48 protein-coding genes (1 of these 48 only partly in view) are annotated in these 56,775 nt (G+C 72.2%); 15 read left to right on the top strand and 33 right to left on the bottom strand.

Annotated features, from left to right (window positions below):
* The 3 genes from ABD329_RS38250 to ABD329_RS38240 all read right to left on the bottom strand — a co-directional run.
* On the bottom strand, window positions 1-421 hold part of the coding region annotated (locus ABD329_RS38250) for a type I polyketide synthase (protein ID WP_344317584.1) (this coding region is incomplete at its 3' end). 3,008 nt of the annotated region lie to the left of the window's left edge; 421 of 3,429 annotated nt are visible.
* Between the two features lie 263 nt (window positions 422-684).
* Window positions 685-891, bottom strand: a complete 207-nt coding sequence (locus ABD329_RS38245) for a ferredoxin (RefSeq protein WP_044567505.1) — start codon at window positions 889-891, stop codon at window positions 685-687.
* 130 nt (window positions 892-1,021) lie between these two features.
* The gene (locus ABD329_RS38240) at window positions 1,022-2,113 is read right to left on the bottom strand and encodes a cytochrome P450 (protein ID WP_198279812.1); all 1,092 of its coding nucleotides are present in this window, start codon (window positions 2,111-2,113) and stop codon (window positions 1,022-1,024) included.
* 542 nt (window positions 2,114-2,655) lie between these two features.
* Between ABD329_RS38240 and ABD329_RS38235 the strand changes: the two genes are divergently transcribed.
* Both ABD329_RS38235 and ABD329_RS38230 read left to right on the top strand, forming a co-directional pair.
* Complete coding sequence (locus ABD329_RS38235; protein WP_198279811.1) at window positions 2,656-7,410, top strand: phage tail protein; 4,755 nt, start codon at window positions 2,656-2,658, stop codon at window positions 7,408-7,410.
* Window positions 7,407-8,078 (top strand): hypothetical protein, encoded by a 672-nt coding sequence (locus ABD329_RS38230; RefSeq protein WP_309142852.1) that lies wholly within the window; start codon window positions 7,407-7,409, stop codon window positions 8,076-8,078. The genes ABD329_RS38235 and ABD329_RS38230 overlap by 4 nt, the downstream gene beginning before the upstream one ends.
* Here the strand turns inward: ABD329_RS38230 and ABD329_RS38225 are convergent.
* Genes ABD329_RS38225 through ABD329_RS38125 form a run of 21 tightly spaced genes read right to left on the bottom strand, consistent with a single transcriptional unit; the run spans window position 8,066 to window position 32,531 of the window.
* The gene (locus ABD329_RS38225) at window positions 8,066-8,341 is read right to left on the bottom strand and encodes a hypothetical protein (RefSeq protein WP_344317583.1); all 276 of its coding nucleotides are present in this window, start codon (window positions 8,339-8,341) and stop codon (window positions 8,066-8,068) included. The two genes, ABD329_RS38230 and ABD329_RS38225, sit on opposite strands and share 13 nt — an antisense overlap.
* Before the next feature lie 5 nt (window positions 8,342-8,346).
* Complete coding sequence (locus ABD329_RS38220; RefSeq protein ID WP_198279250.1) at window positions 8,347-10,449, bottom strand: ATP-binding protein; 2,103 nt, start codon at window positions 10,447-10,449, stop codon at window positions 8,347-8,349.
* A 5-nt stretch (window positions 10,450-10,454) separates the two neighbouring features.
* Complete coding sequence (locus tag ABD329_RS38215) at window positions 10,455-12,353, bottom strand: hypothetical protein (RefSeq protein WP_198279249.1); 1,899 nt, start codon at window positions 12,351-12,353, stop codon at window positions 10,455-10,457.
* Window positions 12,350-12,880, bottom strand: coding sequence for a hypothetical protein (locus tag ABD329_RS38210; protein WP_198279248.1), 531 nt, complete (start codon window positions 12,878-12,880; stop codon window positions 12,350-12,352). The genes ABD329_RS38215 and ABD329_RS38210 overlap by 4 nt, the downstream gene beginning before the upstream one ends.
* A 2-nt stretch (window positions 12,881-12,882) precedes the next feature.
* Window positions 12,883-14,019 (bottom strand): hypothetical protein, encoded by a 1,137-nt coding sequence (locus ABD329_RS38205; RefSeq protein WP_198279247.1) that lies wholly within the window; start codon window positions 14,017-14,019, stop codon window positions 12,883-12,885.
* On the bottom strand, window positions 14,016-16,016 hold the full coding sequence (locus ABD329_RS38200; protein WP_198279246.1) for a hypothetical protein: 2,001 nt from the start codon (window positions 16,014-16,016) through the stop codon (window positions 14,016-14,018). The genes ABD329_RS38205 and ABD329_RS38200 overlap by 4 nt, the downstream gene beginning before the upstream one ends.
* Window positions 16,017-16,018: 2 nt before the next feature.
* Complete coding sequence (locus ABD329_RS38195) at window positions 16,019-17,326, bottom strand: hypothetical protein (protein ID WP_198279245.1); 1,308 nt, start codon at window positions 17,324-17,326, stop codon at window positions 16,019-16,021.
* 12 nt (window positions 17,327-17,338) lie between these two features.
* On the bottom strand, window positions 17,339-19,300 hold the full coding sequence (locus ABD329_RS38190) for a phage tail protein I (RefSeq protein ID WP_198279244.1): 1,962 nt from the start codon (window positions 19,298-19,300) through the stop codon (window positions 17,339-17,341).
* Window positions 19,297-21,360, bottom strand: a complete 2,064-nt coding sequence (locus ABD329_RS38185; protein ID WP_344317582.1) for a putative baseplate assembly protein — start codon at window positions 21,358-21,360, stop codon at window positions 19,297-19,299. Before ABD329_RS38185 ends, ABD329_RS38190 begins: the two co-directional genes overlap by 4 nt.
* Window positions 21,357-23,306: a putative baseplate assembly protein gene (locus ABD329_RS38180; protein ID WP_344317580.1), complete on the bottom strand. Its 1,950-nt coding sequence runs from the start codon at window positions 23,304-23,306 to the stop codon at window positions 21,357-21,359. Before ABD329_RS38180 ends, ABD329_RS38185 begins: the two co-directional genes overlap by 4 nt.
* A complete protein-coding gene (locus ABD329_RS38175; protein ID WP_198282585.1) occupies window positions 23,303-23,725 on the bottom strand; it encodes a GPW/gp25 family protein in 423 nt (140 codons plus the stop codon). The genes ABD329_RS38180 and ABD329_RS38175 overlap by 4 nt, the downstream gene beginning before the upstream one ends.
* Entirely contained in the window at window positions 23,722-24,417 is a 696-nt protein-coding gene (locus ABD329_RS38170; protein ID WP_344317579.1) for a phage baseplate assembly protein V, read from the bottom strand. The genes ABD329_RS38175 and ABD329_RS38170 overlap by 4 nt, the downstream gene beginning before the upstream one ends.
* A 2-nt stretch (window positions 24,418-24,419) precedes the next feature.
* On the bottom strand, window positions 24,420-25,601 hold the full coding sequence (locus tag ABD329_RS38165; RefSeq protein WP_198281826.1) for a phage late control D family protein: 1,182 nt from the start codon (window positions 25,599-25,601) through the stop codon (window positions 24,420-24,422).
* A gap of 10 nt (window positions 25,602-25,611) precedes the next feature.
* Entirely contained in the window at window positions 25,612-26,283 is a 672-nt protein-coding gene (locus ABD329_RS38160) for a CIS tube protein (RefSeq protein WP_037957275.1), read from the bottom strand.
* Entirely contained in the window at window positions 26,280-26,474 is a 195-nt protein-coding gene (locus tag ABD329_RS38155) for a putative phage tail protein (RefSeq protein WP_037957272.1), read from the bottom strand. The genes ABD329_RS38160 and ABD329_RS38155 overlap by 4 nt, the downstream gene beginning before the upstream one ends.
* The gene (locus ABD329_RS38150; protein WP_069860738.1) at window positions 26,471-26,989 is read right to left on the bottom strand and encodes a phage tail protein; all 519 of its coding nucleotides are present in this window, start codon (window positions 26,987-26,989) and stop codon (window positions 26,471-26,473) included. The genes ABD329_RS38155 and ABD329_RS38150 overlap by 4 nt, the downstream gene beginning before the upstream one ends.
* Complete coding sequence (locus ABD329_RS38145; protein WP_344317578.1) at window positions 26,986-28,479, bottom strand: phage tail sheath family protein; 1,494 nt, start codon at window positions 28,477-28,479, stop codon at window positions 26,986-26,988. The genes ABD329_RS38150 and ABD329_RS38145 overlap by 4 nt, the downstream gene beginning before the upstream one ends.
* A gap of 1 nt (window position 28,480) precedes the next feature.
* On the bottom strand, window positions 28,481-28,936 hold the full coding sequence (locus ABD329_RS38140; protein ID WP_198279648.1) for a phage tail protein: 456 nt from the start codon (window positions 28,934-28,936) through the stop codon (window positions 28,481-28,483).
* 19 nt (window positions 28,937-28,955) lie between these two features.
* Window positions 28,956-31,220 (bottom strand): phage tail sheath C-terminal domain-containing protein, encoded by a 2,265-nt coding sequence (locus ABD329_RS38135; RefSeq protein WP_198279649.1) that lies wholly within the window; start codon window positions 31,218-31,220, stop codon window positions 28,956-28,958.
* 10 nt (window positions 31,221-31,230) lie between these two features.
* Window positions 31,231-31,956 (bottom strand): carboxypeptidase-like regulatory domain-containing protein, encoded by a 726-nt coding sequence (locus ABD329_RS38130; protein WP_198279650.1) that lies wholly within the window; start codon window positions 31,954-31,956, stop codon window positions 31,231-31,233.
* Complete coding sequence (locus ABD329_RS38125) at window positions 31,953-32,531, bottom strand: Pvc16 family protein (protein ID WP_198279651.1); 579 nt, start codon at window positions 32,529-32,531, stop codon at window positions 31,953-31,955. The genes ABD329_RS38130 and ABD329_RS38125 overlap by 4 nt, the downstream gene beginning before the upstream one ends.
* Before the next feature lie 180 nt (window positions 32,532-32,711).
* Between ABD329_RS38125 and ABD329_RS38120 the strand changes: the two genes are divergently transcribed.
* Both ABD329_RS38120 and ABD329_RS38115 read left to right on the top strand, forming a co-directional pair.
* Entirely contained in the window at window positions 32,712-32,909 is a 198-nt protein-coding gene (locus tag ABD329_RS38120; RefSeq protein WP_198279652.1) for a hypothetical protein, read from the top strand.
* 175 nt (window positions 32,910-33,084) lie between these two features.
* Complete coding sequence (locus tag ABD329_RS38115; RefSeq protein ID WP_198279653.1) at window positions 33,085-33,930, top strand: AfsR/SARP family transcriptional regulator; 846 nt, start codon at window positions 33,085-33,087, stop codon at window positions 33,928-33,930.
* 32 nt (window positions 33,931-33,962) lie between these two features.
* On the opposite strand, the gene ABD329_RS38110 is transcribed toward ABD329_RS38115, so the two are convergent.
* Window positions 33,963-35,822, bottom strand: a complete 1,860-nt coding sequence (locus ABD329_RS38110; RefSeq protein WP_198279654.1) for an ABC transporter ATP-binding protein — start codon at window positions 35,820-35,822, stop codon at window positions 33,963-33,965.
* Between the two features lie 138 nt (window positions 35,823-35,960).
* Here ABD329_RS38110 and ABD329_RS38105 point away from each other — a divergent pair, with 138 nt between their 5' ends.
* Window positions 35,961-36,401 carry a MarR family winged helix-turn-helix transcriptional regulator gene (locus tag ABD329_RS38105; RefSeq protein WP_198279655.1) on the top strand — a complete coding sequence of 147 codons (441 nt, stop codon included), beginning with the start codon at window positions 35,961-35,963 and terminating at the stop codon, window positions 36,399-36,401.
* Window positions 36,402-36,441: 40 nt separating this feature from the next.
* On the opposite strand, the gene ABD329_RS38100 is transcribed toward ABD329_RS38105, so the two are convergent.
* Window positions 36,442-37,182 carry a L,D-transpeptidase family protein gene (locus ABD329_RS38100; RefSeq protein ID WP_198279656.1) on the bottom strand — a complete coding sequence of 247 codons (741 nt, stop codon included), beginning with the start codon at window positions 37,180-37,182 and terminating at the stop codon, window positions 36,442-36,444.
* 159 nt (window positions 37,183-37,341) lie between these two features.
* Between ABD329_RS38100 and ABD329_RS38095 the strand changes: the two genes are divergently transcribed.
* Window positions 37,342-39,291, top strand: a complete 1,950-nt coding sequence (locus tag ABD329_RS38095) for an ABC transporter transmembrane domain-containing protein (protein ID WP_198281498.1) — start codon at window positions 37,342-37,344, stop codon at window positions 39,289-39,291.
* A complete protein-coding gene (locus ABD329_RS38090; protein ID WP_198281499.1) occupies window positions 39,288-41,069 on the top strand; it encodes an ABC transporter ATP-binding protein in 1,782 nt (593 codons plus the stop codon). Before ABD329_RS38095 ends, ABD329_RS38090 begins: the two co-directional genes overlap by 4 nt.
* Window positions 41,070-41,161: 92 nt before the next feature.
* On the opposite strand, the gene ABD329_RS38085 is transcribed toward ABD329_RS38090, so the two are convergent.
* Window positions 41,162-41,953 carry a metal-dependent hydrolase gene (locus ABD329_RS38085; protein WP_037957242.1) on the bottom strand — a complete coding sequence of 264 codons (792 nt, stop codon included), beginning with the start codon at window positions 41,951-41,953 and terminating at the stop codon, window positions 41,162-41,164.
* Between the two features lie 136 nt (window positions 41,954-42,089).
* On the opposite strand from ABD329_RS38085, the gene ABD329_RS38080 reads away from it, so the two are divergent.
* Both ABD329_RS38080 and ABD329_RS38075 read left to right on the top strand, forming a co-directional pair.
* The gene (locus ABD329_RS38080; RefSeq protein WP_198279128.1) at window positions 42,090-44,612 is read left to right on the top strand and encodes a DEAD/DEAH box helicase; all 2,523 of its coding nucleotides are present in this window, start codon (window positions 42,090-42,092) and stop codon (window positions 44,610-44,612) included.
* 61 nt (window positions 44,613-44,673) lie between these two features.
* On the top strand, window positions 44,674-45,564 hold the full coding sequence (locus ABD329_RS38075; protein ID WP_198279127.1) for an acyl-CoA thioesterase: 891 nt from the start codon (window positions 44,674-44,676) through the stop codon (window positions 45,562-45,564).
* 73 nt (window positions 45,565-45,637) lie between these two features.
* Here the strand turns inward: ABD329_RS38075 and ABD329_RS38070 are convergent, their stop codons facing one another.
* Entirely contained in the window at window positions 45,638-46,600 is a 963-nt protein-coding gene (locus ABD329_RS38070) for a DUF6397 family protein (protein WP_198279126.1), read from the bottom strand.
* Window positions 46,601-46,698: 98 nt separating this feature from the next.
* Entirely contained in the window at window positions 46,699-47,103 is a 405-nt protein-coding gene (locus ABD329_RS38065; RefSeq protein ID WP_020865999.1) for a roadblock/LC7 domain-containing protein, read from the bottom strand.
* Window positions 47,104-47,222: 119 nt separating this feature from the next.
* On the opposite strand from ABD329_RS38065, the gene ABD329_RS38060 reads away from it, so the two are divergent.
* Window positions 47,223-47,651 (top strand): PPOX class F420-dependent oxidoreductase, encoded by a 429-nt coding sequence (locus ABD329_RS38060; RefSeq protein ID WP_137981617.1) that lies wholly within the window; start codon window positions 47,223-47,225, stop codon window positions 47,649-47,651.
* A 53-nt stretch (window positions 47,652-47,704) separates the two neighbouring features.
* Here the strand turns inward: ABD329_RS38060 and ABD329_RS38055 are convergent, their stop codons facing one another.
* Together ABD329_RS38055 and ABD329_RS38050 are read right to left on the bottom strand one after the other, a co-directional pair.
* Window positions 47,705-48,898, bottom strand: coding sequence for a zinc-dependent alcohol dehydrogenase (locus ABD329_RS38055; RefSeq protein WP_198279125.1), 1,194 nt, complete (start codon window positions 48,896-48,898; stop codon window positions 47,705-47,707).
* The gene (locus ABD329_RS38050) at window positions 48,867-49,397 is read right to left on the bottom strand and encodes a roadblock/LC7 domain-containing protein (protein WP_198279124.1); all 531 of its coding nucleotides are present in this window, start codon (window positions 49,395-49,397) and stop codon (window positions 48,867-48,869) included. The genes ABD329_RS38055 and ABD329_RS38050 overlap by 32 nt, the downstream gene beginning before the upstream one ends.
* 241 nt (window positions 49,398-49,638) lie before the next feature.
* Here ABD329_RS38050 and ABD329_RS38045 point away from each other — a divergent pair, with 241 nt between their 5' ends.
* On the top strand, window positions 49,639-50,259 hold the full coding sequence (locus ABD329_RS38045; protein WP_198279123.1) for a class I SAM-dependent methyltransferase: 621 nt from the start codon (window positions 49,639-49,641) through the stop codon (window positions 50,257-50,259).
* Between the two features lie 48 nt (window positions 50,260-50,307).
* Here ABD329_RS38045 and ABD329_RS38040 read toward each other — a convergent pair whose 3' ends face one another.
* Window positions 50,308-51,075, bottom strand: a complete 768-nt coding sequence (locus ABD329_RS38040) for an alpha/beta fold hydrolase (protein ID WP_198279122.1) — start codon at window positions 51,073-51,075, stop codon at window positions 50,308-50,310.
* 110 nt (window positions 51,076-51,185) lie between these two features.
* Here ABD329_RS38040 and ABD329_RS38035 point away from each other — a divergent pair, with 110 nt between their 5' ends.
* Both ABD329_RS38035 and ABD329_RS38030 read left to right on the top strand, forming a co-directional pair.
* Window positions 51,186-51,722: a PadR family transcriptional regulator gene (locus ABD329_RS38035; protein WP_198279121.1), complete on the top strand. Its 537-nt coding sequence runs from the start codon at window positions 51,186-51,188 to the stop codon at window positions 51,720-51,722.
* 102 nt (window positions 51,723-51,824) lie between these two features.
* Window positions 51,825-52,616 carry a hypothetical protein gene (locus tag ABD329_RS38030; protein WP_198279120.1) on the top strand — a complete coding sequence of 264 codons (792 nt, stop codon included), beginning with the start codon at window positions 51,825-51,827 and terminating at the stop codon, window positions 52,614-52,616.
* Window positions 52,617-52,843: 227 nt separating this feature from the next.
* Here the strand turns inward: ABD329_RS38030 and ABD329_RS38025 are convergent, their stop codons facing one another.
* Window positions 52,844-53,026, bottom strand: a complete 183-nt coding sequence (locus ABD329_RS38025) for a hypothetical protein (protein ID WP_198279119.1) — start codon at window positions 53,024-53,026, stop codon at window positions 52,844-52,846.
* A gap of 142 nt (window positions 53,027-53,168) precedes the next feature.
* Here ABD329_RS38025 and ABD329_RS38020 point away from each other — a divergent pair, with 142 nt between their 5' ends.
* Entirely contained in the window at window positions 53,169-56,129 is a 2,961-nt protein-coding gene (locus ABD329_RS38020; protein ID WP_344317576.1) for a DEAD/DEAH box helicase, read from the top strand.
* The coding region (locus ABD329_RS38015) for an SWIM zinc finger family protein (RefSeq protein WP_486388709.1) at window positions 56,126-56,775 on the top strand (650 nt) is incomplete at its 3' end. The genes ABD329_RS38020 and ABD329_RS38015, both read left to right, overlap by 4 nt.

Raw genomic sequence — 56,775 nt, 5'->3', positions numbered from 1 at the left:
CCCGCTCCATGACCTCCCAGGACGTCTCCAGCAGCAGCCGCTGCTGCGGGTCCATGGCCAGGGCCTCGCGGGGCGAGATGCCGAAGAACGCGGAGTCGAATTGGTCCGCGTCGTGGAGGAAGCCGCCTTCGCGAACGTAACTGGTACCCGGATGCTCCGGATCCGGATTGTAGATCCCCTCCACGTCCCAGCCACGGTTTGTCGGGAAGGGCGAGATGGCGTCCGCTCCATCGGCGACCAGGCGCCACAGTGCCTCCGGGGAATTCACTCCACCCGGAAATCGGCAGGCCATACCGATGATGGCGATGGGTTCGGTCGCCGAGCTGATCAGCTGGCGGTTCTGACGCCGGAGCCGCTCGATTTCCTTGAACGACTTGCGCAGCGCTTCAACGGCCTTGTTCTGGTTGGATGCATCAGGCATCAGAAACTCCACACTTAACGCGTCGTTCGCTGGAAGAGCGCAACGGCCCTGAAAGTTATGAAAACACGCATTGCCAGACGGACACCGGCCACACTAGCCCCGGCCCCATAAGGGAAACCCTAGAAACCCATCCAGGCATGGTTGACAACCCCGGACGGTGTTCCGGGGGATTTGGTTTCAGTGGCGTTTCACCAGCCGTGTGATCCTTGCCACGGTCGCGTTTTCCACCGCTATTCGAGCCCCCGAAAATTTACGCGCTGTTTTCACGCGCCAGGTTCTTCTTCGAGGCGGATCGCACCGGTTGGGCAGCGGGATACGACCTCACGCAGAACGTCCAGCCGTCCGGTGTCGGGCTGTGCGTCGAGCAGCACGACGGAACCGTCCTCGTCGCTCTGGTCGAACAGGTCAGGTGCGATCAGCGCGCACTGGCCCGCCGCACAGCACACCTCACGGTCGGCGGTGATCCTCATCGGGTCTCAGTCCTACCTCGTTGTTCGGGATGGCCGGCATGGTTATGCCTGGTGGGCCCTCTTGCGTGACGGTGACGGACGGTGGGAGAGATCCCCACCGCCCGTCGTATTCACCGCTTGTACATCTCGATCAGTCGTCCCAGGTGACGGGGAGCGACCTGGGGCCGTAGTGCACGAAGTCGTCGCGCATCTGGATCTCATCGCTCGGCACGGCCAGCCGCAGCGTGGGGAACCTGTCGAACAGGGCCTCGTAGCCGACGCGCAGGATCGTGCGGGCGAGGTGCTGGCCGAGACACTGGTGGACGCCGTGGCCGAGCCCCAGGTGCCCGTGGTCCGTGCGGCCGATGTCCAGCTGGTCGGGGTTCTCGTAGCGCTCGGGGTCGCGGTTGACGGCGGGCAGGGCGACGGTGACCACCTCGCCCTTCTTGATGGTCTGACCGGCGAACTCGACGTCTTCGAGCGCCCACCGGCTGGCCCCGAGGTGGGAGATGGTGAGGAAGCGCAGAAGCTCCTCGACGGCGGCCCCCATGAGCTCCGGGTCCTCCTGAACCCTGGCCAGTTGATCGGGGTGCTCGAGCAGGGTGTAGACGCCCATGGCGAGCATGTTGCCCGTGGTGTCGAAGGCCCCGGTGATCAACGTGGCGGTCATGCCCATGAGTTCCTGCTCGGTGAGCTGCCCGCCGCGGATCAGGTCCCCGAGGATGTCGTCCCGGGGGTCGTCCATCCGGGTGGGGACGAAACGGGCCAGGAACCCGCTCATCCCGGACACGGCGGCCAGCGCCTCGGGAACGGTGGAGGAGAGCCGGCCGAGGGTCTCCACATGACGCTGGAGGCTCTTCCGCTCCGATTCGGGGACGCCGATCATCTCGCACATCACCCGGGAGGGCACGGATTCGGTGAAGACCTCCACCAGATCGGCGCCCGGACCGGCCTTTTCCAGATCGTCGAGTTGTTCGTGCACGATTCGCTCGATCATGGGGGCGAGCTGACGCGTGCGCCGGACCGTGAAAAAGCCGGTGACCAGCTTGCGATACTTGCTGTGAACCGGGTCATCCGTCTTCGCGAAGGCGCCCGGATCGGCCGGACCGTCGTACGCCAGCTCCGTGGGGACGGGAGAGATTATCCCTTCCTGGCGCGCGCTGAAGCTCTTATGGGTGAGCAGTTCCTTCGCTTCGGCATGACGGGTGATGAGCCATCCGGGCGTGCCGTCCGGATAACTCATGCGCGTTATCCGCTCCTGCTCCCGCAGGGGGGTGTAGCCATCCGGAGGATCGAAGGGGCAGCTCCGCTTGGTGGGCAGTGACACAGGGGGGTGCGGGGCGTCGACCAAGACTCCTCCATCGATTCATAATCCATGCATCGAGGTCGTCGGCGGCTACACCGGCTGGCTCGATCTCGATGCTAGCTTCGCCATCGGCCCGGAAGCGCACCAAAAGGCCCCCGCAGGCAAGGTCTGCAAATTTCCTTAGACAAAGGCGGGAGCTGTTGACCCCGTGCGCGCGGGTACACTCACCGCGCCGACCGCGACGTCTGAACGCGTGGCGGCCTCACCGCTCCCCCTACCCCGGGTACGCCGTCTCCAACCACATCTGTTGTCACCGGGTCTGACTCGACGTCGGCTCCGGCCACCGCGCTCCGTGGAGACGCCGGGAGAACACGGGGGTGACGGGCCCGTCACGCCCGTGCTGCCACCCTTCGTCGGGGAGTGTCAGCGGGACGCCACGTTCCTGTCGGCACCGACACGCGTGGGAGGGGTTCCGTCCGATGCCACCGCCGAAGGCTCTCGCCCTGCGGCCCAGGGTGTCGAAGACGTTACCGGCCCCCGCACAGGATCGGCCAGAGGTGCGCGACCCCGGGCGACCCCAGATGCCACTGTCCAACGCGGCGGTGACGGCCGCCTTGTCCGGCGGACACGGTCCGGCGGCGCCCCCGCCCTCCGCCACCCGGTTGCGGCCCGCCGGGCAGGACACGGTCGGCAATGGCGCGGTCGCGGCGGCCCGCCGTACCGAGACCGCCCCCGGGCAGCAGCCGCCCACGGCCGAGGCTGCGCGGGTGGACACGGCGGAGGCGGCGCGGGTGGAGACGGCGCAGGCGGCGCGGGTGGAGACGGCGGAGGCTGCGCGGGTGGAGACGGCGGAGGCTGCGCGGGTGGAGACGGCGGAGGCAACACCCGCGGCCTCCCCCGCCGCCCCCGAGGTCAAGGCCCGTCCCGGCCCGGACGCGGATCCGAAGTTCGCGTCGCTGAAGAAGGACGTAGGGCGCAAGAAGCGCTCGGTGGCGGCCTCGCACCCGCCCCCGAAAGCGGAGGCCGGTGCCGCGCAGGACGCCGCCCGGCCGCCCAAGGACGACGAAGAGGCGCAGGGCAAGACCGCCAACGCCGAGAAGATGAACGAGGCCAAGCCGAAGGACTTCGACAAGGACGCGTTCATCAGGGCGGTCGAGAAGGCGATCGCCGAGAAGGCGCCGAAGAACCTCGACGAGGCGGACAAGTTCGCCGACTCCGGCAAGGCCGGTGAGGTGCGCGAGGAGGTGCACGGCAAGGTCGGCGAGGGGAAAGCGGACTCGGCCGAGCAGATCGCCACCACCACCGCCGCCCCGCCGGACACCTCGGCGGCCGTCCCCAAGAAGGTCGTACCGCTGACCCCGGACCGGCCCCCCGGGACCCCGGGCACGCCGAATCCGGCCAACGCCGTACCGGACAAGCTGCCGCCGTCGGCCACCGACCTGTCCGCCGGCCCCGCACAGGTCGACCGGCAGATGGCGGACGCCCAGGTCACCGAGGCGCAGTTGAAGAAGTCCAACGAGCCGACGTTCAGACACGCCCTGGGCGAGAAGAAGGCCGCCGAACGGCACTCCGAGGTGGCTCCCGGGCGGATGCGGGGACATGAGAAGAAGGAGCTGACCGCGGCCACCGCGCGGGCGAGGCGGCTCGGCGCCGCCGCCATGGGCGCGATGGGTGCCCAGCGGGTGCGGACCGGCCAGCAGGTCGGGACGGGCAAGTCCGGTGCCAAGGGGCGGGACGAGGAGAAGCGGGCCCAGGTCACGGCGGTCCTGCAAGGGGTCTTCGACACGATGAAGAAGGATGTCGAGGCCATCCTCAACGGCCTCGACAAGCTGGTCGACGACCAGTTCGGCCGGGGCGAGAAGGCGGCGCGGGACGCGTTCACCGCCGAGCACCAGCGGAAGATGGACGAGTACAAGGACCGCCGGTACTCGGGTGTGACGGGCAAACTCCGCTGGGTCCGGGACAAGTTCGCCGGGCTGCCCGCCGAAGCGGACAAGATCTTCGAGGAGGCCCGCGACAACTACGTCCGTCGGATGCGGCAGGTGATCTCGGACGTCGCCGACACCATCGGCACGGAGCTGAACCGGGCCAAGCGCCGTATCGCGCAGGGCCGGGGCGAGTTGCGGGACGCGGTGCGCGGGCTTCCGCCCGATCTGCGGTCCATCGGGCAGCAGGCGGCCGCCGAGTTCGCCGACAAGTTCGATGAACTCACCCAGTCCGTGGACGACAAGGGAACTCAGCTCGTCGACACGCTGGCCACCAAGTACACCGACGCGCTCAAGTCCGTGGACGACGAGATCGCGGCGGAGAAGGAGAAGAACAAGGGTCTGGTGGCCAAGGCCGTGGACGCGGTCACGTCCGTGATCAACACCATCCTGGAGCTGAAGCGGCTGCTGCTGTCGGTCCTCGCCAAGGCCGCCTCGGCGGTCATGCTGATCCTCAAGGACCCGATCGGCTTCCTGCGCAACCTGGTCTCGGCCGTCGGCGCCGGCCTGCGGCAGTTCCTGCGGAACCTCGGCCACCATCTTCAGCAGGGCATCCTGTCCTGGCTGCTCGGCAAGACGGCCGAGGCGGGTATCGAACTGCCGTCGAAGTTCGACGTCCAGGGCGTGCTGAAGATGCTCGCCTCCCTGCTCGGGTTGACCTGGCAGTCGATCCGTGCCCGCATCGTCCGCAAGGTGCCGAAGATGGAACCGGCGGTCGCGGCGGCCGAGACCGCGGTGCCGCTGGTCGCGGAGGTGCGCAAGCGGGGCGTCGCCGGGATGTGGGCGGACCTCAAGACCCGCGTGGGCGACCTGCGCAAGGATCTGCTGGACAAGGTCATCGCCTACGTCACCCCGACGATCGTCGTCGCCGGGATCATGTGGGTGATCTCGCTGCTCAACCCCGCGTCGGCGTTCGTCCGGGCGGTGAAGCTGATCATCGACATCGTGCGCTTCATCGTCACCCAGGCCCGCCAGATCATCGAGTTCGTGAACACCGTGCTCGACGCGGTCATCGCGATCGCGAGGGGCGGCAGCGGGGGTGTGCCGGGCCTGATCGAGCAGGCCCTGGCCCGCTCGATCCCCGTTCTGCTGGGCGTCCTGGCCGCGATCCTGGGCGTGGGCGGGATCGCCTCCCGGGTCAAGCAGATCGTCCAGGCGATGTCCAAGCCGGTGGGCCGGGCGGTGGACTGGGTGATCGACAAGATCGTGGGGCTGGTGAAGAAGCTCTGGTCCAAGATCAAGCCAAAGTTCCGGAAGAAGAAGCCCAAGCCGAAGCCGAAGCGCCGCCCGGACCGGAGGCGCCCGGGCCGCCCGCGCCGCCGGACCCGGCCGGACCAGCGGCGCCGCCCCGACCGGCGCAGGCCCGAGCGCAGGCGCGGCCCGAAGAAGAAGCGGCCCGACAAACGGCGCGGCAAGCGGCCGGACAGGCGGACCGCGGCGGACAAGAAGCGCGCCCTCGACGCCGCCGTACGCGATGCGACGCACTTGCTCAACGAGGAGTCGGCGACGGTCAAGTCCGTACGGCGCGGGCTCCCGGGCATCAAGCGGCGGCACCGCCTCACACGGATCCGGCTCAAGAAGGTGACCGGGGACAAGTACCGCATCAAGGTGGCCATCAACCCGGAGGCGGAGACCCCGGTCGAGGACCTGGGCGACAAGTTCCCCTACAAGATCGGCCCGGCCGAGGGGAATTTCAAGATCAGGAAGCATGGGAGGGTGGTCGATCAGCTCAACCCGGTCAGGAACCTCCCGATGACGGGGCGGGACCATCGGACCGGCTTCGTCGTCAACATCGCGGCTGTCCCGGGCGAGGTGAAGAAGAACCCGGGCATGGCCGCCCGCTACCTCCACGACGCGTGGAAGAGCCCCGAGACCAAGCACTTCGGGCCGGTGAGCACCGCCGTCGTGATCGGCGTCAACACCTTCGAGCACCTCGACCAGAAGAACGACAGCAGGGTCCTCAACGAGGCCATCGACGTCGTGAAGCGACCGCTCAAGCTCATCATGGCCGTGTTCGGCTTCATCTGGACGCCCAGATGGCTCCACAACGACGGCCATGAGGTCCCCATGGCGGAGGTCCGCAAGAAGTACCAGAAGCTGGAGACGGACGGCGAGAAGCGCATCGCCGAGAAGCAGGAGAAGGGTCTGCGCGACAAGGGCGCGCTCCCCTATGGCCTCTTCCGCGAGGAGGTGACCAACTCCTCGTACACCCGCGAGGCGACGGCCATCCTGTCGGAGGCCAACGACCAGGTCCACATCCTGGGCCAGGACGCCGACACCGGGGTCGCGGTGTCCGAGACGATGGGGGTTCTCGCCGCGTACAAGCGGATCCTGGACGCGATGGAGAGCCATCCGCAGATCACCATCGGCGGCTACCACTTCAGGGGCTTCAACTGGAGCCCGGAGGGCGACCAGCGCCCCAAGCAGCTCACCCTGCTCGCCAACGCGCTGGACCGGGCGATCCGGGTCGTCATCGGCAAGCGGTTCCCGCAGATGCTCTACCCGACCGAGCCGAACATGCTGATCAAGGCGTGGGACCGGCATCGGCCGGACGGCCTGTTCCAGAACAGCCGCCTCCACGCCCTGCGCCAGATCCAGGGCGGGCTCTACGGAATCGGCAGCGCGGAAGGACGCACCCTGCGGATCAGGTACATGGAGGTCTTCGGCGAGGAGCTGCCCGTCGCCTACGCGCCCGAGGCATCCACCACCACGAGTCCGGAGCCGGACGACGAGGACCGCGGACTGACCGTGCGCCCGTCCGGCGTTCACCGCGCCGCGCGGGGGAAGATGCGGGCCAAGGGCGGCGCGGAGGAGGCCATCCGGGTCGCACACCGGATGTACGCGCTCATCATCCAGTCGCAGTCCTACACCAGCGCCCACACCCTCTCCCGGGAGTACTTCCACGCGAATCCCGGGATGTCCAAGAGGCTCCGGTTCACGCTGCGGGACACCGTCTTCGTCCATGTCGAGAACGTGGCGATGCTCATGGCCGACAACCCCAGGCTGACCGCACAGAGCGCCGCCATCCAGGCTGAGCTCCAACGGCTGGCGGAAACCGTGGACCGGCTCGTCCGCGGCTCGGGCGGCGACCAGCGGCGCAAACAGGCCGTCCAGCGGGCCCGCGATCTGGTCTCCGACATCATCAAGGCGATGACCGCCCCCGAGCTGCACACCTACTGGGAGAGTGTCAGCACGGCGCTGGACGAGGCCATGAAGGACGCGCCGGAGAGCGGAGGAGAGCAGCGGTGAACCCGGAGGCCGACATCGGCCGGCTGCGGGACGAGGCGTCACGCGAGGACTACGCCTCGATGGCGCGGCTGGCGCGGGCGCTGTACGCGAGCGGTCTCGGGCCGCGCGAGGTGCTGCGCGAGGCCTACGGCACCGGCTTCCCCGAAGAGGTCTTCGTCCTGGTCGGCGCCGGGCTTTCCGCCCTCGACCTGCTGGCCTACTTCACCCATCAGCCCTGGCAGCTGGCCGTCCCGCCCGAGCAGGGCGGCCCCGAAGAGGTTCCCGGCCCGCTGGCCGAGACCGAACGGCTGGTGCTGGCCCTGGACCCCGGGCTGCTGCCGCTGGCGCAGATTCCCGCGGCCACCTCCGCCGGGGACGACCGCATCGTGTGCTACCGGTTCGAGGAGCTGCGGGCGGGCCGGCCCACGGCCTTCTGCCTCCGCGCGGCGCCGTACCCCTACAGCGAGGTGCGGGACGCGGAAGCGGTGCGCTGCGGGGATTCCCTGCTCGAGATGTTGTACGAGGTGCACGCCGACGACCTCCGCCGCCTCGAGGAGGAGCTGCACCAGCCGTGGAACCGGGGCGCCGGGTCGGTCGACCGCGGGGAGGTGGAGGAGGCGCGCACGACCCTGGAGCTGGTCGAGGAGTTGCGCCGGAAGGCGGCCGGAGCCGGACGTCAGGAGGGCTGAGCGGCCTTCTTGGGTGCCACCACCGCCACCACGACGGGCGGGGGCGGGACGGGGCTCGTCCGGGCCGCCGCGTCCGCCACCGCCGCGTTGCCCACCTGGTTCTGACCCGCCGCGAGGAGATGCTCGACGGGGGTGGGCGGCTTCGCCGGAGTGGGGGCCGGGGCCGGGGTCTGGTGGGTGGCCGTGGCCGTGTCCTGCGGGCGGGCCGGTGGTACCGGCGCCAGCAGGCGGTGCGGGGAGAGCGGAGGTTCGGTGGGCAGCATCGGCTTCACCCCTGGGATGCGTCGTCGAGCAGATGGGCGTGCGGGCCCAGCTCGGTCGGGCGGAGCAGGCGGGCCTCGCGCTGGAACTGGCGTGCCACACCACGTACGACATGGCGCATGGCAATCGTATCGCCGCCCCCGTCCGCCGCCGCCAGTGCCGCCGTGCGGGCAGCTGCGGCGATGGCGGCACCGGTCATGTCCAGACGGGCCAGGGCGTGCAGGTCCACGTCGGGTGCGAGCGGGGCCTCCTGGGGGAAGGCGAGGCGCCACAGCCGGCGGCGTTCGGCGGCGGCCGGGCGGGGGAAGTGGACGACGAAGTGGAAGCGCCGGGTGAAGGCCGGGTCGATGTTGTCCTTCAGATTGCTGGTCAGGATGACCAGGCCGTCGCTGGCCTCCAGGCGCTGTAGCAGATAGCCGACTTCCAGGTTGGCGTAGCGGTCGGTGCCGTGTTTCACCTCGCCGCGCTTGCCGAACAGCGCATCGGCCTCGTCGAAGAGCAGCACCGCGTGGCTCTCCTCGGCCTGCCGGAACGCGGTCTCCATGTTCTTCTCCGTCTCCCCCACCCATTTGGAGACGACCTGGGCGAGGTCCACCTTGAGCAGTTCCAGGCCGAGCATGCCGGTGACGATCTCGGCGGACATGGTCTTGCCGGTTCCGGGCTCACCGGTGAACAGCGCCTTGACCCCGCCGTGCCCGGAGCGGCGGGCGAAGCCCCAGCTCTCGGCGATCCGGGGCCAGGCGCGGAAGGCCGAGGCGATCTCCAGGATCTGGCGGAACTGGACATCGGGCAGGACCAGGTCGTCCACGGTGCGGCGGGGCGTGATCGAGTGGACGGCGCTGCCGCCGCGGCCGCGGGTGACGGTGGCGATCGCGGGCTCGACATGGGCGGCGACCGGTTCCGGGCGTCCGTTTCCGGCCAGGCGCGCCCCGGCGTCCGCGACCGAGGCGACGGCGCGCAGTTCGCCGCCGCTCATCCGGTAGCGGACCGCGAGCTCTTCGAGGAGGGAGCCGGTCAGCTCCGGCAGGGCGGCCGACCACATCGCCCGGCGGTCGGTGAACCCGGGTACGGGCACCGTGAGTTCGGCGAAGGAGCGCGCGGCGAGCAGGCCCGCCGGGCGCCAGGGCCTGAGGCCGGTCAGGCACACCGGTACGCGCGAGCGGAGCAGCGCGGCGGACACCGGGTCGGTGGTGGCCCGCCGCTGCTCGCCGTGCAGATCGTCGGTGGGGATCCAGAGCACCGCGCCCAGCACGGCGGCCGTCCGCAGATCGCCCTCGGGGTCGTCGGTCAGGGTGCGCAGCGGTGCCCCGGCGGCCCGGGCCAGCGCCTGTACGGCGTCGAGCTGGCCGTCGGGCGGGCAGCCCCACAGCCCGGCCAGATCGATATCGCCGGAGCCCAGCGCCCGGCCCAGCCGGGTCAGCCGCTCGGAGGAGAGGTACGGGGACAGCACCCGCGGCTCCGGCGGGGCGACCTCGCCGGGGTCATGGCCGAGCAGTCCGACATCGCCGCCCCAGCCCAGCAGGAAGTCCAGCACCCCGGGGCCGGGGAGGAGTTCCTGGGCGAGTTCGACCGCGGCCGCGCCGTGTGCGCGCAGCAGTCCGTAGCGGCGCAGCGGTCCGGCCGGGCCGAGGGAGCGGCGCAGCGCGAGGCGCGCCCCCGCGCCGTCCGCGCCCACGGCCATCAGCAGTTCCACGCTGGGCAGCCGCCGGTTGAGGTTGTCCACGATGTAGGCGTAGATCCGCTCGTAGCCGCGGTCCAGTTCGGGCGCGGCGGCCAGCAGCAGGGCGTCCTGCTCCGCGCGGGTCAGGCCGAAGCGGGTGGCGAGCGCGTCCAGCGGCAGGGCCCGGCCCTCGGCGGACGCGCGCCGCCTCAGGTCCCGTTCGGCTTCCGGCTCCGGCGGCGGGGGCGCGCAGGGTTCGCCCATGGTGTCGGTGAAGGTGTGCACCTCGCCGAGCAGTACGTCGACCTGTTCGTCGGTCACGCAGTAGGGGGTCAGGTCGGGCCTGGTGAGCCGGGCGGCGAGCCGGGCCTGCCGCTCGACGGCGGCCCTGAGCGCCCCGTGCAGACCGGCCAGCCGTAGTCGCAGGTGCTCCATCGCGGTTACGCCCATGGGTCTCACCCGGCCGAGAAGGTCAGGGTCCGGCCGCCCAGCCAGGCCACATCGGGTACGTCGGCGAGCAGGCCGCCGTTGTGGAGGTCCATGTGGCGCCGTCCCATCGGGACGCGCACCCGGACGGCGGTGGCCTCGAACCGCACGGTGGCCTCCAGGTCGGCGAGGCGACGCAGGGACAGCACCGGATCCGGTGTCTCGCGGTCGCGCCAGAGCGTCCAGGCGATCGTGGACAGGCCGAGCGCGGCGGCCAGGGTGACGGTGCGCTCCAGACCGCCGTCCCGGGCGAGCGGCACCGCCCGGCGCCCGGTGACCAGGGCGGTGACCAGGTCCGCGCACCGCTCGGCGTGGGCGGGCAGTGCGGCGGCGAGGCGGAGGTCCGGTGCCGCGCCCTCGGCGGCCCACAGCGGGGTGCGCCAGGTCAGCCGCGCCACCGGGTCGCCGCGCAGCGGTCGTACGGAGGTGAGGAACGGCACGCCCGCCGAGGCCAGGTCGCGCAGGGTGCCGGGCGGTAGGGGGCCGTCGCAGAGCAGCACGGGCGGTCGCCCGGAGGACTCCCAGTGCGGCAGCAGTCCGGCGGCCTCCGGGGTCCAGGCGATGGGGAACATGCCCTGGGCGTCGAGGAGGAGCAGCCCGTCGTCGGTCCCGGTGAGCAGCAGTGGGTCGGCGGGGTCGTGGCCCCGGCACACCGACAGCGCCAGGACGCCGTCGAGGACCGGGAGCGCGGGGCCCACCTGGCGTGCGAAGTCGGTCAGCCGCTCCTCGGCGACGGGTGCCGGGAGGCCCGCGAAGGCGGCCGCGGCCTCGGTGTCCCGTTCGGCGCGGCGCCAGCCGCGCGTGGTCTCGCCCAGCGCCTTGTACGCCAGGGCGGCGGCGAACAGCGGTGCTTCCTCGGCGAGTTCGATACCGGCCAGGGCGGGCCCGATCGCGTCGAGGTACCCGATGCGGGCCAGGGGCCCGGCGAGCAGGAAGGGCAGGGCGGACCACACCCGCACCTCACCGCTGGTCCGCGCCCCGACGGTCGTGCTCGCCCCGGAGGTGGTGCCCGCGGCGGTGGCGCCCGCCGCGCCGGGCGGCTCCCCGGCGCCCGCGTCGTACGGCCCGGGCAGGGACCGTGCCAGCCGTACGGCCTCCTCGCGGTCGGCCGACGCCAGGAAGCCGGCGAGCAGCTGGGGCAGCTCCGCCGTGTCGGCGCCCGCGACGGCGGCGCGCAGACGCTCGGGCAGCGCCTCGGCGGGCCCGTGGCGGGCAGCCTCGCCGGGCGGCGAGTGGACGGGCGTGGGCGGAGGGCCGGCCGCGAGGGCGCGCCCGACGAGTTCGGCGAGCAGCCGTGCGGCCGCCGTGTCGTCCACGCCGAGCAGGGCGAGGAAGTACGCCCGCACCGACGCGTCCGGCAACAGCGCGAGCAGCGTGGCCAGTTCGCCGCGCTCGGCGAGTTCGGCGAAGAGCGCGGCGGCGCCCGGGGCGGTCCACGGGTCCGGGGCCGTCGCGAACGACTCCTCGAAGGACCGCGCGAACGGCTCGGCGTCGGTGCCGGATTCGGCGTCGGGGTGTGCCACGACCGGCACCGGCGCGAAGTGGACCTCGACCGGCGGACCGCCGACCACCGTCCGGCCGGAGCGGCCCGGCCGTACGGTGACGGTCAGCGGCTCGGTGATCTCCACATCAGGACCGTCGGCCGCCAGCCGCTCGGCGAAGTGGTTCGCGAGCAGCTCCGGCAGGGCCTCCACCACATGGCGGACCAGCCCGCGGGGCTCGGGTCCCCAGCTCCACCCACCGCGCCGGACCACCGTGACGGTGCACCGGCGCACCGTGATCTCGCCCGGCTCGCCGCCATCGCCGGTCCCGCCGGTCCCGCCGGTCCCGCCGGGCCCCTCGGCGGGCGGCGCGGTGGGCGCGTTCACGTCACCCCCAGCCTCTCCAGGCGGCCCGCCCAGCCGACCGCGAGCACCAGCACTCCGTGCACACTGCCCGCCACGAGGGTCACCGGCAGTTTCACCTGGGTCTGCTGGGCGGGGATCTCCCCGGTGAGCACATGGGTGTCCTGCTCGTCGGAGACCAGGGCGACCACGGGGGTGGCGCGGGCCGAGGCGACCTTCACGGTGACCGTGACCCCGTCGGTGGCCAGCGCGATGCCCTCGGTCCATGACGCGAGGCGCACCAGCCCCGGTTTGGGTTTGCCCTCGGCCGTCAGCTCGACCCCGTGGGCCAACGGCTCGGCGAGGACGCCCGGTTCGTCGTCGACGGCCGCCACGTCGAGGTCCCTGGCGTTCAGCGGAAGGGTCGCGACGCGGCCCTCGCCCAGGGAGACGCGCAGCGGCAGCGCCCGTCCGACGAGCGACGCCACATCGGCCGGGGCAGCGGCGCCGGTCAGGGCGAGCGCGCCCACGACATGGCCGGTGTCGTGGGCGTACACCACGGAAAGAGCCATCGTCAGCCACCGCCATTCGTCGCCGCGACCGTCGCCAGGACGAGGAAGTCGACCGCCCCGGGCTGTTCCACCGGCTGCTTCCAGTTCACCGAGGGGTTGTACACCCGCACCCGGCAGCGGACCCGGCGGTCCGCGTCCACCGTGGTCTCCACCGGGCTGAACAGCGCCGACTCCGCCAGGGGCGGAATGCGCGGGGTCAGTTGGACATGGATCACGACCCGGCCGTCGGCGACCTGTTCCGGGGTGACGCCGGACGGCAGCGGCAGCAGCATTCCGTCGGTGGCGGTGCCGGAGGCCACCAGCGTGCTGCCGGCCGACATCCGGCCGCCGAAACTGCCCTCGATCGTGAGATTGCCGTTGGCCGCCACGGTCATCAGTGGAGCGACCGCGCCACCGCCCTGGTACAGGCCGAAGACCAGGTTCGGCGTCTCGCCGCCGGTCAGGACCAGCGCCGGTTGGCCCTCCTTGGTCTCCGTGCCCGTCCGCAGGGTCAGCGCGCCCGACCGGGCCGAGACGGTGTCGGCGCGTACTCCGGCGTACCGCGCCGCGACACCGCGCGCCGCCGTTTCGACGCCGCTGAAGTGGCCCTCCGCCCAGTGGACGTAGCCCAGCAGGATGAGCCAGCGGAGGGGCGGATCGGCCGGTGGGTCGCCGATCGCGGGCGGCTGCTGCTCGGCGGCCAGCCGCTCGTCGCCGAGGCGCCCGAAGAGGATCTGGTACGACTCCTCCACCCGGGTCTTCGTGGCGCTCACGGAGCAGGAGACGGGACCGGCGGGCCCGGCCGGTTCGCGGTCGGCCGCGGTGAGGAAGACCGGGTAGGGCTCGTCGGTCGACTGGTCCGCGCCGTTGACCTCCTCGAAGTCGCTCTCGCGCAGCACGACCGGCTCGGTGACGACCACCTCGCGGCCCGTACCGTCGACGGCGATGCCCGCCGAGACGCTCACCTCGACATGGCGGATACCCGTCAGCGGGTCGGTGCGGGGCTGGGTGACGAGGCCGAGCCCTTCGACGATGCCCCACTCGTGCAGGTGCCGGGCATGCCGGGCGGCCCCGGCGCGCGCGTACTCCACCGTGGCCGACAGATCCGCGGCGGCCAGCACCTGCCCCTCGTGGAAGGCGGGGCGCAGCGGGCCCGTCATGGCGTCTCACCGGGCTTCCGGGTACGGGACGACCGGGTGCGCTTGGCCGGGGGCTTGACGGACTCGGCTCCCTGCTCGGGCGGCTGGTCCGGGGTCCGATCCGGCTCCGGCGCGGGCTCGCCGGACGGGTCCGGCGCCCGGCTCGACACCCGCTCCTCCAGATGGTTCACCTGCGTCCGGGCGCTGCCCAGTTGGTCGCGCAGCCCTTCCACGGCGGCGGTGAGATCGGCGACCCGCGTCCTGAGCCGGGCGAGCTCCTGCATGCTGTCGGTGACTTCGCTGGGGGTCGTGTAGACCTGTTCGTGCAGCGCCTTGGGCGGGGTCTCGCCGGGTGCGGGGGTCAGCAGCAGGGACAGCGTCTCCTCCAGGTCGCCGGTGCGCGGCCAGTCGCCGAGCAGCCCGTCCGGGTACGGGCGCGCCACCGGGCCCTCGGACGGGAGCGTGGGCTTCTGGTAGCGCGGTACCGGACGGCAGCACACCCGCTCGGCGAGTTCGCGTAGGCGGTAGAGCTTCGGCAGCCACTCGCCGTAGGCCGACCCGCCCGGCAGCACCTGTTCGCGGGTGGCCGAGCAGACCCGTACGACATCGCAGCCGTCCAGCTCCAGATGGGCGAGCAGGACGTCGGTGTCGGTGCGGTCGCCGCACGGCGGGTTGAGCGTGGCGCACGCCGCGTCGGTCAGGAACCGGCGCAGCGCGGTGCCCAGCGCGGCGGCCGCCTCCGCGATCTGCTGCACCTCGGCGATGGTCGCCTTCTCGGTGCTGTCCGGCGGCGGGGACGGCAGCAGCGGCGGTACGTCGACGGCGGCGGTGTCCTGGCGCAGTGCGCAGTCGGCCAGGTCGGTGGCCTGGTCGAGACGGCACAGCAGCCACTCCCGGATCAGGCCGAGGTCCGCGCGGAACTCCACCCGCAGCGCGTGACCGAGCGGGGTGCCCTGGGCCAGCATGCGCACTTCGAGCGGCGCGTCCGGATCGCCCCGCTCCGGTACGACGCGGGCGGCGGTCTCGGTGACGACGGCGCGGGCGATCCCGGCGCGCAGCGGGTCCGGCCACGCCGCTTCCAGGTCGGCGCCGCCGAGCCGCCCGCACGCCGTGCCCAGCGTGCTCCGGGCCTCCCGCACGGTGGCGAGGTCCGGGTAGTCCCGTGCGAGCTGGGCCTGCCCGGCCGCGTCGTAGGTGTCGTACCGGGCGACGGCGGCGGCCAGCGCGCGGACGTGCTCGGTCATCTCGCGGGCCGTCGGCGGGGCGGGCGGGCCCTCCCCGCCCGCGTTCTCGCGCAGCCACGCGAAGGCGGTGGCGTACCGCTGGGCGTCGGCGGCGTCGAAGCGGAAGGCCCGGCCGGTGCCGAGCGACGCCACGGTCAGGGCGTCGGTGTAGAACCCGAGCCGCCGGTCGCGGGTGCGGGCCTGGTCGGCGCGGGTGAGGTCGCCGAGGGTCATGAGGAGGCGGGTGCCGGGGTTGTGGCGGTGGTCCTCGAAGTCGTCGCACTTGACGACGAATTGGTACCCCTCCTGGATCCTGGAGGGCACGCATCCCGGTGCGGGGCAGGGCTCCTCGGTGGCGTACGGCGCCACCGGTTCGACGGGGAGTTCGCGGTAGCGCGCATAGAGCCCGTAGCGGCGCCCGCCGCCGTCGCCGTCGTCGCAGTTTTCCCCGCAGTCCACGCCGAGCGCGCTGATGCGGCGCTCCCGCACCAGTGCGGTGATGTCGACCCGCTCGGTGCAGGGCACCACGATGTCGTTCCCGGCGCAGTCCAGCGCGTGTCCGGGGTGGACCGCCACGGTTCCGCCGCCGCACGGGTCACACGTGACGCCGAGGCCGCAGATCACTCCCGGCCCGTACAGGGACCGGTTGTGCAGTCTGGCCTTCGCCGTCGTGTACTCGACCAGCAGGCTGAGGTCGTCCTCGGTCAGCAGTTGTCCTGCGAAGAAGCGAGGACGCACGAAGGCGGAGGTCCGGGTGGCGTCGCCACCGCAGCCGCATCCGCAGTCTGTTCGCATGATCAGCGCTCCTTCACGAAGAACCAGCTCTCGAAGACGTCCCCGCCCGCCCCGGTGCCGGATGTCCAGGGCCCGATGCCCGAGGGCGGGAGGTCGCAGCGGTCGTCACCGCCGTGCTCGGCCGACAGCGTCGAGCCGGTGCGGATGAGCGGGACGCGCCCGCCCACATGGGTGCCGTCGACCGGGCGGCAGCAGCGGTCGAGGAGGAACGCGGCGCGGACGGTGATCAGTACGCGGTCGCCGTCCTGGAGCGTCTCGCGCGTGGTCTGGCGGTAGCGGAACTCCTGGGTGAACTCCTCGCACTCCCCGGACTCCGGGTCCGGATCGGCGAAGCTGCCGCCCATGTACCAGGTGGAGGCGTTACGGCCGCTGCCGCCCTCGATCACCTGGAGCTCCACCACACCGGGCCGCAGCGTGTCGGACCGTACGCCGGCGGAGAACCGCACCACGAGTCCGCCGTCCTCGTCGAGGGTGCCGAGGAGGTTCTTGGCCTCGTCGATGGTGTAGGTGTGGCCGTGGATCCAGTTGATACCGGTGATCACCGTGGGCAGATGGCGGCCGAACGGGCGGCGTACGTTCATGTGGACGTGGTTCCGGCGCACCGGCCGGTACCAGTCCACACAGTCGATCCTGGCCAGCCACAGCACCGTGTGCTCGCACGGCTCGCAGCAGGTGTCACAGCGTTCGTCCACCGGCGGCTCGCAGCCGGTGACCCGCACCGTCCAGCACTCCTCGGTCCAGCCGAACTCGCAGTCGGAGGTGTCCGCGCAGGCGTCGTTGTAGACGGCGCGGGTGGGTTCGACGGGCCGCTCGGCGTACTCGACGCCGATCCAGACGGTGTCGGTGTCCCGTTCGTGCGGGGGCAGCGCCTTCCACAGGTCGATCTCGCAGCCGCCGCGCACCACGACCTCGTTGCCCTCGCAGTCCACGGCGAGACCGGGAGTGATCCGCACCTTGGCCCTGCGCCGGGTGCGCTCCGGTCCGGTGCCGCCCTCCTCGCCGCCCTCTTCGCCGCTCTCCTCGCCGCTCTCCTCGCCGCTCTCCTCCGCGCTCTGCTCGGGCCGCGCGGATTCTTCGGCGGGGTCGCCCGGCGGGCAGTCGTCCTCGTCCCGTGGCACCGGTTCCACATGGAGGCCGCACACCACGCCGTAGCCGAGCAGACAGCGCATACGCAGTCTCAACTTCTCGCGGTAGTACTCCTGTTCGCGCTGGAAGTCCCGCGCGCCCAGCATCTGGCCGTGGAAGTACCGCAGCCGGCGCAGTGGTGGCGCGGGGAACTCCTCGGTCCTCGACGGTCCTGTCTCGGTCATCGCCCCGTCCTCTCACGACACTCGCGTATGGATGCCGACGGCGGAGACGACTCCCACGCCCACCCCTCGGCGCAACCCTCTCGGTCCCGGCCTCAGCACTCCGTCCCGGTTCAGCCGCACCGGGTTCGCCCCGCCCAGTACGGGCGCCGGCAGCGGGACGAACGCGGTGTCCACGCCGACCGTGGACCGCGAACCGACCACGAATCCCGCGCCGCCGGTGCGTACCGACCCCACCGTGTGCGCGGGCGCCTGCCGCTCCACCAGCCGCCGCAGCGCCGCCGCGTCCGCCGATCCGGCGGGCAGCAGCAGCCGGAACCGGTGCGCGTGCGCGGTGTACGGGTCGCTGTCCGGCGCGCCGAACGCACGCAGCGGCGCCGCGCCGAGCGCCGTGCCGCCGACGCGGAAGCGGCTCGCCGAGCGGCCGAACAGCCTTATGGCGCCGAGCCCTTGGGTCCTCCCCCCACCCTGGTCCCGCGCCGTGCGCAGATGGGCCCAGCGGCGGTCCGCCGCCAGCTCGTCCACGACCGGGGCCGCCCCGAACACGATGCGCACCGCCTCGCGCAGCGCCCATGGCGTGCCCCGGCGCCGGTAGAGCTCCGGGGCTGCGGCCAGCAGCGCGCGCCGGGTGCGGGCGTCCCAGCCCGCCTCGAACGACAGGCCGAGCAGCCCGGCCAGCCACGGCAGCGCCCGGTCCGGGACGCCCGCCGGGTCGAGGAGCGACGGATACCGCTCGATCACCCGGTCGAGCTGGGCGAGCGTGGCGTCGAACAGCGACAGGAAGCGCTCGGTGAAGTCGTCTGCGGCGGGGTCTTCACGGAAGGCGGGCGGGAGCAGGTCGGCGCTGGTGACCCGGGGGAAGTCCAGCCGGATCCGGCGCAGCACCGGAGTCGAGCCGCCGTCGCCGGACAGCCGCAGCCGCAGCCGCAGGAAGCGGCCGGGCGGCTGGTCGACGAGGAAGTCCGTGATCCCGGGGGCCGACCTCTGCCAGTCGCTCTCGTCGTACCTGCCGTCCTCGCTCACCACGATCTCGACGGCGGCCGCCGTCCCGGCGGGCACCTCGGCGTCCAGCCGCACGCGGTGCCAGCGGCACCGCGAAATGCCGCTGTCGATGAGGGTGGTGAGGTACGAGCCGCTGGTGACGTACGTGTCGGTGGCGGGCGGCGCGGGGTCGCGGGGCAGGCCCTGCCAGGTGAAGCAGCGGGTCTCGGGGCCCTCCGGGCCCTTCTCGGTCAGACCGAACCCGTCCTCGTCGGTCGAGGTGAGCGTGGACGGCGGCAGCGCCGCGGCCAGTTCGTCGATCGTAACGGGACGGAACGGGCGGCGGTGACCGCCCCGGTGGATGCCGAGCCGTCCGCCGTCGTCGGTGAGCAGCCAAATGGTCCGCTCCGGCCCGGTGCGCAGGCCGATGATCTCGCCGCGCGCACCGGTGCGCAGCACACCGCGGAGGCCGCCGGTCGAGTCGAACCGCCTGAGGTCCGTACTGCCCTGACAGGCCACCAGAACGTCGTCGCCGGGTCCCAGGGCGGCCCATCGGGGCCGTTCGGCCCGGATCACACCGGCGAGTTGCCCGCCCTCGCGGCGCCACACCAGGACCCGGTCGGGCTCCACCACGGCCAGCCGGTGTCCGCGCGCGGCGACGGAGACCGGTTCGCGCAGCGGGTCGGGGTCGCAGCCGGGCGGCCAGACGGGGGCGAAGGCACCGCCGCACCCGTCGCGGCGCAGCAGCCGCCGCTCGCCGGGGACGAGCAGGTACCAGCCGCACGGCCCGCATCCGGGCGCGAGGCGGGGGTCGGGGAACCACGGCAGCAGCCGGTCCCTGGTGGGTCCCTCCGGCGCGGCGCCGCGGTGGGCGAGCCGGAGTCCGGCCGGGTCCTCGAAGCCGACGATGCCGTCGGCCTGCTGGAGGTCCCACTGGTCCCAGCCGACGAAGGCGTCGAGCAGGCGGAAGGTCGCGGGGTGCGGGGTGCACGTCATGGCTGGTCTCCTACCGGGATCAGCAGCGGGCGCTCCGGCCAGACGAGGGTGTGGGGCGGGAGGGCGTGGTCGGTGCAGGGCGGGCGGCGCACTCCGTCGACGGTGAGCGAGAGCCGGGTGACGGCCAGCACGCCCTCGACCGCCAGGAGCCGCCGGACCAGGGCCGTGTGGCGCAGCGCGCCGCCGAAGGGCCAGCCCGCGCCGTCCTCCCCGCCGCGCAGCGGATCGAGGTAGCCGCGCACCGCGTCCCCGGCCCGGGCCAGGACGGCGGCCCGGTCCAGGTCCGGGTCGAGGGCCACCCAGGACTCCACTCCGACGCGGCGGTACGGCGCGGGGGCGGCGACCACCGTGACCCCGGCGGGGGCGGCCTCGCGGATGAGGAAGTCGGCGACGGCCTTCAGGGTCGCGGCGGTGGCGACCGGCGGTTCGTCCGGGTCGCCGCCCGGAGTCGCGGGCGGTACGACGAGGACGCCCACCACCCCCGGGATCGGCACCCCCGCGAAGTCGGGGTGCAGACCGGGCACGCCCCGGGCGCGGGCCACCGAGGCGCCGGGCGCGCGGGTGGCGAGCTGCCCGTAGTCGGCCGGGGCCACGGCCCGGCCGCGGGCGCGCAGTTCACCGGCGCCTCGGCGCATGGCCTCGGCGTCGGGCTCGGCGTCCGTCCCGCCGGAGGCCGGGAAGGGGTTGCTCACACCGGTGACGAACGGCAGCGCGGTGACCACCCCGTTCACCGCGCCCGCCGCCACGGCCCCGGCGCTGCCGCCGCCCACGCGGTAGCGCACGGCGCGGACGTTGCGGAAGCCGGGTGGGACGGCCGCGCCGCTGACGCCGTCCCCGAAGGTCACCTCGCCGCTCTGGTGGTCCACGGTGAACACCCGGTCGTCGGCGCCGTACCCGGCCAGGCTCTCCACCTCACGCCACCGGGACGAGGTTCCGGCCGATGTGGTCGCCGTGGTGCCGAACACATCGCCGCCCGTGTCGTCGTCCACCTCGATGACCACCGATCCGGCGAGGATGGGCACCTGGCTGAGTTTCATACGCCGCAACCCGGTCGTCGCCGGGTCCTGGACGGGTTGCAGCGGCTCGTCGCGGATGGTGCGGGCGGCGGTGGCGGCGACCACGTTCAGCCGCAGCCCGGACAGCACCGGCGCGGGCCCGGCGAAGGCGCCGTGGGCGATCCGCAGGCGCAGCCAGCGCAGCCGGGGCCGGGTGCCGGACGGGCTGCCCGGCTCCCAGGACCGCGGGACCCGCAGCTCGACGGTCCCACTGGCGCCGAACCCGGCCGTGGAGTCCCGCATCAGCTCGGCGGGGACGAGCCGGTTGCCGTCCAGTACGTCCCAGCGCAGCAGCGGCGCGGGCGGCAGCGGCAGCGGCGCGGTGCCGCCGGAGGCCGCGGGGGCGGGCGGAGCGGCGACGACCACGAAGCCGAGCGACAGCCGCGGGTAGGGGGCGGCCGGTCCGGCGAGTCCGATCCACAGCGCGTTGCCGGGCCGCGGATCGCGGCCGAAGGGCTCGAAGGGGCGGCTGGGGCCGCCCGGTCCCAGCGGCAGGGCCTGGATGGTTCCGGCCTCCTGGACGGCGAGATCGGCGAGGGTGGCCGGGGTGGCGTACAGGTCCTGGTCCGTCTCGTAGACGACCTGGCCCACCGGGGTCGAGGCGGCGCTCTGGAACCCGGCGGGGACGAGCACCGAGGCGCCGTCCGGCGGGTTGACGGTGAACTCCAGCAGCGTCGCCGCCGCACCGGCCGGGCGGCGCCGTACGCCCGCCGTCGCCAGGTGTTCGGCCAGCACCTTCTCCGGCAGCCGGTTGACCCGGCCGAGGACGGGTTCGGTCTGGGTGCCGAAGAGGCGGACGAGGGCGACACCGGCGTCCTGCCGGTCGGGGTCGGTCCAGTCCGGGGTGTAGCCCGCGATCCGGGCGCGGACGTCGGCGCGTACGGCCTCGCGGGTGGCGTCGACCAGTTCGGGCTGGACGCCGGTCGGGCCGGGGTCGGGCACGATCCGCCCGTCCTCGCGCTCCCGTTCCCGCGCGTCCCGCTCCCACCACACCTCGCCGGTCATGCCAGCCCCTCCCCCGGTTCGACGGCGGGCACGATCCGGGTGTGGACCGTCCGCAGGACGGGAAGCTCCCCGGCGCCGAGCGGCACCTCGTCGCAGTCCTCGAGAGTCCCGTCCGGGTCCACCGCGTCGAGGCCGATCGCCACGGCGGCGACGTCCGCGAGGTCGCCCAGCGCCCGCTGTGCGGCCCGCAGCAGGGCCGAGGGCCGCAGCGGCTGTCCGAACGGCCAGCCGTCCTGGTCCTCACCGCCCACGAGCGGGTCGAGGAAGCGGCGCAGCGCGGTGGTGAGCGCGGTGGACACACGGGTGACGTCCGCCGGGTCACCCGACAGGGCGACGCGCAGGGTCACCTCGCGGTAGCGGGGCGCGCGGACGAAGACCTCGGAGGTGAGCAGCCGTGCCCGTTCGAGGTGGACGGCGGCCGCGCGCAGCATCCCGGGGTCGGGCAGCGGCGCGGCCACGAAGTCCTCGCGGGCGAGGTCGTCGCGGGGCGCGGCCGGGACGATATGGACGGTCACCGCGCCGGGCACCGTGGCGCACGGGAAGCCGGGGTGCGCGCCGACGGCCGGGTAGGCGCGGGCGATGGCGACGCCCGGTGTCGCACGCGCCAGGGTGACGTAGTCCGCGGCGGTGACCGCGCGGGTCACCTCCCCCAGGGACGCGGCGGCGCGGCGGCGCGCCTCGGTGACGGTCTCGGGGTCGGTGCCGCCTTCGGCCCGTACGAGGTTGGCGGCCGAGAGCGCTCCCGGGAGGTCCTGGGCCGGCAGCCAGTTGCCGGTCATGCCGCCGTTGCCGATCCGGCCGCCGCCGGTCGCGTAGTCGATGTGCGCGTCCGGGTCCGGGTGGGGGATGCGCCCGGTGAGTCCGTCGCCGAACACCAGCGCGCCCTCGGCCCGGTCGAGCACGAAGATCCGGTCGGCCGGGGAGCCGAAGGTGAAGTCCGGTGCCGGCCGCCACTCCTGGCCCGCCAGGCGCAGCGTCGCCTCCAGGAGGCGGTCGGCGGCGTCCGGCAGGACGAGATGCTGACCGGGCAGCCGGAGCCAGGCGCCGATCTGGTCCCGGAAGTCGGCGCCGCTCACGGTGCGGCGCCGGCAGTGGCGTGCGGCGGAGGCGTTGACGGCGAGTTGGAGCAGCCGGGGCGGGGCCGCGTAGGTGGCGGCCGGGGTGGACACCAGGAGCCCGGTGTCCCGGGTGGACCAGTCGGCCGGGGGGTGGAGCCGGACCACACCGGACCGTCTGAGCCCGCCCGTGCCGTCCTCGACCTTCTGATACGCGCCGGAGATGTCCGTGCCCGGCCGGAACCAGGACCAGGTCAGCTCGGCCGGCGGCGGTACGTCGGCGACCGCGCCCGGCAGCCACGACGGCGCGGACGCGGTAGGCGCGTCCAGCTCCACGAGCAGCCCGATCGGGCCGGGCGCGGGGTGGTCCCCGGTGAGCGGCAGGGTGAACCGGACCTGTGCCGGGGCTCCGTCGCTCGCCAGCAGCGCGATTCCGCGCCGGGCCCGCAGATCCGCCGTGCGGTCGCGGTCGGTCCACACGGTGACCTCGCCGTCCTCGGCGAGCGGCAGCACGGCCACGTCGTCGTCGAGGGTGAAGATGACCTGCCCGGTGGGGTCGCGGGTGAGCGCCGTCCCGGCGGGGACGAGCGGGACCGCGGTGCCCTCCTCCCGGGCGGCGAGGCGCAGCACGGTGGCGGCGGGGCGGGCGGGGCGCGGCGGTTCGATGCCGAGCAGCCGCAGTATGGCCACCACGAGCGCGTCGGGCACCTGGTCGAGCCAGTACAGCCGCTGTTCGAGGAGGTAGGCGAAGAGTTCGAGGAGGGTGACGCCGGGGTCGACGGGCGCGTGCAGGGTCCAGGTGCCGTCGGACTCGGCGGGGATCCGGCGGCGGATGGCCGCCATCATGTCGGCCCAGGTGAGGTCGTCCAGCTTCGGCGGGGGCAGGGTCATGGGGTGCCCCCGGTGAGGCCCGTGAGCCCGGTGAGCCCGGTGTAGAACGGGAACACCAGGTTGGCCTTGGTGTTGCTGCGCCGGACGCGGTAGACGATCGATACGGTGATCCGCGACTCGTCGGCCGGGTCGGCCTCCGCGCGGACCTCCTCCAGCTCCACCCGCGGCTCATGGTCACGGACGGCGACGGCGATCGACTGCTCCAGGTCGCGCAGGTTCTGCACACTGCCGGGCGCGAACACCAACTCCTGTGCGCGGGTGCCCAGTTCGGGGCGCATCACCCGCTCGCCCGTGCCGGTGAGGAGCAGCGCCCGCAGACAGTGCTCGATGCTCTCCTCGCCGACGGCGTATCCGAGCCGCCCGGACGCGTCGGGCAGGATCGGGAACCGCCAGCCGGTTCCGAGGAACTCCTCGCTCATGCCGTCCTCGCCTTCTTGGCCAGCACGGCGGGGGTGAGCGGCGGGGCCGGCGGGCCGGTGGGCCCGGCGGCGGAGGGGTGGGTGTGGGTGTTGAACGCCTGGAGCAGCGCGTTGCCGAGCACAAGCGGTTCGGTGGCGCCGCCACCGAGGTCGATGGAGGGGGAATCGACCGTCAGCTTGGGTGCCTTGAGGGTGATCTCGCCCTGCGCGGTCACGGTGACGCTGCCGCCCTCGGCGGCGGTGATGCGGATGGCCTTGCCCTGGTCGTCCAGTTCCACGATGTGTCCGGCGGCGGAGGTGATCCGCACGGCGGCCTTGGACCGGGTGTCGTCCAGCAGCACCTCATGCCCGTGCCGGGTCCGGATGATCTTCTGGTCGCGGCCTTCGGTGCGGGCGGTCGGCGGCTTGTCCTCGCCGTTGTAGAGGCCGCCGAGCACGATCGGGTACCGCATGTCCCCGTGGACGAAGGCCACGAGCACCTCGTCGCCCTTCTCGGGGACGAACACCGAGCCGTAGCCGCCTCCCGCGTAGAGCTGGCTGACCCGGACCCAGTCGGTGACCGTGGTGTCGTCGAACCACGGGAACTTCAGCTTGACCTGGCCCTCGTCGTCGCCCTCGTTCTCCACGACGAGCGCCTCGACCACGCCGTAGTAGCGCTTGTCGGTGGAACGGGCGCGTGGCGTGCCCCTCATGGTCACTGGTCCCCCTGATGGATCCGCCGTCCGGTGAACTGGGTGAAGAAACCACTGGTGTTGAGGGTGTGCTCGACCCGCTTGACGAAGTAGGTGCCCGAGAAGCGGTGGCCGAGGCCGTAGATCTCCAGGTTGTCGCCGGGCCGCAGCTCGGGCAGGCCCGCCACCTTGCCGGTCGCGGTGATGAACTCGTAGGCCCGCTCGCGCAGCAGGCTGATCGCCAGCTCGCGGGCCTCCTGGTCGCTGCCCACGGGTGCGTCCACCACGACCTCCTGGCGGCCCTGGAGGGTGGACTCGGCGACCTGCGGTCCGCTCTGACCGTCGGCCGTGTTCTGTCCGGCCGGGAGGTTCTCGGCGGTCGCGGTGAACGCGATCGCCTGTTTGGTACGGGGGTCCCAGCCGCGCACGGTGACCTTGCTGACCTGCTGGGAGACGGTCAGCGTCGGGGTGAACTCCATCAGGTTGGGGACCAGCCCCTCGGGCTGCCCCGTGGGGCCGGTGCTCAGCCCGGGCGCGTACGCCAGCCGGTACAGCCGGATCGGGCGGCCGTCGCGGCCGTCGGTCGGCTTGGTGAAGTACAGCGTGTCCTCGCCGGTCTTCGCGTCCGGCAGGATGTAGCAGTCGAAGTCCAGCCGCTTGGCCCGCTCCAGCAGGAACGTCGCGTCGTCCTGGTTCTTCTGCACCACCACGTCATGGGTGGGCCCTTCCCTGGTGACCTCGATGCGCAGGTGGTTGCGCTGGGCGATCTGCTCGGCGATGCGCCAGTCCGGCAGATTGCGGTAGATCTTGGTCTCGTTCTCGGTGGGCTTGCGGTCCTTGAGCCGCAGCAGCCCGTCCACGCCACTGACCTGGACGGTGGGCGACGCGCCGTCGGTGAACTTCGGGCTGAGCGTGGAGATGGTCCCGGTGGCGACGGTGAGCAGCTTGTCGGCGTAGCCGAGCCGGACAGAGACCCGGCCGCCGAGCCGGAAGCGCGGCGAGTCGCTGTGCTTGAACCGCAGATTGGCGTCGTCCCAGTTGTTCAGGGTGAGATCGAAGCCGGACAGCTCGTCGAGGTCCCGGTTCACCTTGATGTCGATGATGTCGTTCTTGGTGGACGGGTCCATCTCCAGGCCCTCGATGCGCACATCGAACTCGGGCGCGTACCGGTCGGGCGAGGCGACCTCGGGGGTGGGGGTGCTCATCGCGCGCTCCTCACGCCAGCCGGGGCACGGTCAGCACCCGGCCCGGCCGCAGGTCCCGCGGGTCGCTGATGCCATTGGCGCGCGCCAGCTCCCGCCAGGCGTCGGGCCGCCGGTACAGCGCGGCGGAGATGGAGCTGAGCGTGTCGCCGCGGCGGACCACATAGCTCTTCTCCACCGTGGGCGACGACCGGGGCGTCTCGGCGACCTGGGCGGCGGCGGTGCGGAACTCCTTGAGCGAGAGGTCCAGCATGGCCCGCAGCGGCACGCCGTCCGGCCGGAACAGCTGGTAGTTGACGTCCAGCTTCTCCACGACGCCGGTGAAGACCTCCTCGTCCCAGACGAACCGGACGACCGGTGGCGCGTGTTCGCGGCTGTCGGGCCGCAGCAGGTTGCGCACCGCGTTGACGTAGGACTTCCGTACGTTCTCCAGGGTGTCGGAGGTGTCCACCAGCGCCTGCACGGTGAGGGTCTCGGTGCCGCCGCGGACGTACTGAAGCGGCGGTGTCTCCAGGCCGGGGATGGTGATCTCGGCGAAGGTGTTGCTCTTGCTCAGCTTGTAGTCGGTGGGGTTGAACCGCAGCGGGATCCGCCGCTGCCGCTCGTCGGCGATCACCGGCCGGACGATCTCCAGCCGGGCCCGGGCGGCCCCCTGCCGGGCGAAGGACACGGGCGTCACACTCATGAATGACCCTCCGCGTCGCCGAAGCGCCGTTCGGTCTCGGTGTGTTTGGCGCGTGCGCACTGGTCCTCGTACAACTTCGCCCACGCCTGGATGTGCTGGTTGAACAGGCGGGTGAACACGGCGCCGTCGTCGCCGTCCACCTGGAACCGGACCTCGAGGTGGTGGATGGTCACCTTCGGCACCTCGGTCACCTCCCTTGGATCTGGCGCGGCAAGGCGCTCGCCGCGGCGTCCTGAAGGACCTTCGTCAGCCCCTCGTGCGCGATCTCCAGCGACTCGATGGCGATCGCGTTCTGCTCCCCGTGCAGATCCGGGCCGCTCCACTTGGCGGCGAGCCCCCCGTGGAAGGCCCAGGCCGCACCGGGCACCCCGTCCGGGCCGAGCACGATCACCGCGCCGTCGCGGCGAGCGCCCAGCGAGTCGGCGAGCCCGGCCTGGTACCAGGACCACAGCCCCGGGTCGCGCACCACGCCGCGCTTGAGCGTGATCCGGTTCCAGGAGTGGCGCAGCGGCAGTTGGTGGACCGAGTCGTTGCGCCCGCCCTCCGGGTAGCTCGTCACTTCCAGCTGCGCACCGAGCCCGGTGACCTCCTGGAACGCGCCGGAGGCGGCCAGCGGCAGCAGCAGCGCCTGCGCGGCGGGCAGATACGCGTCGCCGGGGTCGAGGGTGACCAGGAAGCGGTATTTGGGCAGCGGATCCAGGCTCACGCCTCGATCACCTCCAGACCTCGGTCCTGGCCGAGTACGAGACGCAGCCGGATGAACTCCATGGGGACGGCCGGGGCCACCTCGATCTCGCAGACCAGTTGCCCAGGGTTCTGCTCGGGCGGGTTGTTGGTGTCGTCGCACACCACCCGGAACGCCTGCTCGGGCCGGGCCCCGGCGAGCGCCCCGGCCCGGAAGGCCGACAAGAGCACTGAGGTCAGTGCCCGTACCAACGTCAGCCGCAGCTCTGCCGAGTTGACGTCGAAGACCAGCGGGCTCGCCGCCCGCCGGATCGCGCGCACCAGCAGATGCACCAGCCTGCGGTGGGCGACGTAGCGGGTGCCCGGGTCGGCGGAGAGGGTGCGCCCGCCCCACACCATCAGCCCCCGCCCCCGGGTGCACCGGATCAGGTCGATCCCCGCGTCGAACAGCCGGACCTGCTGCGGCTCGGGGTATTCGGTGGCGAGGTCGACCGCCTCCAGGATCACGGCGTTCGCGGGTGTGTGGTGTGCCCCGCGCTCGCCGTCGAGGCGGGCGATGACGCCCAGGACGTGCCCGGACGCCGGGACGGTGCGCAGGTCCTGCCCGTCGGGGGTGCGCAGCGGCGGGTGGTAGACGGCGGCGCAGCCGAGCAACTGGCTGTCGCCGGTGGCCGCCAGGGAGCCCACCCAGTCCACCACCTCGTCCACGGAGGTCAGCGCGGGCGGTACGTCCAGAACGGCGAGGCGGTCGTGCGACGGCTCCACGCTCCGCAGCAGTTCGAGCACCAGGTCGGTGTGTGCGGCGCCGGACAGGTCCGTGCCCAGGTCCGGCAGCGCCACCAGCGCCGGTTCGGGCAGTTCGGCCTGTGCGGCCACGGCGTCCGAGTACGCCCCGCGGGTGGGCGCGGCGTCGGCGCCGCCCGCGAGCGTCAGATCCCAGGACATCGAGATCGGGCCGGGCCGCCCCGGCGGCGGTGGCGGTCCGTCCGGGACCAGCCGGAGGTAGCGGGATCCGGTGAGCCGGTCGGCCAGACCGGCGAGCGGCAGCCCGGGAAAGGTCTCGGGCGGCTCGCCGGGCATCGTGATCCGTATGCCCACGGTGGGCGGTCCGGCGACGGTGCTGGCCTGGTAACGGACGGCGACGCGCCCGCCGTTGGCCCAGGCTCCGGGGCTGGTGGCCACCACCTGGTAGCCCGTGGCGTCCCATCCGCTCAGCGGCCCGACCGACCACGCCGTCCGGGCCGTGGCGGCCGGCCCGGACACGCGGAGCACCCAGGCGGTGCGGCCGCCGTTCTCGAAGAAGCCGCGCAGTGCGTACGGGGTGGCGAAGGCGCCCTCCGGCGGCCCGAAGGTGCCCACGACGTCGTTCCAGCTCTCCACGCGCACGGGAGTGCCGACCGGGCCGCGGCGGAGCCGGCCCAGGAACGCCGCCACGTCGGTGCGCAGCGGCTCGGTGCCGGAGCCGCGTGGCGGAGCCGCGAGGGATACTCCGGGGAGCGCTTCGCCTGCCATATCAGGTTTCGATCTCCAGCTTCTCGACCGCCAGGACGAGCGTCTCCATGGCGATCTCGTTCTTGGTGGCGCTCAGGGTCGGGCCGGTGTACTTGGTGGGCCAGCCGCGGTCGAAGTTCCAGCGCACCACGTCGTTGCGGTTCTCGTCGCACAGCACGATCGAGCCGTGGGTGCGCTTCACCGTGCCGTTGAGCGCGTCGGCCACCCACTTCCAGAAGGCGGCGTGGCCGGTGATGCCGCGCTTGAAGGTGAGGTTGGTGAACTTCTTCAGCCCCGGGATCTTGCGGACGGTGATGTCCTCGCTCCCGTTGCGGTACTCGATCGGCGGGATCTCCAGCTCCAGCCCGCTGGCCTCGGTGAAGGACCCGCTCACCGCGAGCCCGTCGTCGCTGACGTTGAACACAAGGATCTTGAAGTTATAGGACGCGTATGGATCGTCCCTGGTCACGGGCGGCATGATGGACTCCCTCGGGCACTCAGGCGAGTTGGGTCTCGCGGGTCTTCTGCTGGATCCGGAAGATCACGAACTCCGCCGGGAAGACCGGCGCGACGCCGATGACACAGATGAGCCGGCCATTGGCGAGGTCGTCCTCGGTCATCGTGGTGCGGTCACAGGCGACGAAGAACGCCTCGTCGGCGGTGGTGCCGGCGAGCGCGCCGGTGCGCCAGACCGTGGTGAGGAAGTTGGTGACCGTCTGGCGGACCAGGGACCACAGCGCCTCGTCGTTCGGCTCGAACACCACCCACTGGGTGCCCTCCTCGATCGACTCCTCCAGGTAGAGGAACAGCCGCCGGACGTTGACGTACTTCCACGAGCTGTCCGAGGAGAGCGTGCGCGCGCCCCAGACCCGGTGGCCGAGCCCGGGGAAGAACCGCAGCGCGTTGATGCCCTTGGGGTTGAGCACGTCCTGATGGCGCTTGGTGATGTCCTGGGCGATGCCGTCGGTCAGCCGGATGCCCCGGATGACCGCGTTGGCGGGCGCCTTGTGCACCCCCCGCTCCACATCCACGCGCGCGTAGATCCCGGCCATGTGGCCCGAGGGCGGCACCTCGACATCGCGGTCCGTCGACAGGTCGCGGGTGACCAGCCACGGGTGGTAGAGCGCGGCGTACTTGGTGTCGAACCGCTCGCGGAACGCCTGCACGTCCTCGAGGTCCAGGCCGTCCTGCGGATCGAGGATCGCGAACCGGTCCTTGAGCAGCTCGCAGTGGGTGACCAGGGCCGATTCCACCGTGCCCGACCACATGCCGGGCACGGCGCAGACGGCCACCTCGTCGATGTCCTCCAGCGCGGCAATCCCGGTGCGCTTGCCGCTGCCGCCGTCCTCGCCGACGAAGTCGGCCACGCTCAGGCTCGGGTAGGCGTCGTCCCCGTGCCCCAGGGTCAGCCAGGATCCGACGGCGGGCAGGGGGAACTTCGTCGGATCGGTGGACAGGGCGCCCAGCGCCGTCGCCCGCACCAGCCGGGAGCGACCGGCCAGGGTGGTCACCAGGTTGGCCGGTGTGTCGCCGGTGAGCCGGAGGTTGCGGTGGGTCTCGGTCTCCACGGTCCCGGACGGGTCGGTGAACCGGGCGTCGACCTGAGCCTCGATCAGCTGCACCCGATCGGTCTCGAAGAGCGTCCCGGGCACGTTCGCGTCGAGGGTGACGACATCCGCGGCGACCGATTCGACGGTGCGGATGGTCAGATGGGTGCCGTCGTCGAGCTGGACGACGGCGCCCGCGTAGAGCCGGCTCGCCCCGCCGACCCGCAGCGTGGTCCCCGCCGAGGTGGTGCCCCGGCGCACCCGGCGCACCAACAGTCCACCGCGCCACGCCTCATGGGCCGCGCCGGACGGCAGGGTCAACGTGACCTTTCCGTCCGCCGGCTGGCTGACCTGGACCTTGAAGCGGGCCGAGCCGATCTGCACCCACACGTCGGGCGGCAGTTCGTCGGGGTCGAGTCCGGTCACCGCGGCGACCTCGACCGTCTCGCTGTCGGCGGCGGCGTCCGCGGCCAGCCGGGTGACGAACAGCCCGCCCTCCTGCGGATCCGGCAGCACCGGCAGCGCGGCGGAGGCCATCGGCTGGATCCGCACCTGCACCGCGTCGCCCCAGGAACCGGGGCTGACGGCGGCGAACTCCAGTGTCTGCTCCGCGCTGCGGGTCCCGATCTGGACGTAGTCGCCGCGGCCCGCCCTGACCTCGGCGGGCAGCTGGGCGTCCAGCTCGATCCGGTGGGTGGTGGCGTCGTAGGCGGCGACACCGGCGGTGTGGATCGACTGCTGGTCGTCACCGCGGAAGATCTGGATCTGCTGCCCGACGCCGGAGAACCCGATGAGATGGCCGAGTTCGAGGCGGGTGGCGCCCTTGGCGGCATCGCCGGTGACGGGGCTCACCAGGCCGTGACCCAGCGCCCCCGAGGACGGGCTCGCCTGCTTGCTGGCGACCCGCTTGACGTACAGCCGCTGGCCGCCGTTGTCGAAGAACCCCTTGACGGCCAGCGGGAACAGCCACCAACGGCCGCCTTCCGCCGGGTCGTTCGCCCAGGTGTCCCGGATCAGCGGCTCCGGCTCACGGAGGAATCCGCCGAAGGTGTTCTGGAACTCGAGGAAGTTGGTGACCAGTTTGGGCTTGCCGGTGTACGGACCGCGCGCGGTGACCCCGGCCATTCCGGCCGTACTGGTGCTCACCCCCGCGATCGGCCGTGGGCCCGCATCGATCTCCTCGATGTAGACCCCGGGGCTCAGATACTCCGCCATGGACGGCTCCTTAACTCTCGCGGATCTCTATGACGTGCCGGCGCTCGGTGTCCTGGGGCAACCGCACGACCAGCGATCCGGACCGGCCCGGCCGCTCGGTGGCCTGGAGGCGGAATGTCTCCTCGACGGCGTGCTCGTCGGCCTTCTCGCCCTCCCACCGCAGGGCCAGCCGGAAGGCGCCCGCGGCATCGGAGAGGGTGCGCTCGTGCCATGGCGTCAGGTCCCGGCTGGTCCGCCCCCTGGCCTCGACCAGCGCATTGGCGATCGGCGCCTTTGTGGCCGCGTCGACCACGGCGCCGTGCACCGTGCGCAGTCCCGGCGGATACGGGAAGGAGACGCTCGGCAGCAGCCGGACCAGCCGGGGCTCGGTCACCACCGGCGGCGGGTGGCCGTCGTCATACGGGTGCACCAGGAACTCGACGCCCACCAGGGCGGCCGAGAACGGCTGGCCGTCCGCCGGGTACAGCGGCTGGTAGCCGGGAGCCGTGAAGCGGGCCCGGTGGCGCCGCGGCCGGGCCGCCCACGGCTCGGCGCACCGGCCGAGACCCGGAAAGACGAAGGCGGCGCTGGGGGTGCGCACCGCCGCGTCGTCCAGCGGCAGCCAGTCGCCGTCGTCGTAGCGGTCCAGCTGGACGGTGACCCCGGCGGCGCGCACCCGCCGGGCGTGGTCGTCGAAGGGTATGAACCAGGCCGGGCTGTAGAGCGTCGACCGCTCCAGCGGCAGGAAGCGGCTCATGGCAGCCCCGCCCCGCTGATGACCCGGTTGTGCACCGGGCGGACCGGCGTCTGAACGGCGGAGTCCAGGTTGACCACGCGGACCTCGTAGTTGAGCGACAGCCGGTACGGCTTCTGGATCGCGTACCAGACCCAGGACTTCTGGTCCAAGGTGAGCGGGGTCAGGGAGAGGTGCAGTGCGTCGGTGCTCGCCGCCAGGCTGCCGGACAGCTGTGCGCCGTCCAGGATCGCGTCGTCGTAGAACGTCTGGAGGGCCCGTCCGAGCATCCGGTGCTGAGTGGCCTGGTCACCGCCCCAGGGCGTGACCAGGTAGCGCAGCAGCAGGGCCATCGGCGGCTTGCGGGTGGTCGGTGGATCGGGTGGCTGGGAGCGCACCGGCGGCCGGTTGCGCGAGGTGGGGTCCTCGGCGATCTCGTAGAGGAACACCGTGAGTTTGGGCGGTGGTGTCTGGACCGTCTCGGAGAGGTCGTTGAGTTCCGCGATCGGCGGTTCCACCTGGCTAAGCCCGCGCAGGGCCTGGGTCAGGCTGTCCACGATGACCGTGGAGACGTCGGCGATGACGCCGAAGTCGCCCATGCGAATGCTCCCCCTCTCCGCGCTCGAAAGCGTGCTCCGAGAGGATGCCGGGACCGGCGTGGCCGGACCGCGATACGCACATCACACGAACGTCACCGGTCCGTTCTCGTCGCCGCCGATGACGAACCCGGACACACATCGACAACGCCGAGGTGACACCGACGGGCATATTGTCCTTTCATGGAAATCCCCTCAGAACGGACCGGTGTCCTGATCCTCCGGGTCTGGGTGGAAGGCGGCAGGCCGGATGGATTCCGTGCGCGCATCGTGCCGACCGGGGACGGGCGTCAGACGGCCCCCAGCGCGGTGAGCGCGGTGGACGATGTGCTCACCGCCGTGCGTGCCTGGCTCGACCAGTTGCTCGAGCCGGAGGGGTGACGTCGCCGCGACGTTCCGGTGATGCCCGGCCATATAGCGTCCTTTGGCGGAAAGGCCGGACACACGATCATGATCTGCTCGTAACATGGCTTTAGGGCATCCCGACGGGACGCACGGGATGGGTCGCTGGAGCCAATATCGCCCCGGGGGGCCGATGAGCGCAGAAGGCCACGTCATGACGTTGAGACTGCTCAAGAGTTTCGCGTTGTCGGTCGATCAGAATCGCGTTGCCATATCCTCCAGCGCCCAGCGCCTCCTCGCGTTCCTCGCCCTCCAGAACATGCCACGCAGCCGGACCTATGTGGCCGGGATGCTGTGGCCGGATGTCACGGCCTCCCGCGCCAACGCCAATCTCCGGTCGTCGTTATGGCGCGCCACGCGCACGGGACATCAGGTCATCGACGCGTCCACGCAGGAACTGGCGATCTGCAAACACATCGACGTGGATATCCACGTGGCGGCGACGCGCGCGCACCGGCTGCTCGATATGTCGCGGCCGTGCGATGACATCCTCACCGCGCAGACCCGGGAGGCTCTCTCGGCCGATCTCTTACCGGAGTGGTCGGAGAACGAGTGGGTGCTGGTCGAACAGGAGCAATACCATGAACTCCGGCTGTATGCCCTGGAGGCGATGACCGAACGGCTGACGGCGGCGGGCCGCCATGGCGAGGCCGTCGCCGCCGGGCTCGCCGCCGTACGCGCGGAGCCCCTCCGGGAGAGCGCTCATCGCGTGCTCATGAACGCGCATCTCGCCGCCGGCAACAGGGGCGCGGCGCTGCGGCAGTACGAGCAATGCCGCCGGGTGCTGATCGAGGAGCTGGGCCTGGAGCCCTCCCAGACGCTGAGGAACCTGGTCCCGGCTCACTCCGGGAGCGGGGACACCGACATACCGGCGCCCTCCGGGGGCGGGGGCGCCGCCGCTCCGGAGCTCCCGACACGTCGGATCGTCTGCCATCCGGTGAGCGAGGCACCGGCGCAGGGCACGGACGCCTCGGCACCGGCCGGCACCGTGCCCGCGTGACCCATAACTCCTTCAGGAGGTTCCACAGCGGGCTAGACGACGGGGACCACCGGCGGCAGATGGGCGTCGCGCCGCACCAGTGCGGCGTAGCGCCCGTCCTGGGCCAGCAGCTCCTCGTGGGTGCCCCGCTCGGCGATCCGGCCGCCGTCGAGGACGACGATCTGGTCGGCGTCGCGCACGGTGGAGAGCCGGTGGGCGATGGTGATCGTGGTGCGGCCTGCCGAGAGGGAGTCGATGGCCTCCTGGACGGCCTGCTCGGTGCGGGTGTCCAGGGCGCTGGTGGCTTCGTCGAGGATGAGGACGGGCGGGTCGCGCAGAATCGTGCGGGCTATGGCCAGACGCTGCTTCTCCCCACCGGAGAAGCGGTAGCCGCGCTCTCCCACGAGGGTGTCATAGCCGTCCGGGAGCGAGGCGATGTGGTCGTGGATCTGGGCGGCCTCGGCCGCGGCCACGATCTCCTCATCGGTCGCGTCGGGCTTGGCGAAGCGCAGATTCTCGGCGACGGAGGCGTGGAAGAGGTAGGTCTCCTGGGAGACGACGCCGACGGCCCGGGCGAGGGAGTCGAAGTCGAGGTCGCGCACATCCACACCGTCGATCAGCAGGCGGCCGCCGGTCACGTCGTAGAGCCGGGGCACCAGATAGCTGAGGGTCGTCTTGCCGGAGCCGGTCGGCCCCACGACCGCCAGGCTGCCGCCCGCGGGGACGGTGAGATCGATGCCGCGCAGGGTGCCCTTCGACGCGCTCTTCGAGGGGCCCTTCGAGAGGCCCTTCGAGAGGTCGGGGGGCGTGCTCTCGTAGTCGAAGTCGACGCCGTCGAAGCGGACTTCGCCGCGCACCTTCTCCAGGCGCACCGGGTCGGCGGGCTCGGTGATGTCGATCGGCAGGTCGAGGTATTCGAAGATGCGGGCGAAGAGGGCGAGGGAGGTCTGCACCTGCACACCGGTGGACAACAGGCTCACCGTGGGCCGGAGCAGCCCCTGCTGGAGCGAGACGAAGGCGACGAGCGTGCCGATGGAGACGGCGGGGCCACCGGCCTGGAGGGCGATGCCCGCGGCCCAGTAGATCAGCGCGGGCATGGCGGCCATGACGATGCCGATGGTGGACATCCGCCAGCGGCCGGCCATGTTGGAGCGGACTTCCAGGCCCACGAGGCGCTCGGATTCCTGGGCGAACTGCTGGGTGAGCGACTCGGACCGGCCCATGCTGCGGCCGAGCAGGATGCCGCTCACCGACAGGGACTCGGTGACCATCGCGGACATGGCCGCCATCTGCTTCTGGCGCTGCGAGGTGATCTTCTTGCGCTCGGCGCCGACGCGACGGCTGATCCAGACGAAGACCGGCAGCAGGAGCAGGGAGACGACGGTCAGCCGCCAGTCGAGCGCGAGCATCGCGACGACGCTGGCGACCACGCTGGTGAGGTTGGAGACCAGGGAGGTCGCGGTCGAGGTGACGGTGGCCTGCATACCGCCGATGTCATTGGCGATACGGGACTGCACCTCGCCGGTGCGGGTGCGGGTGAAGAAGGCGAGCGGCATGCGCTGGAGCCGGTCGTAGACGGCGGTGCGCAGATCGTGCATCACGCGCTGGCCGACGGTGGTGGAGATCAGGGTCTGGAGAACGCCGAAGACGCTGTTGACGACAGCCGCGGCGATCATGCCGAGGGCGAGCAGGGTGAGCAGTCCGGTGCGGCCGTCGGGGATCGCGGTGTCGAGGATCTCGCGGAGGAGGAACGGCGAGGCGACCGAGACCAGCGCGGAGGCGGCGACCAGCAGGCCGACCACGGCGAGGCGGCCGCGATAGGGATGGAAGAGCCGGAGGATGCGGCGCACCTGGGCGGGCCGCTCGGGCTCCTGTGCGGACGGGGTCCATGACGGAGGTGTGTCGGGGCGCATGGGCTCCTTCTGGAGGCAGGGAAGCCGGCGCGGATGGTGACGGCATGGGCGAGCCGTGGCCGCGTCGGCGCGGATTTTGAGAGCATAGCTCACTGTTACCTATGCTCACAATGAACCCGGTCCTGATAAACTGCGATCATGCCCACCCCCGAGACATCCGGCCTCCTCGCGGAGCAGCTGCTGCGCCTGACCCGCAGACTGCACCGCGCCCAGAAGCGCTATATGGAGCCGCTGGGTATCACCCCCGCCCAGTCCCGGCTGCTGCGCACCGTCGCCCATGACGACCAGCCGCCGCGGATGGCGGACCTGGCCCAGCGCCTGGAGGTGGTCCCGCGCGCCGTGACGACGCTGGTGGACGCACTGGAGGCGCATGGCTCGGTGCGCCGCGTACCGGATCCGACCAACCGCCGGGTGGTGCGCGTCGAGCTCACCGACACCGGGCGCTCCACGCTGCGCGCGCTGCGCGAGGCGCGCCGGTCCGCCGCGGAGGACATCCTGGCGCCGCTCAGCGATCAGCAGCGCGAGGCGCTGGGCGAGCTGCTGGACACGCTGTCCGGCGCCCCGGACCACCGCTGCTGAGATCCGCGCGACCGCACCGCCGACATCCCGGTGCCCGCGCTCAGGCGGCCAGGTGCGCCTTGTCCCCCATGACCACGACCGGGTGCAGCTTGGGATCGAGGTTCTTCAGCAGATACTCCATACCGGACTTGGGGAGGCTGACACAGGCCGAGGTGCCGCTGCCGTGGTCCATGTGCAGCCAGATGCTGCCGCCCTTGCTCTGCCCTTCGGGCCGGGTCTGGTCCAGCGGCGAGGTGCCCTTGACGCGGTTGTAGTCAATGGCGATGACGTAGTTGAAGTCCGTCCAGTGGGACTTGGGCCAGTAGTGCGGCGCGGCGAAGGAGCCGGACGCCGTGTACGGCAGCCGGGCGCCGGGGTCGGGCAGCACACCGCCCGCGTCGCTGAGCGTGTAGACCCCGACCGGGCTGCGCTTGTCACCCTCGTGATGGCTCGTCGTCCAGCCGCGCTTGCCGTTGTGCGCGGCCCAACTGCGCGTCCGCTCCCATTCCTTGCCCTGCTTGGTGTAGAGGACCACGGTCGCGTCTCCGGAGTTCACCCCTTTGCCGTAGACCGCCACGACCTGACGGGACTGGTCCGGGATCCGGGACTGGAGCTTGTCCCCCACATCCGGGATACGCGTGGGATCCGGCGTGGGCGCCCCGCTGCGCAGCGCCTGTTTGCCCTGGTCCGCACCCTTGTCACCGCCGTCGCCACCGCCGCCGTCGCCGCAGGCCGTGAGGAGGACGAGGGCCGCGGCGGTCGCGGCCGCCGCACGCATGGACATCGTGCCGGAAATTCGCATGTCCCCATGGTCCCACCCCCATAGGACAGTGCGGCATGCGGGATTGGCGTGTTCCGGCCGGTCCCAGGAAAACCAGTTGAATTCCGCACCGTGAGAACGTCAGCCTTGCACGTCTCCTGCCCTCCCCTCCCTCCGCCGCCCGCCCGACCTTGGGACGTCATGCACATTCGCGATCTTCCGTACCCCGATCCCGGCCGACCCGACGTGCGGTCAGGTCCGAGGTTCCTCTTCTGGCTGGGCAGGAATCAGCTGGGCGGGCAGGTCAAGGCGGCCCTCTGGGGTCTGGTGCACATGGCCGCGCTGGTGTCCTTCCCGCTCGCCATCGGTTTTGGTGTGCAGGCGGTGGTGGACCGCTCCGGCTCCCGGTTGGCGATGGCCGGGGCGCTGATGGTGGGACTCACCGTGGTCACCGCGCTGGGGGACGCCATGCTGCACCGCGCGGCGGTCACCAACTGGATCACGGCGGCGGCACGGGTGCAGCAGCTGCTGGCGCGCAAGGCGGTGGAGCTGGGGTCCGCGCTCACCCGGAAGGTGGCGGCCGGTGAGGTCGTCGCCGTCTCCACGGGCGATGTCGAGAAGATCGGCTGGTTTGTGGAGGCTCTTTCCCGCTTCACCGCTGCCGCGATCACCACCGTCGCGCTCTGCGTGGCGCTGGTGCTCTACCAGCCGGCGCTGGGAGTAGTGGTGGCGGTCGGTGTGCCCGCGCTGGCACTGGCCGTGCTACCGCTGCTGCCGCGTGCGACGCGCCGGGCCGACGACCAGCGGGAGAAGGCGGGCCGGGCGACCGAGCTGGCCTCGGACACCGTGGCCGGACTGCGGGTGCTGCGCGGCATCGGCGGCGAGGAGCTGTTCCTGGGCCGCTACCGGAACGCCTCGCAGGAGGTGCGGGTCGCGGCGGTGCGCAGCGCGCGGATGTGGGCGCTGATCGCGGCCGTACAGGTGGCGCTGCCGGGGCTGCTGCTGATCGGCGTGGTCTGGTACGGGACGTCGCTGGCCCGCCAGGGGCGGATCGAGGTGGGCGAGCTGGTCACCGTCTACAGCGCGGTCACCTTTCTGCTCTTCCCGCTGCGGCACTTCGAGGAGATCGCCATGGCGTACTCCTTCTCCCGGCCCTCCGCGCGACGCGCGGCCCGGGTGCTGGCGCTGCGGCGCTCCTCCGCGGACGGCGAGGACACCGTGGCCACCACGGACCCTGCGGCTACCCCAGACACCGCAGACACCGCAGACACGACGGCATCCGTGGACGGGGGCGAGCGCGCGGAAGCGCGGGAGGCCACCGGACCACTCGGCGGGGATCTGTACGACCCGGTGAGCGGGATGCTGGCGCCGAGCGGAGTACTGACCGCGGTGGTGTGCGGCGACCCGGACGCGGCCGGGCGGCTGGCGGACCGGCTCGGCGGACATCCGGCGGACGGCGGCCCGGGCGACGAGGACCACGGCGGGGCGCCATCGGCGCTGCTGGGCGGGGTCGCCCTGAACGAGGTGGCGCTGGCAACGGCGCGCACGGCGGTGCTGGTGCAGGACAAGGATCCGGTGCTGCTGTCGGGGACGCTCGCCCAGCTGCTGGATGTGCCGAGGTCCGGGGAGGTCTCGGCGGAGAAGGCACTCGAGGCGGCCCAGTGCGGCGATGTGCTGGAGGCGCTGGCGCAGGCCTCGGCGGCCGACGAGGGTGACGCCGACCCCATGCGCACCCGGATCACCGAGCGCGGCCGCTCGCTGTCGGGTGGCCAGCGGCAGCGGCTGGCGCTGGCCCGCTCGCTGGTGACCGATCCGGAGGTGCTGGTGCTGGACGAGCCGACCTCCGCGGTGGACTCGCACACCGAGGCGCGGATCGCCGACGGGGTGCGGCGGCTGCGGACGGGCCGGACCACCATCGTGTTCACCTCCAGCCCGCTGGTACTGGACCGGGCCGACCGGGTGGTGTTCGTGGCCGACGGCGAGGCGGCGGGGGTGGGCACCCACCGCGAACTGCTGGGCACCGACCCGGCGTATCGCGCGGTCGTCACCCGCGAGACGGAGGGCGAGTCCGCCGCGCGGGGTGCCGGGGCGGCAGGCCAAGGCCTCGCGGGCATCGCGCGGATCGAGGAACAGATCGAGGAGTCGGCATGATCGGCGTGGCACCGCCCGCCTATGACCCGGCCGCACCGGAGTCGGCGACGACGCTGCCGGTCGGCACGCCCACCACCGTGCGGGCCTACGTACGTGAGCTGCTGCGGCGGCACCGGACCGCGTTCATCGTGCTGATGGCCGTGAACGCGACCGCGGTGCTCGCCTCGATGGTCGGGCCGCAGCTGCTGGGCGGCGTGGTCGAGGATCTCTCCCAGGGCGAGAAGGATCTCCACATCGGGCGCACCGTGGCGCTGTTCGCGGTGGCGCTGGTGGTGCAGACCGTCTTCGTCCGGCTGGTGCGGCTGCGCGGGGCGGTGCTGGGTGAGCAGATGCTGGCGGATCTGCGGGAGGACTTTCTCGTACGGTCGGTGGGACTGCCCCCGGGGGTGCTGGAGCGGGCCGGGACCGGGGATCTGCTGTCCCGGATCACCACCGATATCGACCGGCTGGCGAACGCGATGCGGGAGGCCGTGCCCCAGCTCACCATCGGTGTGCTGTGGACCGGACTGCTGCTCGGCGCGCTGACCCTGACCGCTCCCCCACTGGGCCTCGCGGTGCTGGTAGCGCTTCCGGTGCTGGTGATCGGCTGCCGGTGGTACTTCCGGCGCGCGCCGAGCGCCTACCGCTCGGAGGCGGCGGGTTACGCGGCGGTGTCCGCGTCCCTCACCGAGAGCGTGGACGCCGGGCGGACCATCGAGGCCCACCGGCTGGGCGACCGGCGGATCGCCCAGTCCGAGCTGCGCATCCGGCAGTGGACGGCATGGGAGCGCTACACACTCTGGCTGCGCTCGGTGCTCTTCCCGGTGATCAATGTGAGCTACACGCTGATCACCGGTTCGGTGCTGATGATCGGCGGCCTGTGTGTGATGCGGGGCTGGATGTCGATCGGCGAGCTGACCACCGGGGCGCTGCTGTCGCAGATGCTGGTCGAGCCGATCGGGCTGATCCTGCGCTGGTACGACGAGCTTCAGGTCGCGCAGGTGTCGCTGGCCCGGCTGGTGGGGGTGCGGGAGATCGAGGAGGGCCCCGCCGACGAGGGGGTGGTCCCCGGTGGCCGCGAGGTGCGGGCGGACGAGGTGCGGTTCGGCTACCACGAGGGCAACGATGTGCTGCACGAGGTGTCCATGAGGGTGGCCCCGGGGACGCGGCTGGCGCTGGTGGGCCCGTCCGGGGCGGGGAAGTCCACCCTGGGGCGGCTGCTGGCCGGGATCTACTCCCCGCGCACCGGCCGGGTGACCCTGGGGGATGCGGAGCTGGCGCGGATGCCGGCCGAGCGGGTCCGGGAGCATGTGGCCCTGGTCAACCAGGAGCACCATGTCTTCGTGGGCTCGCTGCGGGACAATCTGCTGCTGGCGCGTGCCTACGCCGAGGACGCCGAGCTGTGGGCGGCGCTGGGCGCGGTCGACGCCGACGGCTGGGCCCGCGCGCTGGACGAGGGCCTGGACACCGAGGTCGGCTCGGGCGGTCTCGCGCTCACCCCCGCGCAGGCGCAGCAGATCGCGCTGGCCCGGCTGGTGCTGGCCGATCCGCATACGCTGGTGCTGGACGAGGCCACCTCGCTGCTGGACCCGCGGGCGGCGCGCCATCTGGAGCGGTCGCTGGGCCGGGTGCTGGAGGGCAGGACCGTGGTGGCGATCGCCCACCGGCTGCACACCGCGCATGACGCGGATGTGATCGCCGTGGTGGAGAGCGGCCGGATCACCGAGCTGGGCAGCCATGACGAACTCGTCGCGGCGGACGGGGCGTACGCCGCGCTGTGGCGCTCCTGGCACCAGTAGCCGGAGGGGTGGCCGCGCCCCGGCGTGGCCACTGCGATGCCCTCCGGGACCGCCCCGGTCCGGTCCGCCGTCACTCCGGCCCCGGCCGGGGTTCAGATCACGCCGAGGGCGGCCAGTCCGCCCATGCCACCGAGCAGCATGAAGACCGGCATCAGCACCTTCAACTCGACCCAGCTTCCGGCCCGGAACCGCATCCCCTTCGGCGGACCGATCGGGTACCAGCGCTTGCGGCCGATCGGGATGGGCCACAGGATCGGGCAGCCGGAGACGGTCAGCGCGTCCCCGATGTCGTGGACCAGGGCGCCGAGCACGATCGGCAGGCCCAGCCAGAGGTACTCCTGGCCCGGTGCGCTGAACAGCCAGTCCGAGCCATTGCCGGGCTTGTGCAGCACATCGGCGAGGATCCAGGCGCTGGCCGCCCCGAGCAGCCACACCAGCACATCGCTGGAGACCCGCGCCGCCCGCCACAGCAGCCCCTCGACGGCCAGCACCATGTGCACGAAGAGGATGCCCAGCACCGCCCAGCGACCGCCGATCATCGCGAGCGCCGAGGCTCCGGCGCCGATCAGCACCGCCCATACCCAGGTGTGGGTGAGGGTGCGGTGGCCGCCGGAGCGGCGCGGGTCGCCCGCCTTCCTGGTCGACTTGTAGACGGAGTACGAGATCTTGTCGATCACCTCGCACAGAGCCCGCGAGATGGGCCCGAAGGCGCGCGATATGGTCGCCGCCTTGTGGTCGAGGTCGGGGGCGAGCGCCGCTCCCGCGCAGATCAGCGCGCCGGCGACCAGCACCGGCCAGGGCATCGCGTGGCCGGCCGCCGCGGCCGCCGCCCCCACCCCCAGCCAGGCCGCCGCCCCGGACAGCGAATGCGCCGGTCCCATCATGGTCGTACCCCGCCCCTGTTCTTTCCCGCTTCCGAGCGGGAGTTGACTGCTTCGGCCCGGCACAGCCTAGCGGCGGACGATCTTCGCACGTATAGCCGGTTCCCGTCCCGGCGGGGAAACCAGGCAGTATAGGTGCGTGACTCTTATCGATCAGCTGCCGAGCGACGCCGACCCCGACGCGCTTTTCGAGGCGTTCTCCACCTGGGTCGAGGAGCGGGGCATCTCGCTGTACCCCGCCCAGGAGGAAGCGCTGATCGAGGTGGTGTCCGGGGCGAATGTCATCCTCTCGACCCCCACCGGCTCGGGGAAGAGCCTGGTGGCGGCGGGCGCCCACTTCGCCGCCCTGGCCCGGGACGAGGTCACCTTCTACACCGCGCCGATCAAGGCCCTGGTCTCGGAGAAGTTCTTCGAGCTGTGCAAGCTCTTCGGCACCGAGAACGTCGGGATGCTCACCGGCGACGCGTCGGTCAACGCGGACGCGCCGGTCATCTGCTGTACGGCCGAGGTGCTGGCGTCCATCGCCCTGCGGGACGGCAAGGACGCCGACATCGGCCAGGTGGTGATGGACGAGTTCCACTTCTATGCGGAGCCGGACCGGGGCTGGGCGTGGCAGATCCCGCTGCTGGAGCTGCCGAGGGCGCAGTTCATCCTGATGTCGGCGACGCTCGGTGATGTGAGCCGGTTCGAGGAGGATCTGACCCGGCGCACCGGACGGCCCACCGCGGTCGTGCGGTCCGCGACCCGGCCGGTGCCGCTGAGCTACGAGTACCGGACGACGCCGCTGACGGAGACACTGACCGAGCTGCTGGAGACCCAGCAGGCGCCCGTCTACATCGTGCACTTCACCCAGGCGGCGGCGGTCGAGCGGGCCCAGGCGCTGATGAGCATCAATATGTGCTCGCGTGCCGAGAAGGACGAGATCGCCTCGCTGATCGGCAATTTCCGGTTCACCACCAAGTTCGGCCGCAACCTGTCCCGTTACGTCCGGCACGGGATCGGTGTGCACCATGCGGGCATGCTGCCCAAGTACCGGCGGCTGGTGGAGAAGCTGGCGCAGGCCGGGCTGCTCAAGGTCATCTGCGGTACCGACACCCTGGGCGTGGGCGTCAATGTGCCCATCCGCACCGTCCTGTTCACCGCACTGACCAAGTACGACGGTCAGCGGGTGCGGACGCTGCGGGCCCGGGAGTTCCACCAGATCGCGGGCCGGGCCGGACGGGCCGGCTTCGACACCGCGGGCTTTGTGGTGGCCCAGGCGCCCGAGCACGTCATCGAGAACGAGAAGGCGCTCGCCAAGGCCGGGGACGATCCGAAGAAGCGCCGCAAGGTGGTCCGCAAGAAGGCACCGGAGGGCTTTATCAACTGGGGCCAGAACACCTTCGAGAAGCTCATCGCCTCCGACCCCGAGCCGCTCACCTCCCGGTTCCGGGTCACCCACGCGATGCTGCTGTCGGTCATCGCCCGTCCCGGCAACGCCTTCGAGGGAATGCGCCGCCTGCTGGAGGACAACCACGAGCCGCGCAAGAACCAGCTGCGGCACATCCGCCGGGCGATCGCGATCTACCGCTCGCTGCTGGACGGCGGGGTGGTCGAGCAGGTGAAGCCCGGGGACGGCGAAGGCGGGGGCGCCCCGATCGTCCGGCTGACGGTGGACCTCCAGCAGGACTTCGCGCTCAACCAGCCGCTGTCCACCTTCGCGCTGGCCGCCTTCGAGCTGCTGGACCCCGAATCGCCCTCCTACGCCCTGGACATGGTCTCGGTCGTGGAGTCGACGCTCGACGACCCCCGGCAGATCCTGGCGGCGCAGCAGAACAAGGCGCGCGGTGAGGCGGTGGCCGCGATGAAGGCGGACGGCGTCGAGTACGAGGAGCGCATGGAGCGACTCCAGGACATCTCCCACCCCAAGCCGCTGGAGGAACTGCTCTTCCACGCGTACGGGCTCTACCGCAAGAGCCATCCATGGGTCGGCGACCATCCGCTCTCGCCCAAGTCGGTGATCCGCGACATGTACGAGCGGGCGATGACCTTCACCGAGTTCACCTCGTTCTACGACCTGGCGCGGACCGAGGGCATTGTGCTGCGCTACCTGGCCAGCGCCTTCAAGGCCCTGGACCACACGGTGCCGGACGATCTGAAGTCCGATGACTTCCAGGACATCATCGCCTGGCTCGGCGAGATGGTGCGGCAGGTCGACTCCAGCCTCCTGGACGAGTGGGAGCAGCTGGCCAACCCGGAGGAGGAGTCGGCGGAGGAGGCGCAGGAGCGCGCCGACCAGGTCAGGCCGGTCACCGCCAACGCCCGCGCCTTCCGTGTGCTGGTGCGCAACGCCATGTTCCGCCGGGTGGAGCTGGCCGCGCTGGACAAGGTCGCCGAGCTCGGGGAGATGGACGCCGACGCCGGCTGGGACGAGGACGCCTGGGCCGAGGCGATGGACGGGTACTGGGAGGAGTACGAGGAGCTCGGCACCGGAGCGCAGGCCCGCGGGCCGAAGCTGCTGCGGATCGAGGAGGACCCCGAGCACGGTCTGTGGCGGGTGCGGCAGACCTTCGACGACCCGAACGGCGACCACGACTGGGGCATCTCGGCGGAGGTCGATCTCGCCGCCTCCGACGAGGAGGGCCGGGCGGTGGTCCGGGTCACCGAAGTGGGCCAACTGTAGCCTCCTGGACGCGGTCCACGCCGGGGACCGGCCCGGCCCCCTCAGTGAAGGAGCACCAGCGATGACCAATCCCGCCGAGCGCCTGGTCGATCTGCTCGATCTGGAACGGATCGAGCTGGACATCTTCCGTGGCCGCAGCCCCGATGAGTCGCTCCAGCGGGTGTTCGGCGGGCAGGTGGCGGGCCAGGCGCTGGTGGCCGCCGGCCGGACCACCGACGGGCAGCGTCCGGTGCACTCACTGCACGCGTACTTCCTGCGGCCGGGTCGGCCGGGCGTGCCCATCGTGTACCAGGTGGAGCGGATCCGGGACGGGCGCTCCTTCACCACCCGCCGGGTCATCGCCATCCAGCAGGGTCGCACGATCTTCAATCTGACGGCCTCCTTTCATTCTGCTGAGCCGGGTATCGAGCAGCAGCTGCCGATGCCGGATGTGCCTGGGCCGGAAGGTCTGCCGACCCTCGCCGACGAGGTCCGCACCCATCTGGGCACGCTGCCCGAGGCGTTCGCCCGCATGGAGCGCCGACAGCCCTTCGACATCCGCTATGTGGAGCGGCTGCGCTGGACGGACGAGGAGCTCAAGGGTGCGGAACCGCGCAGCGCCGTATGGATGCGCGCGGTGGGGCCGCTCGGGGACGACCCGCTGGTGCACACCTGTGCGCTCACCTATGCGAGCGACATGATGCTGCTGGACGCGGTGCGGGTGCCGGTCGAGCCGCTGTGGGGCCCACGGGGCTTTGACATGGCCTCGCTGGATCACGCCATGTGGTTCCACCGGCCGTTCCGCACCGATGAGTGGTTTCTCTACGAGCAGGAGTCGCCCGTGGCCACGGGTGGCCGGGGACTGGCGCGCGGCCGGATCTACGACCGCGCGGGTCGGCTCCTGGTGTCCGTGGTGCAAGAGGGGTTGTTCCGCCCGCTGCGGCCCGCCGAAGGCACCACGGACGAGGGCTGAGACCCACGGTGGTGTGCCGCCCCGTGATGTGCCGCGCCGTGATGTGACCCACACGGATGTGCCGCACCGTGTCTCATCGCCTGCCGATCAGCTTCTGCCACAGGCTCCGCGGGCGTCCCGGAACCGGGGTGCGGTCATCGAGCGCCGACTGCGGCCCGGCGTCCGGGCGTGGCGCGGACCGGGCCCGGCGGGCATCGTCCAGCGACGAGGCGAGGGCGGCCCGATAGCGCCTGATCTCCCGTGGGTCGTCCGCCGTCACCACCATGTCGATGACATCCCGGACCGCGCCCGCATCGGGGCGCATCCGGACGAGTGCGGGGCGGAGCTCCCGCAGATGGGCCCGCTCATACGGGTCGGCCACGGCCGAGGCCAGCTCGACGGAGCCCAGCACCGAGGCCAGCACCGCGGCCCGCTCCCAGGGATCGTCGGTCTGGGCGAGCAGCTGGCCGATCCTACGGCTGCGCCATTTGGCGGCCCGCCAGTCCTCCCCCGCGGCCAGGGCGGCGCTCAACCCCGGCGGGGTGCGTCCGCTCAGCAACTCCGGCTGCCTGACGGCGAACTCGGTCAGGTCCGACGCCAGGTAGAGCCATACGACGGCCCGATAGCGATTGACATAGAACCGGACGGGGGCGAAGAAACCCCCGCGCGCGAGGCGGGTCAGCCGCCCCTGGGTAATGCCGAGCAGGTCCGCGCTCTCCGCGGTGCCGACCACGCGGAGACGGGCGATGAGCGCTTCCGGGAAGCCCTCGGCGGCGGTCACCCGCCTCAACTCCTCGCACGCCACCCGCCGGCCCAGACCGGTGGTGACGGTGCGCACTTCCCCCAACTGAACGGCCAGCTCGAACTCCCGCGTGTTGAGCCCCAGCGCCCGGGCCGCCGCGCCGAACGCGACGCTCTCGCCCGATCCGCCCGGCCCCGCAGGCCCGCCAGGGTCTCCCGGCCCGCTCGCCCGTCCCGGTACGCTCGGCTCGCCGAGCCACTCCGGGCTCCACGGTCCCTGGCTCTCCCGCAGCTCCTGATCCACCCGCACTGCCATGCGACGTCCTCCCCCGCACTGCCTCAATCACTGACAGTGACGACGATAGCCGCGAAGCAAGATCTTCGGTCAGGCCTGTGGATAACTTCCGCGCGGTATCAGCTGGGTGCGCCGCTCTCCTGCCTGGCCTCGACTCCCAGGTGCTCCCCCACCCGGTTGACCAGCAGCGCCATCTCGTAGGCGACCTGCCCCACATCCGCGTCCGGCCCGGTGAGCACGCACAGACAGCTGCCGTCCCCCGCCGCCGTGACGAAGAGGACGCCCTCGTCGAACTCGACCATCGTCTGCCGCACCCGGCCCGTCCGGAAGTGGTGCCCGGACCCCTTGGCGAGGCTGTGCAACCCGGAGGCCACCGCGGCCAGGTGCTCGGCGTCCTGGCGCACCAGCGTGGAGCTCGCCCCCGTCACCAGCCCGTCGTTGGACAGCACCAGCGCGTGCCGTATCTCCGCGATCCGCTCGGTCAGGTCGTCCAGTAACCAGTCGAGTCCCTTGTTCACTGCCATATCGGATTCCTCCCCGATTTCCCTTCAGCTGCGTGCCAGCCTTTCTCACTGCCGCCGTCTGGGCAACCCACCCCGCCCGGCACCCCACGCTTGTGCGCTGATTGACGCAGGATGGGGACATGGCACAGAACATGACCAAGGATCAGTGGCAGAAGTTCGTCACGGAGGGCACCCGCACCGCGAAGCTGGCGACCGTGCGGGCCGACGGAAGTCCGCACCTCGCCCCCGTGTGGTTCCTGCTCGACGGTGACGACCTCGTCTTCAACACAGGTCAGGAGACGGTCAAGGGACGCAACTTGGCCCGGGACGGCCGGCTCACCATCTGTGTGGACGACGACAGGCCGCCGTTCGCCTTCGTCACCCTGCGGGGACGCGCCGAGCTGATCGACGATCTGGGTCAGGTCCGCGACTGGGCCACCAGGATCGCCGCCCGTTACATGGGCGAGGACCGGGCCGAGGAGTACGGCGCCCGCAACGGCGTGCCGGGGGAGCTGCTGGTCAGGGTGCGCATCGACAAGGTGCTCGCGCTCTCCGGAGTCGCCGAGTAGCGGGATTCGACCGAAATCCATCCCTTCATGACGCACCCCCGCCCATCCGACGTTTACGGGCGCATGAGGACCTTTATCGCACCGTCCTCCTTGTGCTGGAACATCTCATAGGCGCGGGGGGCCTCCTCCAGCGGCACACGGTGGGTGGCGAACCCGTCGACGCCCAGCGGGTCGTCGTCCGTGAGCAGCGGGAAGATGTCGTCGGCCCAGCGCCGCACGTTCGCCTGGCCCATCCGCAGCTGGATCTGCTTGTCGAACATGGTCAGCAGCGGCAGCGGATCGGCCATCCCGCCGTAGACCCCGCTGAGGGAGATCGTTCCGCCGCGCCGCACCAGCGCGATGGCCAGCCGCAGCGCCGCCAGCCGGTCGACCCCGGCCTTCTCCGTGAGCTTGGCGGCCCATTCCCGTGGCAGCAGACCCGTGGCCCGCTGGGCGGTCCGACCCAGCGGGCTGCCGTGGGCCTCCGTGCCCACCGCGTCGATGACCGCGTCCGGTCCGCGGCCGCCGGTGGTCGAGAGGACGGCCTCGACCAGGTCCTCCTGGCGTGAGAAGTCATTGAGGTCATGGACCTCGACGCCGTCGGCGCGCGCCCGGCGCAGCCGCTCGGGGACGAGGTCCACGCCGATGACCCGGTCGGCCAGCCCCTGGACCTTCGCCACCCGGCAGGCCATGAGCCCGATGGGGCCCAGCCCCAGGACCGCGAGCGTGCCGCCGCGCGGCACCTCCGCGTACTCGACCGCCTGCCATGCCGTAGGCAGCACGTCGGACAGATAGACGAAGCGGTCGTCGTGGACTCCTTCGGGCACCTTGATCGGGCCGTACTGGGCCTGCGGCACCCTCAGGTATTCCGCCTGGCCGCCGGCCACCGCGCCGTAGAGCTTGGTGTAGCCGAAGAGCTCCGCCCCCATGCCGTGCTCGGCGACCTGGGTGGTCTCGCACTGCGTCGGCAGACCGGAGCGGCACATCCAGCAGTGCCCGCAGGCGATCTGGAACGGGACCACCACGCGGTCGCCGGGTTTGATCTGCGTCACCTCCGGGCCGGTCTCCTCCACGATTCCCATCGGCTCGTGGCCGAGGATGTCGCCGGGGGTCATGAACGGCGTGAGCACCTCGTACAGATGCAGATCGGACCCGCACAGCCCGGTGGTGGTGATCCGGACGATCGCGTCCGTCGGCTCCTTGAGGACGGGGTCGGGCACGGTCTCGACCCGCACATCATGTCGGCCCTGCCAGGTCACTGCTCGCATCACCGCATCCCTTCGCCGTAGTCGTCGCCGTGGCCGTCGGAATGATCTTCCGACGGCCGTTGCGGGTACCCCGGCGCATCCGGCCGAACCGTCGGCAGGGCCATGGGACGCGCCGCCGGTCCACCAGGGGCACGAGCCGGGCCGTCTCCTCGGCGATCGCGGCCGGCTCGGCACCCGCGGCGCCCAGCACGGCCAGGCACGCGCCGTCGGCAAGCGCCGCGACGAAGAGGGTGCCCGCCGCCATCTCAATCATCGTCCGCCGGGACGGGCCGCCGCGCCCCCGGCGCCCGGCGCTCGCGGCGATGCCGTGGAATCCGGAGGCGACGGCGGCCAGGTGCTCGGCCTCATGGCGGGAGAGCCCACCGGACGCGCTGACGGTCGCCCCGTCCCGGGAGAGCACCACGGCATGGCGTACGCCTGCGGCCCCGGCCACCAGATCGTCCAGGATCCGGTCGAGATCGGCCATGGAGCGTGCGGCGGCGCTGCGCGGCTTGGTCATGGGCGGTCTCCCTCGGTCGGGATGCGCCGCGCCGGGCGGCGCTCCAGGTGTCCCCCTGGGCCAGGGACGCTAGACCCGGCGGGGGCGCACATTGAGGGCGCATTACGGAACCTGTTGAAAATTGACAGAGTCAGATGCCAGAGCGATCGATGAGCGTCCGAATCTGCACTCAAAGCGGGCGTAGGCTGCTTGCTCAGCGCAGCGTTTCACCGTCGTATCCAAGGTGTCCCGAGGAGTTTCCGTGCCACATGAGCCCTCCCGTGGAAACAGCGCGGCCGACGTACGGGACTTCTTCACCCCCAGGGCGGCCGACTGGGACCGCCGCTTCCCGGATGACGGCCCCGCCTACGCGGCCGCCGTCGCCGACCTCGGGCTCCGCCCCGGGGACGCGGTACTCGACGCGGGGTGCGGAACGGGGCGTGCCCTGCCCGCGCTGCGCGCCGCGGCCGGCCCCGAGGGAACCGTCCTCGGAGTGGACCTCACGCCCGCCATGCTGGACGCCGCCCTGCGCGAGGGCCGGGACGGCTTCGCGGGTCTCGCCCTCGCCGATGTGGCACGGCTGCCGCTGCGCGACGGCTGCCTCGACGCGGTGTTCGCCGCCGGGCTGATCTCCCATCTCTCCGACCCGCGCGAGAACCTGCGCGAACTGGCCCGTGTGGTGCGCCCCGGCGGACGGCTCGCGCTGTTCCATCCGGTGGGGCGGGCCGCCCTCGCCGCCCGCCACGGCCGCGCCCTCACCCCCGACGACCTGCGGGCGGAGCCCCGGCTGCGGCCGTTGCTTGCGGGCGCCGGCTGGCGGCTGGAGTCGTACACCGACGAGGACACACGCTTTCTGGCGCTCGCCGTCCGCGAAGTCCGCTGAGGTTCGGTCCGGCCGACCGGACCGGAACGGCCGACCCGAGCGGTCCGCTCAGGGCTGACCCGCGACCACCGCCGCGAAGCCGGGGGCGTTGTCGAACATCACGTTGTGCCCCGCTCCGGGTACGGTGCGTACCGTCACCCCGGCCGCCGTCAACTCCTCGCGCCCGGTGAGCTCCTCACCGTGCCCACCGACGAGGAAGGTACGGGGGACCCCCAGGCCGAGGAGCATCTTCCGCATCGTCGGCCGGGTGCCGCGGACCAGCGCGCACGCGCTGCGGTGCAGGGCGGTGGGGTCGGCGAGCCGCATCGTCGCCCGCCACAACGGCCCGATCCGCTCCAGGGTCTCCTCGAAACCACCGCCGCGCACGAACGCGTCCTCCGTGTACGTCGCGATCCGGCTGCTCCCCGCCGACAGCGGCGGACCGGGATCCAGATTGGCCTCGGTGAGCACCAGACGGGACACCAGCTCCGGGCGGCGCACCGCCAGCACGATGGCGACCGATCCGCCCATGCTGTGCCCGATGAGCTCGGCACCCCGCACCCCGACCGCGTCGAGGGCCGAGGCCAGCGCGTCGGCATGGTCCTCCAGCGTGTAGCCGAAGTCTGCGGGGCGGTCGCTGATCCCGTGGCCCGGCAGGTCCACGAAGAGCGACCGCCGGTCCGCGAGGGCCGGAACGGCGGCTATATGGGCGTGATAGACGGCCGATGTCGCGCCGAGCCCATGGACATACACCCGCGGCGGGCCACCGTCCCCGCCCCCGGCCGTGCCGGTCCATCTGATGTGGGCCCCCTCCGGGCCGAATGAGGCGTGCTCCATGGCCTTCCTCCCGCCGTTCCCGCCTTACGGATCGCATCGGACACCGACAATACATCGAGAGCGATGTATTGTGCTTACGAGGTACAGCGGTCATGCGGCACAATGCGTCCATGCTCGAACTCGCCATCCTGGGCTTCCTCCACGACGCCCCGCTGCACGGCTATGAGTTGCGCAAGCGCATCGCCGCGCTGACCGGACATGTGAAACCCGTGGCCGAGTCCACCCTCTACCCGGCGATCAAGCGACTGGAGAAGGCCGGTCTGCTGGCCCGCCGGACCCAGCCGGGCGCGGGGGCCGCGCCCCGGCACGTGCTCACGCTGACCGCCGAGGGGCAGACGGAGCTGCGCCGACGTCTCGCGCGTCCGGCGGACGTCGACATCACCGACGAGAACCGCTGGTTCACCGTGCTGGCGTTCCTGCGCCACCTCGACGACCCGCGGGCCCAGGCGGAGGTGCTGGAGCGCCGGATGGCCTTTCTGCGGCAGCCGTCGAGCTTCTTCTACGAGGGCGACCGCCCGCTGCGGGCGGAAGAGGTCGAGGATCCCTTCCGGCGCGGCATTCTCACCATCGCCCGGGCCACCAGCCAGGCCGAACTGTCCTGGCTGCGACGCACACTGGACACGCTCCGGGCGGCGAACGACGACTGAGGACCGACCGCCTCCCGATGTCTCGACTCGGTGGCTACTGGGTGGTTAAGGTGCGCGACGACGGATCGCTCATCGGATCCGCATGCGCAAGAGGAGGCTGTCGTGCCCGCCACGGAGGAGTCACGCGACGAGGCGCTGTATGTGCTGACCGCGGTACTGCTGACACCCGCTCAATTCCCGAGCGTGCTCGGCGACGACTATCCCGAGGCATGTGCCGCGCTCGGGCTGGAGCCGTACGACACCGGCTACGGACTGGTGCTGGGGCAGGACGGCGGCGGCGCCCGCTGGACGGTGGTCACCGACGATGTGTCGCTCGTGGCCATCGCCATCGCGACCTGGGACTGCGGTATGGAGTACGCCCTGGCCATCGAAGACCGTACGGTGGTCGCCTCGCTTCCCGGCTGGCCGCTCGCGGTGGCCGTGGCCGCCCCGGGCGTACCGGCTCCTCATGATCCCGCGCCCGACCCCGCGGAAGACGCCTCCCGGGCGCCGCTGTCGCCGCCGGACTCCGAGCGATGGGGCCCCGCCCAGCGGCGGCTCGGCGCCGATGAGATCGCGCTCCAGTGGGCGATCTGGCGTGAGCAGGTCGACAGCGACGTGACGTTCGTGTCCCCGGGCGAGAAGCCGCACGGGGGCGTGCGGCGGGTGCTCGAAGAGGCGCGCGGCTATCTGGACTCACCCCCGCCGCTGGGGCGGATCCGCTCGGCGTTCGCCTCCGGTGACGCGCGGACGCTCCGGGCCGACGGGCCGGGCTGGAGCATGGTGGCGCGGACGGACGACATCGCGTTCGTGCTACTGGACGACGCACCGGGCGAGGTGCTGCCGGTGGGCCGCGGCCCCGAGCTGCCGGGGCTGCTGACGGCCCTGGACAAGCTGGCCGTACGGCCGCACTGAGGGCTTGACGCCCCGCCCTCTCCCGTACGGGGTCGGTCAACGACGCCGTACGGGCCCGGAACGGGGTCGCGGGCGGTCCGCGATCGGCACTGCACGGTCACTCCCGGGTGCGCTCCGCCCGTGACCCCTGGCCCGGCCGACCGCCTTGCGCGGCCGCGCTCGGCGGCCCGGCCGCTTCAGCGGCCCAGCTGTTTCAGCGGCCCAGCTGTTTCAGCGGCCCAGCTGTTTCAGCGGCCCAGCTGCTTACGGGTGACCCTGTTCAGCCTGCGGCGCTGGGAGGGGTCCAGCAGCAGATAGGCCGCCGCCGGCACTCCCACGATCACCAGCAGCGCAGCCCAGAAGGGCAACACCCAGAGCAGGATCACACCCGCCACCACACCACCGGTGGCGACCTTCGCGCGTGTGGACATGTCACCCGCCTCCTTCACGGCCCATAGCCGCACTCACTCCACACAACGGACACCGACGGCACCCGGTTCCTCACCGCGCCGTGATCCTGTACCCTCGGGCGGCCCGGGCTCGACTAGTCAAATTTGAGGAACGCTCAGCGCTGTGACACCACCCTCCGCGGCAACACCCTCCGACATCGCCGAACTCTCCCGCTGCACCGCCGTCTTCCTTCCCGGTGACCCGGCACGCACCGGCCGGATGGCCTTCTGGCGACCGGACGGCGCGCTTCCTTCCGGCCCCGTCACCGGCTCCGCCGAGGAGCTGACGGTCGTCGTCCCGGTGGACGGCGCCGATGACGGTCCCCATGACGACCCCACCGGCCCCACTGACCCCAGCCCCAGCGACCTCGACGTCGGGACGCGCACCGTAAGGGCGCTCGTGCTGCCCCTGGCCGAGGCGCTGCCGGTGCTCACCCGGGCCCGGGCGCGGGCCGCGCAGGCCGGTCCGGGCCAGTGCGACCCCGCCACGGCCTTCTGGGGCGCCGCCGCCGTACTCGCCCTCCAACTCGCGGCCCGCGGAAGGCTGCTGCCCGGGCTCAGCGCCTCCGACCACGACGCCTGGCGCGTCGGCCCGCTCACCCCCGACGATCTGACGCGGGTGCGCGAGCTGGCCGCCGCGATGCCGCCCGCCGCGCACGCGACGCCGCTGCCCGTCTCCGGTCCGGTGCTGCTGCCCGAGCCCGAGCGGCATCTGCGGGCCTTCCTGGACGGCGTGGCGGACGGGCTGCCGCGCTCGCCCGCGGCGGCACTGGCCGCGGCCGGCCCCGCCTTCGCCGCCCCGGCACCACGGCGGCTGCCCGAACAGCGTGCCTGGGCCGCCGACGTGGCCGCCGGGCACGACGCGGGGGTGCGGCTCTCGATCCGTATCGAGCTGCTGCACGGCGTCGGTGGGAACGGTAAGGCGGCCGGGCCGCGCTTCCGCGCCGTCCTCCAGCTGCACAGCCTCACCGATCCGGCGCTGGTCGCGGATGCCGCCGAGGTCTGGGCGGGCACCTCACCCATCACCCCGGCCCTCGGTCCGCGCGCCCGTATGGACGCCCTGCTGACCCTGCGGCGCGCGGCCCGCGCCTGGGCGCCGCTCGCCCCGCTGCTGTCGGCGGCCGTGCCCGACGCCCTCGACCTCGCCGACGGGGAGGTCACCGAGCTGCTCGGGCCGGCTGCCGGGGCGCTGGACGCCGCCGGGGTCCAGGTGCACTGGCCCAGGGAGCTGGCCCGCGGGCTCACCGCCCGTGCCGTCATCGGCCCGGACGGCGACGACGAGGCTCGGGACGACGCCGGGCCCCGGTTCCCCGCCTTCCTCTCCGCCGACGCGCTGCTGCGGTTCAGCTGGCAGTTCGCCGTGGGCGACCAGGAGCTCACCCGCGCCGAGCTCGACGGCCTCGCCGAGGCCAGCCGGCCGGTGGTACGGCTGCGCGACCAATGGGTCCTCCTCGACCCCGAGGCGGCGCGCCGCGTCCGGGACCGGCAGGACCGCAAACTCACCCCCGCCGACGCCCTCGGTGCCGTCCTTACCGGTCGCACGGAAGCCGACGGCACCGATGTGGAGGTGCGGGCCACCGGCTGGCTGGAGGCCCTGCGGGACCACCTCGCCGACCCCGAGGGGACCGCCGGTGCCCAGCGGACCCCCGTGGCCCAGCCCGCCGCGCTGGCCGCCACACTGCGCGACTATCAGCTGCGGGGCCTGGACTGGCTGGTCCGGATGACCTCGATCGGCCTCGGCGGCTGTCTCGCCGACGACATGGGGCTCGGCAAGACCATCACCCTCATCGCCCTCCATCTGCACCGTATGGACATCCCCGAAGCCTCCGGGCCCACGCTGGTGGTCTGCCCCACCTCGCTGATGGGCAACTGGCGGCGCGAGATCGAGCGGTTCGCGCCGGGCACCCCGGTGCGCCGCTACCACGGCTCCGCGCGCAGCCTGGACGGCCTTGCGGACGGCGAGTTCGTGCTCACCACCTATGGCACGATGCGGCTCGACGCCCAGCGGCTGGCCGAGGCCGGGCCGTGGGGCATGGTGGTCGCGGACGAGGCGCAGCATGTGAAGAACCCGTTCTCGGCGACGGCGCGGCAACTGCGCACCATCGGCGCGAAGGCCCGCGTGGCGCTCTCCGGAACGCCCATCGAGAACAACCTCTCCGAACTGTGGGCGATCCTCGACTGGACCACGCCGGGCGTGCTGGGCACCCACGGCGCGTTCCGCAGGCGCTACGCCCAGGCCGTGGAGAGCGGAAGCGACCCCGAGGCCGCCGCGCGGCTGGCGAAACTGGTCCGCCCCTTCCTGCTCAGGCGCCGCAAGTCCGACCCCGGTATCGCCCCCGAGCTGCCGCCCAAGACCGAGACGGACCGGGCCGTCGCGCTCACCAAGGAACAGGCCGGGCTCTACGAGGCGGTGGTGCGCGAGATCCTCGCCGAGATCTCCGGCACCGGCGGCCTCGTCCGGCGCGGGCTCATCGTCAAGCTCCTCACCGGTCTGAAGCAGATCTGCAATCACCCCGCGCAGTATCTGAAGGAGGACCGGCCGGTGGTCCCCGGGCGCTCCGGCAAGCTGGAGCTGCTCGACGAGCTGCTGGACACCATCCTGGCCGAGGGCGCGAGCGTCCTGGTCTTCACCCAGTACGTCCAGATGGCGCGCATCCTCGAGGGCCACTTGGCCGCGCGCGGGGTGCCGGCCCAGCTGCTGCACGGCGGTACGCCGGTGGCGCGGCGCGAGGAGATGGTGCGGCGCTTCCAGGACGGCGAGGTCCCGGTGTTCCTGCTGTCGCTGAAGGCGGCGGGCACGGGGCTCAACCTGACCCGGGCCGGGCATGTCGTGCACTACGACCGCTGGTGGAACCCGGCCGTCGAGGCGCAGGCCACCGACCGCGCGTACCGCATCGGCCAGACCCAGCCGGTACAGGTCCACCGCATCATCGCGGAGGGGACCGTGGAGGACCGCATCGCCGCGATGCTGGCGCGCAAGCGGGAACTGGCGGACGCCGTGCTCGGCTCCGGCGAGGGCGCGCTGACCGAACTGACCGACTCCGAGCTGGCGGAGCTCGTGGAGCTGAGGGGGACGGAACGATGAGCGGTACCGAGTCCGAGCGCACCTTCGCCGCGCTGCCGCCCGCCCGTGGCCGCGGCTTCGCCCGCACCTGGTGGGGGCAGGCGTGGCTGAAGGCCCTGGAGGACACGGCGCTGGACGGCGAGCAGCTGAAGCGCGGCCGCAGGCAGGCGCGCGAGGGAGCGGTGGGCGCGGTGTGCGTACGCCCCGGCCGGGTCACCGCCGTGGTGCGGGACCGCGACCGCACGCCTTACCGGTCCGATGTACTGCTGCGGGAGTTCACCGGCGCGGAATGGGACCGGCTGCTGGAGGTGGTCGCGGACCGCTCCGGCCATATCGCCGCGCTGCTGGACCGCGACATGCCTCCGCAACTGGCCGAGGACGCGGCGGCCGTGGGCGTCGAACTGCTGCCGGGGATAGGCGATCTGGAGCCGGAGTGCGGCTGCGAGGCGTGGGACCACTGCCCGCACACCGCGGCGCTGTGCTACCAGCTCGCCCGGCTGCTGGACGAGGATCCGTATGTGCTGCTCCTGATGCGCGGACGCGGGGAACGGGAGCTGCTGGACGAACTCCAGGCCGGCAGCGCGGCGCGGGCCGCCTGGGACCTTCCGCGGGCGGCGGAGGACGCCGCCCCGCCGGCTCCGGAGGGCGTACCGGCCCGGGAGGCGTT

The organism is Streptomyces javensis (genome assembly GCF_039525925.1).
Classification (GTDB): Bacteria; Actinomycetota; Actinomycetes; order Streptomycetales; family Streptomycetaceae; genus Streptomyces; species Streptomyces asiaticus.
The sequence above is the reverse complement of the archived record's forward strand: the minus strand, read 5'-3'. Positions and strand labels throughout refer to the sequence as shown.

Excerpts from the sequence above, each read along its gene's own strand:
- ABD329_RS38245 (WP_044567505.1), bottom strand. The coding sequence starts at position 891 with ATGAGGATCACCGCCGACCGTGAGGTGTGCTGTGCGGCGGGCCAGTGC.
- ABD329_RS38240 (WP_198279812.1), bottom strand. The coding sequence starts at position 2,113 with ATGAGTTATCCGGACGGCACGCCCGGATGGCTCATCACCCGTCATGCC.
- ABD329_RS38235 (WP_198279811.1), top strand. The coding sequence starts at position 2,656 with ATGCCACCGCCGAAGGCTCTCGCCCTGCGGCCCAGGGTGTCGAAGACG.
- ABD329_RS38225 (WP_344317583.1), bottom strand. The coding sequence starts at position 8,341 with ATGCTGCCCACCGAACCTCCGCTCTCCCCGCACCGCCTGCTGGCGCCG.
- ABD329_RS38220 (WP_198279250.1), bottom strand. The coding sequence starts at position 10,449 with ATGGGCGTAACCGCGATGGAGCACCTGCGACTACGGCTGGCCGGTCTG.
- ABD329_RS38210 (WP_198279248.1), bottom strand. The coding sequence starts at position 12,880 with ATGGCTCTTTCCGTGGTGTACGCCCACGACACCGGCCATGTCGTGGGC.
- ABD329_RS38205 (WP_198279247.1), bottom strand. The coding sequence starts at position 14,019 with ATGACGGGCCCGCTGCGCCCCGCCTTCCACGAGGGGCAGGTGCTGGCC.
- ABD329_RS38200 (WP_198279246.1), bottom strand. The coding sequence starts at position 16,016 with ATGCGAACAGACTGCGGATGCGGCTGCGGTGGCGACGCCACCCGGACC.
- ABD329_RS38195 (WP_198279245.1), bottom strand. The coding sequence starts at position 17,326 with ATGACCGAGACAGGACCGTCGAGGACCGAGGAGTTCCCCGCGCCACCA.
- ABD329_RS38190 (WP_198279244.1), bottom strand. The coding sequence starts at position 19,300 with ATGACGTGCACCCCGCACCCCGCGACCTTCCGCCTGCTCGACGCCTTC.
- ABD329_RS38185 (WP_344317582.1), bottom strand. The coding sequence starts at position 21,360 with ATGACCGGCGAGGTGTGGTGGGAGCGGGACGCGCGGGAACGGGAGCGC.
- ABD329_RS38180 (WP_344317580.1), bottom strand. The coding sequence starts at position 23,306 with ATGACCCTGCCCCCGCCGAAGCTGGACGACCTCACCTGGGCCGACATG.
- ABD329_RS38175 (WP_198282585.1), bottom strand. The coding sequence starts at position 23,725 with ATGAGCGAGGAGTTCCTCGGAACCGGCTGGCGGTTCCCGATCCTGCCC.
- ABD329_RS38170 (WP_344317579.1), bottom strand. The coding sequence starts at position 24,417 with ATGAGGGGCACGCCACGCGCCCGTTCCACCGACAAGCGCTACTACGGC.
- ABD329_RS38165 (WP_198281826.1), bottom strand. The coding sequence starts at position 25,601 with ATGAGCACCCCCACCCCCGAGGTCGCCTCGCCCGACCGGTACGCGCCC.
- ABD329_RS38160 (WP_037957275.1), bottom strand. The coding sequence starts at position 26,283 with ATGAGTGTGACGCCCGTGTCCTTCGCCCGGCAGGGGGCCGCCCGGGCC.
- ABD329_RS38145 (WP_344317578.1), bottom strand. The coding sequence starts at position 28,479 with ATGGCAGGCGAAGCGCTCCCCGGAGTATCCCTCGCGGCTCCGCCACGC.
- ABD329_RS38140 (WP_198279648.1), bottom strand. The coding sequence starts at position 28,936 with ATGCCGCCCGTGACCAGGGACGATCCATACGCGTCCTATAACTTCAAG.
- ABD329_RS38135 (WP_198279649.1), bottom strand. The coding sequence starts at position 31,220 with ATGGCGGAGTATCTGAGCCCCGGGGTCTACATCGAGGAGATCGATGCG.
- ABD329_RS38130 (WP_198279650.1), bottom strand. The coding sequence starts at position 31,956 with ATGAGCCGCTTCCTGCCGCTGGAGCGGTCGACGCTCTACAGCCCGGCC.
- ABD329_RS38125 (WP_198279651.1), bottom strand. The coding sequence starts at position 32,531 with ATGGGCGACTTCGGCGTCATCGCCGACGTCTCCACGGTCATCGTGGAC.
- ABD329_RS38120 (WP_198279652.1), top strand. The coding sequence starts at position 32,712 with ATGGAAATCCCCTCAGAACGGACCGGTGTCCTGATCCTCCGGGTCTGG.
- ABD329_RS38115 (WP_198279653.1), top strand. The coding sequence starts at position 33,085 with ATGACGTTGAGACTGCTCAAGAGTTTCGCGTTGTCGGTCGATCAGAAT.
- ABD329_RS38110 (WP_198279654.1), bottom strand. The coding sequence starts at position 35,822 with ATGCGCCCCGACACACCTCCGTCATGGACCCCGTCCGCACAGGAGCCC.
- ABD329_RS38105 (WP_198279655.1), top strand. The coding sequence starts at position 35,961 with ATGCCCACCCCCGAGACATCCGGCCTCCTCGCGGAGCAGCTGCTGCGC.
- ABD329_RS38100 (WP_198279656.1), bottom strand. The coding sequence starts at position 37,182 with ATGCGAATTTCCGGCACGATGTCCATGCGTGCGGCGGCCGCGACCGCC.
- ABD329_RS38095 (WP_198281498.1), top strand. The coding sequence starts at position 37,342 with ATGCACATTCGCGATCTTCCGTACCCCGATCCCGGCCGACCCGACGTG.
- ABD329_RS38090 (WP_198281499.1), top strand. The coding sequence starts at position 39,288 with ATGATCGGCGTGGCACCGCCCGCCTATGACCCGGCCGCACCGGAGTCG.
- ABD329_RS38085 (WP_037957242.1), bottom strand. The coding sequence starts at position 41,953 with ATGATGGGACCGGCGCATTCGCTGTCCGGGGCGGCGGCCTGGCTGGGG.
- ABD329_RS38075 (WP_198279127.1), top strand. The coding sequence starts at position 44,674 with ATGACCAATCCCGCCGAGCGCCTGGTCGATCTGCTCGATCTGGAACGG.
- ABD329_RS38070 (WP_198279126.1), bottom strand. The coding sequence starts at position 46,600 with ATGGCAGTGCGGGTGGATCAGGAGCTGCGGGAGAGCCAGGGACCGTGG.
- ABD329_RS38065 (WP_020865999.1), bottom strand. The coding sequence starts at position 47,103 with ATGGCAGTGAACAAGGGACTCGACTGGTTACTGGACGACCTGACCGAG.
- ABD329_RS38060 (WP_137981617.1), top strand. The coding sequence starts at position 47,223 with ATGGCACAGAACATGACCAAGGATCAGTGGCAGAAGTTCGTCACGGAG.
- ABD329_RS38055 (WP_198279125.1), bottom strand. The coding sequence starts at position 48,898 with ATGCGAGCAGTGACCTGGCAGGGCCGACATGATGTGCGGGTCGAGACC.
- ABD329_RS38050 (WP_198279124.1), bottom strand. The coding sequence starts at position 49,397 with ATGACCAAGCCGCGCAGCGCCGCCGCACGCTCCATGGCCGATCTCGAC.
- ABD329_RS38040 (WP_198279122.1), bottom strand. The coding sequence starts at position 51,075 with ATGGAGCACGCCTCATTCGGCCCGGAGGGGGCCCACATCAGATGGACC.
- ABD329_RS38035 (WP_198279121.1), top strand. The coding sequence starts at position 51,186 with ATGCTCGAACTCGCCATCCTGGGCTTCCTCCACGACGCCCCGCTGCAC.
- ABD329_RS38025 (WP_198279119.1), bottom strand. The coding sequence starts at position 53,026 with ATGTCCACACGCGCGAAGGTCGCCACCGGTGGTGTGGTGGCGGGTGTG.